This window comes from Neobacillus sp. GCM10023253 (genome assembly GCF_042653105.1).
GTDB lineage: Bacteria > Bacillota > Bacilli > Bacillales > Cytobacillaceae > Neobacillus > Neobacillus citreus.
The window spans coordinates 115343-173013 of the sequence record NZ_JBHSHV010000029.1; the positions used below are offsets into that span (position 1 = coordinate 115343).

Consider the following 57671-nt stretch of genomic DNA (forward strand, 5'->3'; position numbering starts at 1 on the left):
CCCTGGCAGCTTTGCTCTTGTAGGCTGCGGCAACCCTGAAAAAGACACACAATGGGCCCACCACCATGGCAAATTCAACATCGACGAAGACGCCCTTGCAACCGGCGCCGAACTCTACGCACAATATGCATGGGCATACTTGAACGAAAAGAAAGCATAGGAAATGGAATAAAATGAGGAAAGGTGTCAGGTATCCCCGTGGGACAAAATGGGATTTTGTCCACGGAGGATACCTGACACCTTTTTTATTTAGGCTCTGTTATTAATCAAACGTTTGATTGAATTTTATTAAGAACATGGCGGATAAGGAGATAAACCGTTAAAATAGGAGAATGGAAATTTTCAAAAAGGCTGTGATAAAAATCCCGCGACTCAGTAGGATTCGTGAATAAAACGTTTAGTAAACTTGTTTACTTTGCTGGCTCATTTGGATAAAATAAAAATGGAGCGAAGAAGAGGGGGTGGAAGAGAATGGCAACCATTAGGGATATTGCCAAAAAATCAGGATATTCAATCACAACCGTTTCAAGAGTTCTTAATAATGATAACAATTTATCAGTAAGTGATGATACACGGGAGAAAATAAAAGCGATTGCAGAAGAGATGGGCTATAAGAAAAAACAAGGGATAACTCAATTGAATAATGTTGCTTTTTTATATTGGATATCTAATGAGGAAGAGCTTGAGGATGTTTATTTTAAGGGAATTCGTACAGAGTTAGAAAAGCAGGCAGAACAAAGGAAAATAGAATTAATACGATACCATCAAAAAGATGGTATTGAGAAAATTGATAAAAATTCATCGGCTTTTATCGCGATCGGAAAATTAACGGATCGAGAAATAAAGTATTTGGAAGAAATTACACCCCATGGTGTGTTTTTAAATACAAGCAGGGATCCGCAGAATTTGGATTCGGTGCTCCCAGATTTAAAACTGATGACAGAATATATGATTCAATTTTTTGAAGAATGCGGCTATGAACGGATTGGTTTTATTGGCGCAATGGACTATGACGTTGAAACGAAAGAACCAATTCCACAATTAAGGGAAATCACCTTTCGGAACTATCAAAGGGAAAGAAATAAATTAAGAGAAGAAGATATATTAATTGTTCCTTCTAGTACAGTAAAAAATGGCTATCAGATTGGATTGCAAGCAATTGAGAAGATGGGGGATGACCTGCCGGAGGCATTTGTTGTTGCGACAGATCCACTTGCAATCGGAGCCTTGCAGGCGTTTAATGAAAAGCAGATTCCGATTCCTCAAAGGGTCGCCTTTTTCAGTATAAATAATATCAGTGTCACCAAATATGTGTCGCCTCCGTTAACGACATTCCATATTGATATTCCTACGATGTGTGAAACCGGATTAGATCTTATAACCGAGAGACTATTTAAGAATCGAACCACAGCAAAAACGGTATATATACAAGGTACACCGATTTTCCGCAAAAGTACTCCAGCTAAATAAACCGAAAAAAACGAGCAAACCAGCTCGTTTTTTTTTTTGGTGGTTTTAGAAGAGATTAACAATAGCCAAACTGGGAAGGTAAAAAACTAAACCTAGGGATCAATTGAAATATACCAATTTACTAAAATATTGATAAAAATAGCTTTTACATTTTAACTAAAACATGTTACTATTTTTTAGTAAACAAAACACTAAAACAGGGGTGATTATTTTATGAAAATAAAGCTAAAGTTATTTTCATCAGTTGCAGCATTATCTCTGCTCCTCGCAGCATGCGGTTCCGGCTCCGGTTCCAGCGGGGAGAATGGAGCTTCGAAAGACGGAGCCATCACGATTTGGGCAAACAATATTAATGTGCCGGTCCTTGAAAAGGCGGCAGAAATCTATCAGAAAGATCATCCTGATTTTAAAGTGAATGTGATTGAAACTGGCGGAAAAGACATTATTCAAAAAACCACAACTGGTTTGCAAGCAGGGGGCAAAGGCCTGCCAGATGGATTACTACAATCAGATGATGACCTTAATGGGAAATTAGAAGCTTTTCCGAACGCATTTGAAGACTTAAGTAAATTAGGATATGACAATTATAAAAAGGATTTCCCAGAGTTTAAAATTAACGCAGTATCAAAAGATGGAAAAATATATGGGATGCCATTTGATGCTGGTCCGGCAGGTGTCTTTTACCGAACAGATTTATACAAAAAAGCGGGGGTAAATCCGGAAGAAATTAAAACATGGGATGATTTCATTGCAGCAGGTGAAAAAGTTAAGAAAGCAACTGGTAAAGCAATGTTAGCCTTTGACCAAGCAGATTCAAATGTTTATACGATTTTGTTAAATCAACAAGCCGAAGGATATTTTGATAAAGACAATAAATTAACGGTTGGCAGTGATGCATCCATTAAAGCCATGAAAGTGATGAAGGCGTTAAACGACAAAGGGTTATTGTTAGGTGTAACAGGATGGGATTCATGGGTTACAAGCATAGCCAATTCTGATACTGCATCCGTAGTTGCCGGCGGATGGTTAACAGGAACCATTGAACAGCAAGCACCAGATACAAAAGGTAAATGGGGAGTAATGCCGTTGCCTGCATTCGAAGAAGGCGGCTCACGTTCATCACTTCAGGGAGGAAGTTCATTTGTCATCCCGTCTACAGGTAAAAATGTAAAAGAAACGTATGAATTCTTAAAATGGTTTACAACTAGCTTCGAAGCTCAGGAAATTGCCATGAAAGGCGGACTTTTCCCTTCGTATAACCCAGTGTTTGAATCAAAGCTATTTGATGAAGAAGTAGAGTTCTTTGGAAATCAAAAAATATGGCGTTTCTTTGCTGATGAAATGGATAAAATCCCTAGCATTACGTATACAAAAAATGACCCGATTGTTCGAGATGAAATTGTCAAAGCTTTAGGGGAAGTTATAAATGGGGCTAATCCAGAAGATATAATTAAAAATACCAAGAAGAATATTGAAAACAGATTGAAGTAAAAGTGAAGATGCGCCCGTTTTTTCAGGCGGGCGCTGAAGCGATTCATTAACCAAAGTTCCAATTATAAACTTTAGCGAGGTAATGCGCGGAAGCATTTATTACCATTTAAGGGGTTGAACAGCATGATTAATCGAATAAATAAAGCAAAAATAACGCCGTATCTATTTTTAGCCCCAGCTGTCATATTTTTCATTCTTTTTACGATATATCCGATTATTTCCTCTTTCATTTTAAGTTTTCAAAAATTAGAAGGCGGCTCCTATGTTTTTGCAGGTTTAGATAACTATATCCGATTATTACACGATTCGACATTTTATCGGGCGTTATTTAACACCTTTATTATTTTCATAGTCCAAGTACCAGTTATGCTAATACTAGCTCTCATATTGGCAGCATTTTTAAATAGTAAACTGTTAAAGTTTAAAGGACTTTATCGTACAGCATTCTTTATGCCGGCGGTTACATCGTTAGTAGCCTATTCCATCTTGTTCTCTATCATTTTGATGGATAAAGGAATTGCTAATCAATTTTTAACATTGATAGGGATTGACCCCATTCCGTGGTTAAAAGATTCTTTTTGGGCGAGGGTTTCAATTATTCTTGCAATGACATGGAGATGGACAGGCTATAATATGGTCATTTATCTTGCAGCAATGCAAAACATTCCGGAAGAAACCTATGAGGCGGCATCTATTGATGGGGCTGGGAAAATCAGACAGTTCTTTTTGATTACAATTCCACAATTAAAACCGATTATTGTGTTTACGTCTGTGATATCAACTATTTCCACCTTACAGTTATTCGATGAACCGTTTAACCTGACAAAAGGTGGTCCTGGGGATGCTACGATGACGCTTGGGTTAATGATTTATTCTAATGGATTTAAGTACTATGACTTTAGCTATGCATCTGCAATAGCTTATGTAGTGGTGATTTTAGTAGCTATTCTTTCAATCATTCAAATGAAAACGACAGGGGATGGAAAATAATGCAGGAAAAGACAGCTTCCACTCGGATTAAAAAAGTGATTCTTCCTCTCCTATTGCTCATTGGTATTGTGATATCAATCTTCCCCTTTTATTGGATGCTTGTTGGATCCACCAATCACACAAGTAAAATATTTTCCAATCCACCGACGTTGGTAGTGGGAGATCAATTTTTAACGAATTTAAATAATCTAAATGCATCCATCGGGATTTGGCGGGTGCTGTTTAACTCCCTTTTTGTGTCCATTTCCTATGTGATTTTGGCGCTGATTGTTTCGACCATGGCGGCATATGCATTATCAAAGTTTCACTTTAAAGGAAATAAATTTATCTTTATGGCGTTTTTGTTATCGATGATGATTCCTCATCAGGCACTGTTGATACCGCAATTTCGGATGATGTCCGATTTTAATATGCTGAATACGTATTTGGCGCTTATCCTGCCGTCTGTTTGTACGCCGTTTGCGATCTTTTTAATGAGGCAAAACTTTATGGCGTTTCCAACCGAATTAATGGAGGCAGCTAGAATGGATGGCGCTGGTGAGTTGAGAATTTTCTTCCGGATTGTATTGCCTTCTATGAAACCAGCGCTTGCGGCTACGTCCATTTTTTTATTCCTGCAGCAATGGAATAACTTCTTATGGCCGTTAGTTGTCACGACATCCAAGGAGATGTATACGTTCCCAGTCGCTTTATCAAGTCTTAGAGGAAGTTCGATTATTGACTATGGGCAAATTAATGTCGGAATCATGATTGCGACTATTCCAATTATTATTTTCTTCTTAGTCCTTCAAAAGCACTTTATCCAAGGTATGTTAGGAAGTGCGGTGAAATAAGCAGCACTTAAATAAGAAGATGCAGGAGGTTCAGAATGAGACAAACAAAAGATTATGAATTACTTTCTGTACTTCATAGAAATCGAATAAAAGATCGCTCTTATTTTATGTCCTATAAGAATATGGAGGATGCAATCAGCTATGAGCGCGGCCGCGCTTACGGATTTTTATTGTTGAATGGAATGTGGAAATTTCATTATGCTGAAACACCTGAACTAGCCCCGAATCAATTTTATAAAAATGAATATGATGTAAGTGCTTGGGCAGATTTGCAGGTGCCTTCTAACTGGCAGATGCAAGGATACGGCAGACCGCATTATACCAATGTACAGTATCCATTTCCTGTAGACCCGCCATATGTTCCAACAGAAAATCCAACAGGCTCCTATCGAAGAGATTTCTATTTATCAAAAGAAATGCTGGAGGGGCGTCTGTTCTTGCGTTTTGAGGGAGTGGATAGTGCATTCCATCTTTGGATCAATGGCCAAGAGGTTGGTTACAGCAAGGGGAGCCGCCTTCCTTCAGAATTTGATGTGACGCCGTTTGTTAAAGAGGGAAAAAATACGATTGCGGTACAGGTCTACCAATGGTCGGATGGAAGCTACCTTGAGGACCAAGATATGTGGTGGCTAAGCGGTATTTTCCGCGATGTCTATTTGGTAGCAAAGCCCAAAGTGTATACGCATGATTTCTTTGTAAAGACAATTCTTGATGAAGACTATACAGATGCTGAATTACGGATTGAGTCATGGATTCATTCCTATAGAGACGGGATAAATCGTCATGAGTTTATGGTACAACTTCTTGACAGTGAATATCGAAAAGTAACTGAGAAAACGCAGGAGGTTGTACTGAATGGGATAGGTGAATCAAGCTTAAATATCACCATTCCGATTTCTTCCCCTAACAAATGGACAGCCGAAACACCGTATTTATACCATTTGCTGATAACCTTAAAGGGTGAAAATGGTGAGGCCATCGAAGTTATTCCGGCAAAAATCGGTTTTAGGCTGGTGGAGCTGAGGGATGGCTTGATTCAAGTGAATGGTGTGCCGATTCTATTTAAAGGTGTGAACCGTCATGATCATCATCCAGACTTAGGCCGGGCTGTTCCAATAGATTGGTTTGAAAAAGATATTAAGTTGATGAAGCAGCATAATATTAATGCTGTTCGGACAGCCCATTATCCAAATGATCCGCGTTTTTACGATTTATGTGACGAATATGGGCTTTATGTCATAGATGAGACAGATTTGGAAACTCATGGTTTTGATAGAATTGGCAATATTCATCAGTTAAGCCAAGATCCGGAGTGGAAGGAAGCCTATGTTGATCGGATGAAGAGGATGGTGGAGCGCGATAAAAACCATCCATCGATTATTATCTGGTCCTTAGGGAATGAATCTGGATTTGGGGAAAATCATATACAAATGGCGAAGTGGACAAAACAAAAGGATCCTACCAGACTCATACATTACGAAGGCGAAACGCGTTTTATCATGACGGAATCAGATCATAATCCAACACGACTGCACGAAGCTGCTGATATGTTTTCAACTATGTACACCCCTCATGAAATAATGAAACGACTGGGTGGACGTACAGATTTAAAACAGCCGCATATTCTATGTGAATATGCTCACGCAATGGGGAATGGACCCGGGGGGATAAAAGAATATTTTGATCTCTTTTATCAATATGATAGATTACAAGGTGGATTTGTTTGGGAATGGCTGGATCATGGCATCCGTCAATTTGCTAAAAATGGTGAAGAGTATTTTGCGTATGGCGGCGATTTCGGTGAGACCCCTCATGATTCCAATTTTGTTATTGATGGGCTTGTTATGCCTGATAGAACCCCTTCTCCGGCCCTGCTTGAATATAAAAAGGTTATTGAGCCGGTTCGCGTAGAGGCAGTTGACCTGGAGAACGGTGTAGTTCGTATTCATAATCTGTATGACTTTATTCATTTAAATCATCTTAGTTTATCATGGGCGGTAGAGTCTGACGGTAAGATTCTTGATAATGGAACAATGAAAATGCCTGAAATTTTACCCCGTGAATCACATGAAGTATCAATTCCTTTTGTACTGCCAAGTGTGAAACGTAAAAATACAGATTATTGGTTAAATGTTTCTTTTATTCAAGCGGAAGATCTTAAATGGGCAAGGGCGGGTCATGAAGTTGCTTGGGTACAATTTGAACTGCCTTCAGCGGTTAAGAGTAATGAAGGTGTTGCTTTTCCAAGATGCTTCTGTCCGCTTTTAATAGAAGAAACTGGGCATCAGTTAATCGTGACTGGTGAATCCTTCTCACTTACATTTGACCGTGTATATGGTGTCCTTCATTCTTGGAAGGTTTATGGGATGGAACTATTAGAAAGTGGTCCAACTGTGAACATTTGGCGGGCCCCGACCGACAATGACAGGCTTGGCCTAGAGGAATTTAGCGTTAAAAAAGAAGAGCCTGAATGGCGAAAGTATGGATTACACCAAATGCAAAACCGCATTGAATCGTTTGACTATAAATTGTCTCAGGCTAAGGATGTAGTCACCATTACTGTAAAATCAAGACTTGCACCGCCTGTTCACGCTTGGGGATTTAGTACGGTTATTACCTATGAAATCAAGAATAATGGTGTGGTGTCTGTCGATGTGAGCGGTAAAAAACTTGGTGTATCATCAGCCACATTACCGAAAATAGGCTTACAAATGAAGTTAAAACGTTCATTTGACCAGGTGGATTGGTATGGACGGGGGCCAGGTGAATCGTATGCCGATAGTAAACAAGCGGCACGGTTTGGTATCTGGTCTTCGACGGTTAATGGTTTATTTACTCCTTATGTGGTACCACAGGAAAATGGAAACCGCCATGAGGTAAGATGGGTGTCCTTGACAAATCTTTCAGGGACCGGTTTATTAGCGGCAGGGAAGCCAAGCTTTGATTTTAGTACACATTTGTACACCACAGATGGTTTAGAGAGAGCAAAGCATACCTATGATTTGGTTAAAGAAGACTTCATTACATTTAATGTAGATTATAAACAGCAGGGACTTGGATCAGCAAGTTGTGGACCTGGAGTGCTTGAACAATATCGCCTGTTGAACAAAGATTTCCACTTTGCGGTAAGTTTCAAAGCATTTTCGAAAAATGAAATATCGCCAGTTGAATTAAGTAAATTGGTGTGACGAATGGCTAGTAATCTGCCATATTGAATATTAATTAAAGTGACCCTTCCCTCTAGGAAGGGTTTTTTATTTTTTTAGTTAAATTTTTACTAAAATATTGATTGTTTTTACTATGGGGGATAAAATGAAGTTACGAACAAACCTTAGTTTCTGGAGGAAAAGGAAATGACCATCACAGTACTATCTAATAAATTTCAAGAATTATTTCATTCGTTACCCGAAAGGGCATTCTTCGCTCCCGGAAGGATTAATTTAATCGGGGAACATACCGACTATAACGGCGGTCATGTATTTCCGTGTGCCATTACGTATGGAACCTATGCGGCTGCTCGGAAACGGGAAGATCAGCTCGTCCGTTTATACTCGGAAAATTTTCCGGATAAAGGGATGATTGAATTTAACTTAAACAAACTGGATTACGAAAAGGATCATCATTGGGCCAACTACCCAAAGGGAATAATCCGCTTTATTATGGAAGCTGGCTATATGATTCCGACCGGGTTTGAATGTGTAATTAAAGGAAATATTCCTAATGGTGCAGGTCTTTCCTCATCTGCATCCATAGAGCTCCTAACAGGAGTTTTAGTAAACGGCCTGTACGAATTAGACATTCCCCGCCTTGAGTTAATTAAGATTGGCAAGCGAGTGGAAAATGAATTTATTGGTGTTAACAGCGGAATTATGGACCAATTCGCTGTCGGCATGGGCAAGGAAAATACGGGAATTCTGTTAGATTGCCAGACTTTAAAATATGAGTACGCGCCGATTAAGCCGGAAAATCACAAAATTATCATAATGAATACAAACAAGCGCCGGGAGTTGGCAGACTCAAAATACAATGAGCGCCGGGGCGAGTGCGAAGTGGCACTGAGCCAGCTTCAGCAAAAACTCCCAATTGATGCGTTGGGGCAGCTGTCTATACGAGAATTTGAAGATAACAAACATCTTATTACCGATGAAGTGGTTCGAAAGCGTGCAAAGCATGCAATCTATGAAAATATAAGAACGTTAAAGGCACTTGAAGAATTAAAAGCCGGCAACTTGGAGGCGTTTGGCCAGCTGATGAACCAATCCCATGCCTCGTTACGTGAGGACTATGAGGTGACAGGAATTGAACTTGATAGTTTAGTAGAAGCGGCATGGAAGCAGCCGGGGGTCTTTGGTGCTCGGATGACAGGTGCTGGGTTTGGCGGATGTGCGATTGCAATAGTTGCTAATGAAGAGGTTGGAAATTTTATCGCTAATGTCGGTGAGGTGTATTTTGAAAAGATTGGCTATAAGGCTGATTTCTATGTTGCCGGCATTGGCGGGGGGGCAAAGGAAATCGAAATGGAGGCTGTTGCGGAGTGAGTATTCTTGTTTTAGGCGGGGCGGGCTATATTGGCTCGCACGCTGTGTACCAATTGATTGACCAAGGTTATGAAGTGGCAGTGATTGATAACCTGCAAACCGGCCACCAGGGTGCCATTCACCCAAAAGCCCATTTTTATAAAGGTGATATCCGAAGCCGGGAGTTTATGAAGACGGTTTTTGAAAAGGAAAATGTAGAGGCTATTATGCATTTTGCTGCCAACTCCCTTGTTGGAGAATCGATGTTGGAACCGCTGAAGTATTTTGACAACAATGTGCATGGGACACAAGTTGTTCTTGAAATGATGAAGGAATATGGCGTGAAACATATCGTATTTTCTTCGACAGCTGCCGTTTATGGAGAACAAGAAATAATGCCGATTGCAGAAGAAGCGGCGGAGCTGCCAACTAACACGTATGGAGAAACCAAACTGGTTGTGGAAAAAATGATGGCATGGTGTGAGAAGGCATTCGACCTGAAGTATGTATCCTTAAGGTATTTCAATGTGGCAGGAGCAAGAAGTGACGGACAAATTGGAGAAGACCATAATCCAGAAACCCACCTGATTCCGGTTGTATTGGAAGCGGCGTTAGGAAAGCGGCCGGCGATTACCGTTTTTGGGGATGATTATGATACATCGGACGGAACCTGTATCCGCGATTATATCCATGTCGAGGACTTGATTGCTGCCCATATTTTAGCCCTCAAGTATTTACAAAATTACGGACAAAGCAATATCTTTAACCTCGGCTCCAGCCAAGGGTTTTCCGTAAATGAAATTATTGAAACGGCCAAAGAGGCTACGGGTATTGATATTCCGGTTCAATTTGGTGCACGCCGTTCAGGTGACCCAAGCACCTTAATCGCCTCATCCGAAAAAGCAAGGCAAGTACTCGGCTGGAACCCGGCAAGAACATCAATCAAGCAAATCATCAGCGATGCTTGGAATTGGCATCAGCATCACCCAAATGGTTATGAAGGTGAACAATATGATTAATCAACTTGTTCAACAACTAATTGGTAAAGCCCTGGCTGTTCATTTAATCGAGAGGGATGACGAAATCTATGCCCGTAACCAAATCCTGTCGCTATTACAATTAAATGAGTTTACGGAATGTGAAGGAGAAACAAATCTTGAGATTCCCGATGTGTTAGAGGAGATCGTAGATTACGCCTGCAAGAAAGGAATCATTGAAGATATTTTTGATGAAAAAGAGATTTTTACTAGTAAAATTATGAACTGTTTCATCGCCCGGCCATCAACGGTCAATCGGCAATTTTATGAAAATTATAGACAGAGTCCGATAGCGGCGACTCAGTATTTTTATGATCTAAGCAAAAACAGTAACTACATCCAGATGAAGCAGATTCGGAAAAATATCGAATATAAGGCGGCTACGGAATACGGAAGGCTGGATATTACGATCAACCTTTCGAAGCCAGAAAAAGACCCGAATAGCATTGCCCGCGAGCGCGAGATGCAACAAACAGCCTATCCAAAATGTCTCCTTTGTATAGAAAATGAAGGCTATGCCGGGAGGATTGGCCATCCGGCCCGTTCCAATCATCGCATGGTCCGCGTGAATCTGTTGAACAGAATATGGTATATGCAATATTCACCGTATGTGTATTATAACGAGCATTGCATAGTCATATCTGAAACCCATTCAGATATGAAAATTAATCAAGAGACGTTTATAAGATTGTTAACCTTTGTCGAGCAGTTTCCGCATTATTTCTTAGGGTCCAATGCCGATTTGCCGATAGTGGGCGGTTCCATTCTCTCTCATGACCATTATCAAGGCGGCAATTATGAATTTGCGATGGCGAAAGCAACTGATGATTGGAGCTTTGAAATGGCCGGGTTTCCGGAAGTTCAAGGCTCTGTTGTCAAATGGCCGATGTCTGTTATCCGTCTCCGTTCGGAGCAAATAAGCACTCTGACGGATGCTGCTGTCCATATTTTAACAAAGTGGAAAAATTATAGTGACGAATCGCTTGGTATCATTGCCTGGACCAGTGAGACTCCTCATAATACAATCACACCGATTGCCCGTAAAAAAGGGAACTTGTTTGAACTGGACTTGGTCCTTCGCAACAACCGGACGAGTGTAGAGCATCCGCTCGGAATATTCCACCCCCATGCAGATGTTCATCATATTAAAAAGGAAAACATTGGGTTAATTGAGGTCATGGGGCTCGCTGTATTGCCTGCCCGTTTAAAGGATGAGCTGTCCGAAGTTGAAAAGTACATCCTCGGAAAGCCAAATGCAGTGGCTGATTACCATTTGGAATGGGCGGAGCAGTTAAAACACCGATTAACCCCAATTGCGAACGAATCAAACATAGAATCTTTGGTTAGGGAAGAGGTCGGCAAGAAGTTTTTGAAAGTATTAGAGGACGCTGGTGTCTTTAAACGGGATGAAGCGGGGAAAACTGGGTTTCATCGATTTATCCAAACAATATCTTGAGTTTGAAAATGGAGTGGTAAATCAATGAAAATAGTTGAACGGGAATTTGGTAATTATGATGGTGAGCGGGTGATAGAGTATACATTGACGAATGATTTCGGGATGTCTGTTTCTTGTTTGAACTACGGTTGCGTTATTACAAAAATTATTGTTCCTGACAGGAATGGCCATTTTGAAAATGTTGTCCTTGGTTTTGATCGGTTTGAGGACTACCTGGAATGGTCGCCTTATTTTGGGGCAGTAATTGGGAGAGTGGCCGGAAGAATAAAGGATGCCCGGTTTGAATTGGATGGAGAAGAGTACCTGCTGGCAGCGAATGATTATCCCAACCACCTGCATGGCGGGCAGAAGGGGTTTAGTTCAGTAATTTGGAAAACAGAAAAAATCGAACAGGAAAATGTGGTCGGGTTGAAGTGTTTCTATCGAAGTTTGGACGGAGAAGAGGGATACCCAGGTAATTTGGATACTGCTGTTACCTATCTTTTATCCAATACGAATGAGCTGAGCATCAGCTATGAAGCACGAACGGATCATAAGACGTTAATCAATTTAACGAACCATTCGTATTTTAATTTAAGCGGCAATCTGAAAAGGGATTGTTCTGAGCACATCCTTCAATTGGAAAGTGATCGCTTTTTAGAACTTGGACTAGATTTAATTCCTACAGGGAAAATGCTGGAATCAAAGAATACGCCATTTGATTTTAATCAGGGGCGTTTCTTGTTGTCAGGAATGAAGTCCTCCCATCCGCAAATCGTGCTTGCTGGAAACGGCTATGATCATCCGCTTCTTTTTAAAAAAAGTGGAGAAAATACAATCATGTTGAGTGATAAAGAAAGCGGCAGATCTCTTAGGGTGACAACAGACCAGCCATGTGTGGTCCTTTATACCAGTAATCAACTGGAAGGTCCGTTTTCGATATCAGGTGTCCGCGCAAGGAATTATTTGGGTGTGTGTCTTGAAACGCAAGGTTTTCCAGATGCCATTCACCATCCGGGGTTTCCCACTGTGATTTTACATCCTGAGGAAGTATACTATTCAAAAACGAAGTATCGGTTTTTTTCAAATACAATAGGAGTTTGACTTATGGCAACTATTAAGGATATTGCAAAAAAAGCGGGAGTATCAATAGCCACTGTATCAAGAGTGCTGAATTATGATACGACTCTTTCAGTTAGCGATGAAACTAAAAAGAGAATTTTTGAAGTGGCAGAGGAGCTGGATTATAAGAAAAAAGCGGTTGTTCGGAAAACCGAAATCGGAAAGATTGCTCTTTTTCAATGGTATACAGAAAAAGAAGAGCTAGAGGATTTGTATTACATGTCCATTCGTCTTGGAGTGGAAAACCGATGCCGGCACCATGGGATTCAGGTAATTAAATACTTTCAGGATAGCTTTGAGGAATTGAAGGGAGAAGATATCCACGGACTGATTGCCATTGGTAAATTTAGCAGCAGGCAGATCAGCGATCTGGCTTCTGTAACGGAAAACATCGTGTTTGTCGATTATTCTCCCGATGAGGATCAATATGATTCCGTTGTGGTTGATATGGAAAGAGCCACTATGAAAATTTTGGATTATCTGTTGGAGAAAGGGCATAAGGAAATTGGCTATATTGGGGGAAGAGAAGCTTATAAAGACCAAGCCACTGTCATCGAGGATTCGCGGGAACTGGCCTTTAAGCGGTATTTGACAGGAAAAGGACTTTTGGATGAGAAATTCATGTACATCGGAGGATTTTCGGTGGACCAAGGCTGCACTCTAATGAAGCAGGCGATTGAGGATCACGGTGACCGCCTGCCGACAGCTTTTTTCGCCGGTAATGACCCGATTGCCATTGGAGCACTTAGGGCCTTGCTTGAAGCGGGGATTTCCGTACCTGAAAGGGTAAACATCATCGGAATAAACGATATTAGTGTATCCAAATATGTTTTTCCTGCTTTAAGCACAGTAAAAGTCTATACCGAACAAATGGGAGAAACGGCGGTCGACACCCTCCTCGAAAGAAACGAAGGCCGAACCATTGCCAAAAAAATAACCTTCCCAACCAAACTAATCATAAGAAACAGCAGCTTCTAACTAAAGACCATAGAAAACAAGTACAAGAACTGGATGACCCAAAACAGGGGCATCCAGTTTTTGCATTTTGTCAGCCTCAGGTGGACAATCTCCACGCGCGGTGCCTGTCACCTTTTTCCTGCAAATACCAAATTAGGGCTTCCTTTTTAGAAAGGAATGGAATATAATCATAGTGTACTATGTATGATAGTACAGTTAATACAGATTGGGGGCACCCAGTTATGTTTGAGCTGGATATGAGGAGCCGTAAACCGATATATGAACAGCTGGTGGATAAGATGAAGGAACTGATTATGAATGAGCTGCTCAAGCCCGATGAACAGCTTCCGTCGGTCCGGCAGCTTGCAACCGAGCTTTCCATCAACCCAAATACAATTCAAAAGGCTTACCGTGAGCTTGAAACACAGGGGTTTATTTATTCTGTCAAAGGGAAGGGAAGCTTTGTCAATCCAAACCAAAAAGCTATTGACAAGGAGAAGATTGTGGAAATGAAGAAGGAACTGGAAAAATTAATCTTAGAGGCTTTGTACCTCGGGATTCCGGCGCAGGAACTGATTTCTCTCATCCAAGACCTTGATGCTTCAAAAGGGGGAGGCTAAAAGTAATGATTGAAATGAAAAACGTAATTAAAAAATTTGATCGGCACGTCGCGGTCGAAAACGTCAACCTAACCATTCAAAAAGGTTCGATATATGGATTAATCGGTTCAAACGGGGCAGGTAAGACCACCATCATCAAGCTCCTCGCGGGTATTTACCGGCAAGAGCAAGGGGAAGTCACGATTGACGGGCTACCCGTTTTTGAAAATATCCACCTCAAAGAAAAACTATTTTACATACCAGACCATCCATATGTTTTCCCACAATACACCACCAAGCAAATGGCCCGCTTTTACAGAAGCTGCTATCCAAGCTGGGATGAGGAACGATTCAAGAATCTGGCCCAAGCGTTTGAGGTGGATGTAAATAAGAAAATTCAATCCTTTTCCAAAGGCTGGCAGCGTCAAATTGCCTTTATCATGGCTCTGGCGGCAAAACCAGACATTCTCATCCTCGACGAACCAATGGATGGCCTTGATCCGGTTGTTCGCAAAAAGGTGAAGAACCTGCTGATTCAAGATGTGGCAGAAAGAGAAATGACGATTCTCGTTTCGTCCCATAACCTTCGGGAAATTGAGGACATTTGCGACCATATCGGTATCCTTCACAAAGGGACACTTTTAATCGAAAAAGAGCTGGATGACCTAAAGTCCAATGTCCACAAAGTCCAAGTTGCATATAAGAATGGCTTGCCAGATAGACTGCTCGATAAACTAAAGCCGCTTCATGCGGAAAAACGGGGAAGTGTCCATCTGCTTATCGTCAGGGGTGAAGAGGCAGCGATAGCAAAACAAATTATCGAGACCCATCCCGTCATTTTTGACCTGCTCCCACTAACACTTGAAGAAATCTTTATTTACGAAATGGGGGATATCGGCTATGCCATCAAAAATGTCGTTGTTTAATAAAGAACTGATGCTGCAAATGGGACGCAGTACAGGCTGGATTTCCGTCATTTACCTGCTTGGTCTGCTGTTTGTGCTCCCGATTCGCATTCTATTAATTCTATATTCAGATTCTGATAATTTTTTATACTATCAGTCTCGTAACAACCTTTTTCAATATGATTACGAGATTCAGGTTTTCCTGATTGCGATTGCCCCTGTTATTTTGGCTGTCTTTTTGTTTCGGTTCCTGCATGTCAAACAAGCAGCGGACCTCATGCACAGTCTTCCGTTAAAGAGGGAGCGGATTTTTCATCATTACGCTCTGACAGGAATGGTGCTGCTCATCCTGCCGGTTGCAATCGTAACAGGAATCGTCTACATCATGCATTTCACCTATGACCTCGGCAGCTTGTTCACCATCCATGATTTACTCTACTGGTCAGGCACAATCATCGTTATTACGCTGCTCCTGTATATAGCAAGCGTATTTGTTGGAATTATGACGGGAATCTCGGTAGTTCAAGCCGTACTGGCGTATGTTTTTCTATTTTTCCCGATCGGGATTACCGTATTGCTGTCCTATAATTTGAAAATCTTGCTCTACGGATTCCCGGGCGATTTTTTCCTAAACCGCCAGTTGGAAAAATTATCACCGATCACCTTTACGACTGTTCTTGAAAGCCGAGCTTTTCAATGGAAGGATGCTGTTCTGTATATTGTCCTGACCATTGTCCTGTACGGGTTGTCCCTGTTTTTTTATAAAAAAAGAAATCTGGAGCTGGCTTCCGAAGCGATTGCCTTTCCGAAATTGCGTTCTGTCTTTAAATATGGGACTGCCTTTTGCTTCATGCTGCTGGGTGGGTCGTATTTTAACGATGTTTCCTTTAAAAATCTTGGCTGGACCTTGTTTGGTTATGGAATCGGAGCAGCTATCGGCTACTTTGCGGCAGAGATGGTGCTGCGTAAGACATGGCGGGTTTTCACTCGCATCAAGGGTCTTGTCGTTTATCTAGCTGTTATTGCGTTTCTTGTAGTAGGAGTTCAGGCGCTTGGATTTTATGAAAATAGAATCCCGGAACAAAGTGACGTTAAGAATGTCCTGCTGACGGATAATCCGAATTTTTACCTGAGCCATGATGGTTTTTACGGGGATATCCTTGACCCTAAACCCATGCAGGAACCGCAGAATATCGCCGCCGTCCTGAAGATGCATAAACAAATCTTGGCCAATAAAAAAATCAACCAGCAGGAAAAGAATAAATCCGATAGAGAATTCTTTATCATGTATGAATTGAAAAACGGGAAAAAGGTCATTCGCCAGTACCGTGTCATGACGCGTCTTTACGAGGATTTATATAAGCCGATTTACGAATCGAAGGAATATAAAATGACTTCAAAAGAGATTTTTATGGTGGATGAAAAGAAAGTGAAATATCTGCAAATCAGGGCCAATGGGCCGGTGAACAAGTTTGTGACCCTGTCAAAGCCGGAGGATGTAAGGCAGGCGTTGTCTCTAATAAGGGAAGATGTGCTGGCAGAATCATATAATGATAGTATTTATTATTCGGGCCTTGGATCAACCATTGAACTCAATTTGGGGAATGAACAGTCTGTCATGTTTGAATTTAAGCCGACTTATCGGAAATTTGAGAGCTGGTTGAAGGAAAAGGAAGTGCTCAATCAGGCAAAGGTAACCGCAGAGGATATTTCACATGTTCTGGTGGCCAAGGGTGATTTCTCTTCCATTGAGGAAAACGGGAAATTTTCGACAGATATCGAATCAGCGATAGAACACAGCGGAAACACCTTGAAAATTACCGATAAAGGTCAAATTGAACAAGTACTTGAGAAGGCCGGGACAAATCCTCGTAGTGAATATGCGGCTATTGTGTATTTTAATGATGGTCATTTTAATCAAGTCACTTATTTTGATGAGGAGCATGTGCCGGAGTTTATTAAAAATCATTTTAAATAAGCGGGAGCGAGAAATGAACGCGGTTAATTTTAATGAGGTATATTCTAAACACGCAAAACGGCTATATTATATTGCTTATCAGTATACGAGAGACGAGTTTTTGGCAGAGGATATCGTCCAAGAATCCTTTTTAAAGGCGTACCGAAAATTGGACACGGTTGAGGACAATGGCAAATTAGGAGCATGGCTCTCGGCCATTACCACGAGAACCGCGATTGACTTCCTTAGGTCGGAGAAAAGACGCCATTGGACGCCGATGGACTACGCCGAACTAGAACCGCTGCACTGTGTTGGAGCGAGCAGCGGTTCTAGTACAGAGGAGGCGGCCGTCATCCGGCTTTTCCAAGAGGAGATCGGCGGCTCAATAGAGAACCTCTCCAAGGAATTCCAGGAAGTGCTGATTCTCAAAATGCAGTACGGACTAAAAGAAACCGAAATCGCCAGCCGACTCAACCTCAAATCCGCCACAGTCAAAACCCGGCTGTATAGGGCGAGAAAACAGCTGCGGCAGATCTTGGCGGCTGGGTAAGGTATGGGGAGAGTTTCGTTGGTAGGGTGTCAGGCCCCACGCGTGGACAAGTGTCCGCGTGGGGCGGACACCCTTTTTTATTTCTACTAAACTGGCTGAAAATAAGAAGGTATGGTAGTTATGAGAGTTTTAAAACGCCCGGATGAGAAGGAAAAAGAAGGAATCTGTAGTTATGAGAGTTTCATAACGCCCGGATGAGAAGGAAAAAGGAAGCTTTGGTAGTTATGAGAGCTTTATAACGCCCGGACGAGAAGGAAAAAGGACGCTTCGGTAGTTATGAGAGCTTTATAACGCCCGGACGAGAAGGAAAAAGGAAGCTTCAGTAGTTATGAGAGAGTTCATAACGCCCGGACGGGAAGGAAAAAGAAAGCTTCGGTAGTTATGAGAGCTTCATAACGCCCGGACGAGAAGGAAAAAGGAAGCTTAGGTAGTTATGAGGGCTTCATAACGCCTGGACGAGAAGGAAAAAGGGAGCTTAGGTAGTTATGAGAGCTTCATAACGCCCGGACGAGAAGGGAAAAGGAAGCTTCGGTAGTTATGAGAGGGTTCATAACGCCCGAGCCAGAAGAGAAGGTGAAGCTTCGGTAGTTATGAGAGCTTCATAACACCCGGGCAGGAAGAAAAGAGGGAGCATCAGTAGTTATGAGAGTTTGATAGAGTTCCAGCAGCTGTTCAAAGTGCAAAAATTCTTCAAATATTTTTTATGAACTTGGCCATTTTCTTATGAAAAAATGAAATCCCCGCCATTAACTGCAAGGTTTGCCCGGTGACATACTTTAAATCGTCACTAGCGAGGTAAACATTGGCCTTGTTGCGAGTACATGGGCATTGAACTAAAAACACACTATATGTGGCCGAATCCCGCGGGGTTCCTAGTTGTCAATTCCATAAGTAATTCTTATCCTTTTTCATAATAACTGCGAAATTTATTTATCGAGGGGACAGGAATATACTGGTAGTGGAGTAACAAGGGGGTGTAAAGGATGGAATATATCTTGCTTTACATGATTGGAATTTGTGCCACAACGCTTGGGACGCTTGCGGGCGGGGGCGGACTCATCAGCCTCCCTGCCATGCTGATATTAGGGCTGCCAATTCACTCGGCTATTGGTGCAAACAAAGTATCTAACACGGTCAGTTCCTTTTCGAGCTTTTACCATCTTTATAGAAAAAAGGAAATATCCCTAAAGGAGGCCATCTGGATTATTCCTGTCAGTCTCTGCGGCGGGGTCACCGGCGGCTTCATCGCATCCCATATATCGGGGAAAAATATGTACATCATCGCCATTATTCTGCTTATTTTCGCTTTTATCGCTTCCTTTAAGGGGAAAGGGAATTTCGCCGGCACGGAACCGTTAAAGATGAACAAGGTCAGTGTGCCAGGCTTGTTCGGAATCGGATTGTATGACGGCCTGTTTGGCCCCGGACAAGGAACGCTGATGCTTTATTTGTTCGGCTATTTGAATATTGCCTACCTTCGCGCTGTGGCTTTGGTGAGGATCGCGACTTTTTCCAGCTGCTTTGGCGCCGCCATTTCCTATATCTCAACTGGAAAAATTATTTGGCCGATGACGGTTGCGCTGCTGCTTGGTTCCCTTTCCGGAGCGCAAATCGGCGTCCGCATTGCCGAAAAACTAAAACCAAAATATGTGAAACCCATCTTACGAGTAGTGACAATCGGCCTGATCTTCCAAATATTCGTAGATAAAGTTATATGATGCATGGGGACGGTTCTCTTGCCTCATTTTTAAAATGAGGCAGAAGAACCGTCCCCATGCACTCAAACACAAGCTTCGTATTCTCTCATAATGTTGCTAATAATGGTTTTGACCGGCAGGATTTCTTTGATTTCATGGACTCTTGCACCAGCGAAAACAAGGCCGTTCTCACTATCCCCATTCATGGATGTAATCAACGAATCTAGTGTGCAAAAACGATAAGAACAATTTTTCAGGCAATCAATGCAATGCTTTATTTTCACCTTTTTCTCATCTGAAATGAGTTCGGTAAAATGGTTTTTAATCATACGTCCCTGGAGGCCAACTGTGGTTTTGAGCAAAATCGTATCTTCCTGACGGGCATGAACATATTTTTCTTTAAATGATAATGGTGCGTCACACTCTTCGCTGGCTACGAACCTAGTGCCCATTTGGACTCCTGATGCTCCCATCTTTAAGGCGCGAGCGAGGTCCTCACCTGTCAAAATGCCGCCGGCAGCAATGACGGGAATCTTCACTGCGTCTATTACTTCTGGCAGGATATCGAATAAAGGCCTGTCGGTACCTAGGTGCCCGCCGGCTTCAAAGCCTTCAACCACAACAGCGGAGGCCCCTAGGCGTTCAGACATCTTCGCAAGCCTTGCTGTAGAAACAATCGAAATGACGGGAATGCCCGCTTCTTTACCCCAGGCATACATATCCCTTGAAATCCCTGCTCCTGATATGATGAAATCAACCTTTTCTTCAATGGCTGCTTTCATTTTTTCCGCAAAGTCATTCATGGCAAATAGAACATTAACACCAATATAACCAGTGCCCGTTATACTTTCCCTCGCTTTTCTAATATGCAATCTCATTTCCTCGACCGTAATCCCTGTTCCTGAGATAATTCCAATGCCTCCAGCGTTCGCAACAGCAGATGCCAACTTGCTTAAAGAAATACCTACTCCCATACCGCCTTGCATGATTGGAAATTTGGGCATCATATGACCTATTTTCAATTGAGGAAAATTCAAGAAAAAACCCCATTTCATTTTTAATTTTGAAGGAATTTACACCTTCTCATTGTAGCAATAGGGTTTCCATAATGCAGTGAGTTAATTAACACCTGGTACTAATGGTTGATAATATTTTTATGGTTTGTCACAGAATGTTCAAATTTACGGACAATCCAACCAGGAATCTTAATGAACTGAATGAGAGACCGACTCCAGATTCTTAACTTTAAGTATGCAGGCCAACGCAAACAGCATACTTACAGCAGCTGCAAAGAATAACATCCTAAACCCAAAGCGGTCAATCAGCAGGCCTAAAACTGGCGGGGATACGATGGCAGCGAGGGAGGAAACCAAATAATATAAGCCGGTTCGGGTCCCATTTCTGTGTTCACTCCCCGTTGAAACCACATAAGGATAAGCATTGATATTGATGCAAGCCCAGAACATTCCCCCGGCGACGAGAAAGAACCTCAAGACAAACACGGAGTCTACCCAATTTAAGAAGAGAAAGACAAAGAATAACCCGATGACTCCAATTAAGATCACCTTTTTCTCCCCATATTTAGCGCCAAAAAAACCGCTTGGAATAGAGGACAGGACAAAGCTTAATGAAAAGAATGCCAACGAGAAGGCGGAATCACTTCTGGACAAGCCAAGCTCTTTCACCCCATACAAAGTAAACAAAGCCTCCATCCCCTGGATGGCCACAAACCAAAAGAAAATGGCCGCCAGCAAAAAAATCGTGGTTGAGTTCAGTTCACCTTTGTAGTCTGTCTTAGGAGCAGTCGTCATGGTTACTGGCAAAGCATCGCGGTTTTCTTTAATATTTTTAAACAGAACCCATAAAGTAACTATTAAAACCATCCCCGCCAACAGAAAGGGAACGGATTCATGAACATTAAACAAAAATGCCCCCACACTGAAGGCCAAGATGGCCCCTAGGCCGCCCATGAAATTAATGATCCCGTTCGCCTTGGTACGCTGATATTCTGGTGTAATGTCGGGCATCAGGGCTATGGTGGGTGAGCGGAAAATGGCCATTGATAAGTTCATGCCAACCATGAAAAGGATTAACGTGAAAAGATTATGGTGGAAAGGAATTAGTGCGATAAAGAGGGCTGCAAGTGGAATGCCGATCAGCAGGTAGGGCATGCGCCTTCCAAAGCGTGTCTGGGTACGGTCACTGAGGCTGCCTACATAGGGCTGTATAAAAAGGGCGAAATAATTATCAATCGTCATGAGAAAGCCAATTAAAGCCGTGCTTTCCAGATAATCGTTCAGAAAGAACGGGACAAAGCCGTTATACAAAGACCAGCCGATACTAATGCTGAAAAATCCAAACCCTAACAGCCATGTTTTTCGCAAGAGAAAAACCTCCCCTCGGCAGCTGATTCTTTTGTCCTATATAGAAAGCATGCCTCATAAACCTATTAATGGAATGTTATTATCATATGCCGCACCTTCATTCTTTTGCCTGATTTTTTCATCGCTTGATAGGGAAGAGCCCGATCAAAGAAATTTTTCAAAAAGCAATTGACAGATATTAGAAAAGATATTATTATCATTATTGAGAATGATAATAATAAAAACAGAGGGTTCAAAGGGGAGATTGAAATGGTAAGTACGGCAAAGATTATTGCGATGTTTGTTCCAATTATCTTTTCGTTTGTATTATTTATTGGATTGATTTTGTTGTATAGAAAGAGAACTGGAGTGTCTGCAAAGCCGGTAATTTTAGGGGCAGTTGGTTTTATTGTTTTCACCCAAGTGCTCGAGAAGATTTTGCATGTGGTCGTAATCACAAGCTTCCCAAATTACGCCGACCATCCTTTGGCATGGGGAACATACGGCGCCTTGGCGGCAGGGATTTTTGAAGAATTAGGTAGATTCATATTATTTACATGGCTTTTGAAAAAATTCCATGACTATAAAGGCGGTATTTCGTTTGGAATTGGCTGGGGAGGCATTGAGGCAATTCTCCTTATGCTGATGGTTTGCGGTCAGGCTTTGGTTTTTTCCTTTATGCTCAATGCCGGAACGTTTGAAAGCTCAATGGCTCAACTGCCAAGCGACCAGTTGGCAACCATTAAAGAGGCAATCCTAAATCAGGGGTCAAGCTTTTATTACTTGGCTGCTCTAGAGCGTTTCTTTGCAGTTTTCCTACAAATGGCATTAAGTTTAATGGTTTTATTGGGTGTTGTAAAAAAGAAATTTACCTTAGTGATTTTGGCTATTCTCATCCATGCAGGAGTTGACTTCCCGATCGTATTTGCCCAAGTCGGCCACATTACGAACCTGTGGATTATTGAAGGATACCTTGCGGTTGTCGCGATTTTCTCCTTTTTGTTTATCAAAAAAGCCAAATCCATGTTTCTTGATGCTGGAAAATAGAATAATAGAAAATTAGCGACCTGGACCCAGAGCGGCTCAGGTCTTTTTTTGCTAATAGGAAAGCATAAATTCAACTACGCCTCATGAACCGTTCTATCGGACTCGCCAATCGGCAAGTTTTCATTTATTTAAGGAAAAGTTAAGGAAGGGATTTGATAATAGGCTTATCCAAAAATATGTTTCCGGCTGGGCTTTACCGGATATGAAAAGGAGTAAGCAAAGATGAAAAAATGGATCCTTATTGCAATTAGTGTGCTGATTGTGGGGTATGTCGGTTATCAGTGGTATAACTCCAAAAATGCCACGCAAGCCGCATCGGCACAAGTCCGGACTGCAACCGTACAAAAAGGTAAGTTAGAAGTGAAAATCAGCGGGTCGGGTGCGGTCCAGCCGGTGACAAGTACTGACATTAAGTCAAACGAAAACAATAAAATTATCGATGAAGTATTGTGGTCTCCCGGTGAGGAAGTAAAAGCAGGTGAAGAATTAATCACTTATACAGATGGAAGCGACCCTGTCACGGCACCAGCAGATGGTATGATCACTTCTTTTTCTGTTGCTGCAGGTGATCGGGTTACACAAGGACAGGTGGTTGCCCACTTAACGAACTATAAAGACTTACAAACCGTCGTACAGGTCGATGAGCTGGATATAACCAAGATTCAAGTGGGACAAGCGGTAAACATAAAGGTTAATGCTCTGCCTGATCAAACTTTCACAGGTAAAGTGTCGGCAGTGGCTAATGAAGGGACATCATCCAATGGTGTGTCCACATTCGATGTCACCGTTCATTTTGATCAAATTGATAACCTGAAAGTCGGCATGAGCACGGAAGTCAGCATTCTGACAGCAAGTAAAAAGGATGCCCTCTATGTTCCACTTGATGCGGTCCATACAGCAAATGGTGAGAAATATGTCATCGTTGCTTCAAACAGCTCAAATGGTCAATCAGAACAAAAAACGGTAAAAACCGGGTTAGCAAATGAAGATTATGTAGAAATCACAGAAGGTGTTTCAGAAGGGGATATCCTTCAGTTACCTCAATTGGCGACAGACAGCTCGTCTACCACGAATACCCGCGGAATGATGCAAGGCGGGTTTGGAGCAGGCATGGGCGGCATGGGCGGCATGGGCGGTTTTAATCGCAGCAACGGAGGTGGACAATGGCGGTCCGGCGGAGAAAGGAGCGGGAACTAATGCGCAGGCAAATGGTTCCGTTCCGAAATTTTACGGCCTCAGAAGGGAGTAGTCAGTAATGGGTCAACCAATTATTCAAATCACCAACCTAATGAAAACCTATAAGCTGGGCGGAGAAACAGTTCACGCCTTAAACAATGTATCTATTGAAATTGAAAAAGGGGAATTTCTAGCGATCATTGGCCCGTCAGGTTCGGGAAAGTCAACTTTGATGAACATGATCGGCTGTCTTGACCGTCCCCAGTCCGGAAAGTACTTGTTGGATGGCAAGGACATTGGCAAGATGAATGATAACCAGTTGGCGGTAATCCGCAATCAAAAAATTGGCTTTATTTTTCAAAACTTTAACCTGTTAACAAAATTAACGGCTCTTGAAAATGTCGAACTGCCATTGTTGTATGCAGGTGTTCCGGCAAAGGAACGGAAAGCTAGAGCAATGGAAAGCCTAAGCAAGGTTGGTTTGAAGGAGCGGGCCGGGCACCTGCCTACCCAGCTATCCGGCGGTCAGCAACAGCGGGTTGCAATTGCCAGAGCATTGGCCGGAAATCCTTCCATCCTTCTTGCCGATGAGCCAACAGGTGCCCTTGACAGCAAGACAAGTAAGGAAATTCTTAGCTTAATGAAAGAACTTAACGAATTAGGCCATACCATCATTTTGATTACACACGATTTGGCCATAGCGAAGCAGGCAGGGAGAATGGTCAGCATCCAGGATGGACAGCTTTTGGAAAATGGGGGTGAGCTGATTGGGAATATGGCAATCTATTAAAATGGCACTCCGCAGTATCCAAAGCAATAAGCTCAGATCGGCCCTCACCATGCTGGGGATGATTATCGGGGTATCCTCAGTGATTGTGCTTGTATCGATTGCCCAGGGTTCGGCTCAGAACGTTACCAGCAGGATTAATCAGCTTGGTACAAACCTGTTAACCATCAATACGTTTGGAACAGATTTAGCTTTAACGGAAGATAAAATCAGTGAACTTAGTAAATTGAATGGTGTCAAAGCCATTTCTCCTGTTGTTTCGGGCCGCGTCAATGTGAAAAAGGATAAAACCGCTTCGCAGGTATCGGTGACGGGGACTAATGCCGCTTATTCGGATGTGCGCGACACAAAGGTTAAGCAAGGACGTTTTATCACCGACCTTGATATTGAATATCGGCAAAAAATTGCTGTGATCGGCTCGGAAACAGCATCCACCTTTTTTGGAGCGGAAAACCCAGTCGGGCAATACATTCAGATAGAAGGAACTTCTTTTAAAGTTGTCGGGGTGCTCGCATCAAAAGGAAGTTCAATGGGACAGGGCGGCGACAACACCATTATCGTTCCGCTTAGCACTGGTCAGCGCTTAGTGAAAAGCACAACCATTAACCAGGTGTACTTGCAAGGAAAAAGCGAGGACCAAATGGATGCGGTCATGAATGAAGTGAAACTGGCGCTTGCTGGAATGTATCCAAACAAAAGCGATTCCTACAGCGTCACTAACCAAAAGGATTTGATGGATACGATGAGCTCCGTAACGAATACGATGACGATGATGTTGGGCGGAATCGCCGGAATTTCTCTGCTTGTTGGCGGGATTGGAATCATGAATATCATGCTCGTCTCGGTTTCAGAACGGACGAAGGAAATTGGGATCCGCAAGGCGATTGGCGCCAAACGGCGAGATGTGCTGCTGCAATTCCTGATTGAGGCGGTTGTATTAAGCGGCGTCGGGGGATTGATTGGGATCCTTGCCGGCGTGGGATTAGGAAAGCTGCTGTCATCGCTGTTTAGTTTAACAGTGTCGTTCACCTCTTCGGTGATGATTGGTTCGTTCCTCTTCTCGCTGGTGGTTGGTGTCATCTTCGGGGTGTTCCCGGCCAATAAAGCGTCAAAACTAAACCCTATCCAAGCCTTAAGGTACGAATAAGTTGTTTGTATTTAAGCGGCCCTTCTTTTGCGGCCGCTTTGTTTCCTATATAATAATTTTAATAAATATTTTGGGAGCGTTCATTTATGCGTTTATTAGTGGTAGAGGATAATCTCTCCTTGCTGGAATCCATTGTCCAGCTATTATCCGATGAATTTGAAGTGGACCAGGCAGCCAACGGAGAAGATGCCTTGTTTTTAGCGATGCAAAACATTCATGATGCAATAGTATTGGATGTGATGATTCCGGAGATTGACGGTTTTGAAGTCCTCCAAACCATTCGCAGGGAAGGCCTGAAAATTCCGGTTCTTTTTCTAACGGCACGGGACTCCTTGGAGGACCGGGTAAAAGGACTAGACAGCGGCGGGGACGATTACTTAGTGAAGCCGTTCCAAGCAGCGGAATTAAAGGCGCGGATCCGTGCGCTATTAAGACGGAGCGGGAGCTTAACGACCAACCAAACCATTCAATACCGGGGAATTGAATTACTGGGCCGGGAACGGGAAATTGTGGTGGACGGCAAACCCATTAAGCTCACGGCCAAGCAATACGAGCTGCTTGAATTTCTCATCCAGAACAAGGGAGCGATTTTAACAAAAGAACAAATCTATGACCGTGTCTGGGGGTTTGATTCCGACACCACCATCGCCATAGTCGAGGTATTTATGCATCATCTTCGGAAAAAGTTGGAACCATATGGCTACCACTCCGATATTAAGACTATTCGCGGCGTCGGCTATATGCTGAACGAGGAATAGGGGCGGCATATGTTCAGGCGCACACATATTAGGCTGACTTTGTTAAATTCGCTGGTTTTCATCGTGTTAATCAGCATTCTTGGAAGCATTATTTATTTTTATACGGATAATCGATTATATCAGGATGTAAACCGGTCGTTAATGGAATCTGTTAATCATTTTCAACAGCAGCCAGGCGTTGACAATGATGATCATGATTCTCCCGGCCCTAGGTTCATGAAACGGGACCCAAGGATCATGACCTTATTGTGGCAGGGCGAAGGTAAACAGCTGATCGGGGAACAAGGCCGTGAAACCGAGTTGTTTTCGGGTAAAGAGGAGCAGATTCGCCCGAAAAAACTAAATTCCTTGCAGGATGTGGTAGCAGGAGGGTTTTCCTACCGATATATCGCTTTTGATGTGAATACTACAGCCGGAAAAGTCACCGTACAATTTATTCGCAACGTCAATTCGGAAAAAGAATTATTAGATAGGCTCATTTTGATTATGTTTATCGGTTGTGGTATTGGTGTCGTTTGCGCGCTGGTTTCCGGGTATTTCCTGGCCGGCAGGGCTCTTGTCCCGATTAAGAAGGCTTGGGATAAACAGCAGGAATTTGTCTCGGATGCCTCTCACGAGCTGCGGACGCCATTGGCAGTCATCCAGGCTAAAACCGATGTGCTGTTCCGGAATCCAAAGGCTACCATCCAGGATAAAATTCATGATATCTCCACTATTTCGAAAGAATCGCGCAGGCTTTCTAAGCTAGTGACCAATTTATTGACGCTGGCAAGATCGGACTCCAATCAACTGGAAATGAAGAAGCAAGAGTTTCAAATCGATGAGCTTTTAAAAGAAATCCTTTTGCAATTTGAAGATATTGCTTTATATCAAGAAAAATCAATCCATTTAGAGGCCCCTGAGCCTGTTGCTTTTTGCGGGGATAAGGAAAGGATCCATCAGCTCATTGTTATATTACTGGACAACGCGATGAAGTATACAAATGAAGGCGGAGAAATCCTGCTTTCTTGCCTGCAAAGCCACTCTTCCATTATCCTTTCCGTAATGGATACCGGGATTGGCATTCCTGAGCAGGACATCCCGCGAATATTCGACCGCTTTTTCCAAAGTGATAAAACTCGGACATCTGCTGAGGGAACAGGGCTTGGCTTATCCATCGCTAAATGGATTATTGACAAGCACCACGGCAAAGTCAAAGTGAACAGCTCGCTTGGTAAAGGAACATCGATTGAAATTGTCTTTCCAAGAACCCAAAAAAATTAATATGGGTTCTTTAATTTTTTTAAGAATATCTTAAGGAAAGCTCTTCATAATGAGGGTATCTAATGGGTACAAGCATATTGAAGGGAGAAAACTTTAAATGAAAAAAGTGAGAAAAGCGCATTTATGGATTGGTTTAATAGCTTCTGTGTTAATCTTTATGGAGTCGCTCACAGGGCTGCTTATGAATGAACCATGGCTGATCGGACAGACCCAGATGGGGGAGCGCGGCAATTTCCAGCCTGGTCAATTTAGACAAGGTTTTACAAACGGCGCTGGAAAGACTCAAGGAGGGTTTAATCGCCAAATGGATGGCCAAGCAGGCGATAACAACCAACGACAAACAAATGGTCAATTCGGAAATCAAATGCAAGGGCAAGATGGTAATCAAATGCAGGGGCAGAACAGAAACGGCCAATTCCAAGGAGGAGCTGGCAGGTTTAACGGAAACTTCACGAGAGGGTTCCGCGGTGAAGGCATAGGCCAAACATCCGCTATGGGCATCATCAGAGGACTTCATGAAGGCCGAATCGGAAATACTAATGTCAAGTGGCTGATCGACCTTACTGCTATTGCGATGATGTTCCTAACAGGTTCAGGCATCTATCTTTCTATTAAAGTCCTAGGTGCCGAGCGCAAAAGAAAAAAACGCCAGGAAGATCCTTATAATGAAGTGGTCTAATTTAGACAAAGCAAACTGAACATAATAGTCTACTAAAATGGAAGAGACACATCCGAAATGCGGAGAGTGTCTCTTTATTTTTCAGAAAATTAAACAGGAATTCGAATGGGAAATGCCGAATAATAGGTAGTAGAATTTTTCGAGCAGCGGAGGAATGCGGATTTGATAAAAGATATGGAATCAATATTAATCATTGATCAAAAGGATGGGTTTGGGCCGGAATTCGGCAAATTGGTGTCGATGATGGAATATGCCAGGGCCACTACTATTGAAGAGGTAAAAAATCTTACGGTAGAGGAACTGGATTTTCTTTATGATGAGGACGCCAATTCCATCGGCATGCTCCTGGCCCATTTTGCGGCTGTTGAAAAAGCATACCAAATCGTTACCTTTGAAAATCGGGATGACCTAACAGATGAAGAGGTTGCCAGTCTGAACCCAGGTCTAGATTTAGGGAACCCCGGGCAGGAACAAATTAATGGTAACAGCATTGACTATTATTTAAATCATTTAGCAGAAGTAAGGGCCGTAACCATTGAAAGATTTAAAGCCCTCCCGGATGAATGGTTATTCGAGCAGACCCCGTTTTGGTGGAATCTACAGGCAAATAACTACTTTAAATGGTTTCATGTTTTTGAAGATGAGCTGAACCATCGAGGCCAAATTAGGATTATAAAAAAAATGATCAAAAAGGCCAACAAGAAAAGATAAACAAGGAGTGGAGATTTTGAACATTTATGTTATCCGTCACGGTGAATCTGAGCACAACGTTGACCGGACCGTGATGTCACATACGCATGATTCCCAGCATAGTTTGACGGAACTTGGTTTCAAGCAAGCACAAGTGACGGCCGATTACCTCAAAACAATCATCGAAGGCAAAACCGTTCTTTACAGCTCACCCTATTTACGGACAAAACAAACCGCCCAGGCCATTCATTCCTTATTGCCGGGGGATGTTCCATTTTTGGAGAACCCGCTGATAAGAGAATGGGAGCTTGGTAACCTGTATGACTTCAACAACCGTACCCCTGAGGCAAAGAAGGAATATAAGGCAGCAGGGCAATTTTACTTCCGCTTTCAAAATGGCGAATCCCTCGCTGATGTGTACCTGCGCGCAACCATGTTTATGAATACGGTGGTTGACCGCCTGCAGCGGCAGCAGCGCTATGATAATCTTGTGATTGTTACGCACGCCGCTTTTATTCATATGCTGCTGGCATTCCTAACGGAGACGCCGGTTGAAGATTTATTAAATTTCAAGCCGATTGAAAATGCATCTGTCACCAAGATTGATGAGGTGGATGGGGACTATCAGCACGAAAAAATCTTTGTGCCGAAGGTTGAAATCTAGTCATTATATGCAAAATGGCCCCGCCAAAAAGGCTGAGGGCCATTTTATTTATTATAGTGCTTCGTTAATCACCTTTTTGTAATAAGCCACCGAGAGAACACCAAAAATGGAGTAGAGCGCCGCATACAACAGCATTACAACCAGCATCGGTGTCCAAACCTCTGCACCAAACAAAAACCAACCGGATTGAACCGCAAAATAACCGTGTGCGAGTCCAACCGCTAACGGAATGCCAAAGCTAAAGAGCTGCTTTCCTTGAATTCCTCTTAACAAATCCCCTTGTGTAAAACCAAGTTTTCGTAAAATCGTATAATTGGGCTTTTCCTCTTCACTTTCACCCATCTGCTTAAAATATAGAATGCAGCCGGAAGTTATCAGAAAGGTTAACCCAAGGAAGCCAACGATAAACATGGCCAGCCCCATTGTATTTTTCTGCTTTTTGATCAAGTTGAGGCGGGAATCATTTCCATGCTCGCTGCTAAAATGAAGACTGGAGAAGACCTTATTGGCTTTTTCAAGCTGTCCCTCGTTTTTTAAATTAATTCCAATGAAAAGGGATGATTCTTGTTGAACCTTTGGATCCAAATCTTGTTTCAGCCGCTGAAAAACGGCATCATCTACAATGGCAGTCGGTGAACCGCCAGCTGTGTAGTACCAGGAAATCACGAACTCTTTTTTCAGTCCCGAGTATTTTAACGGAATCACTTGATGAACCCCCTTAAATTCAATCGTTCCTGAATCCTTTAAGGTCATAAACTTCTGCAGCAAATCACTATAGCCGGTAAAAATAGTTTCACCCGGTGTTGCATCAACATTTTTTACAGATCTGTCGCTGATGACTGACATAGGCATGTCGGCAGGGTCAACCATCATTCCTTCCAAATTCCGTTCTAGGATTGGCTTCAGGTTTGCGCTGACCTGAATAACCTCAATACGTTTTTCATGAAAGTCGATTCCTGCATTGTCCAGGGCGGTCTCAAATTTCGTTGCATCCTCTTCGGTAACAAAAGCAAAATCAGCGGCCACATTATTTTGGGCTGTTTTGTCAACAGAATAATAGGAGATATAGCATAACGATAATAGACCGATCGCCAGTGCCGATACAGTTGTGATAATCGTTAAAACAAGTGCATTCGATTTCATTCGGAACATGATGGAGGACAGCGACATCACTTCATTAATTGATAAATAGCCGTCTTTCTGTTTGCGGGTGAGTTGGAAAATGAAACTGACCGAACCCTTATAAAACAAATATGTTCCGATAATAACTGATCCGAGAATTCCCGTCATCGCCGCAAATAATGCCGGCATGGTGGTAAAATCTCCGCCAAACAGCTTGGAAGAAACGTAATAGCCGGTGGCAATCAACACTAATCCAAGAATCCCAATAACGTTTTGAACCATGGATAGTTTTTGGATTTTTCCTTCTGTTGAGGAAATGACTCTGAACAATGACAGGATACTCTGCCGTTTGATAAAGATAAAGTTCATTAACATGATAAACAGGTAAATCACCATAAAAACTATGATGGTCTGTACAAGTGCCTGAGATGAAAAATGGAGGCTGGCGACAGCATCGACGCCGGTTATTTTAAAAAGAATCATCAGAATCAACCGCGAAACCGAAAACCCGAGAAAGATGCCAATCACTAGGGAGCCGAAGTAAAGGATAAAGTTCTCGGCACTGAGAATCCGGAAAATCCGGCCTTTGGTCATTCCGATTAACTGGAATAATCCGATTTCTTTGCTCCGCCGCTTGATGAAAATGTTATTGGCATACAGCAAAAAGATGGAGACAATTGCGACAAGCAAAATCGAAGCGGTCCGAATGGCGGCGGCCCCTTTGATGGTCCCTTTCGCTTCCGTCATCGCCGGGTCATACTGCAGCGTAACAAACGCAAAATATAAAGCTACACTAAAGACCAACGCAAACACATACAAAAAATAATTTTTCAAGTTCTTTTTCAAGTTGCGAATGATCAGTTGATTAATGTTCATATTGAACACCGCCCAACACCGCTTGAGTTTTCATAATGTCTTGAAAGAAGGCCTGCCGGGGCTGTTCGCCCTTAGTTAACTGGGTATAAATCTGCCCGTCCTTAATGAAAATGACCCGGCTGCTAAAGCTGGCGGCAACAGGATCATGGGTGACCATCGCAATCGTAGCATTACGCCGTTGATTTAATCCACTAAGCTTGTTTAACAGGTCTGATGCCGATTTGGAGTCGAGTGCACCCGTCGGTTCGTCCGCAAAAATAATGCTCGGTTCATGGATAAACGCCCTTGCGGCAGAAGTCCGCTGTTTTTGTCCGCCGGAAATTTCATTTGGATATTTGTCCTTAAGCTCGTAAATACCGAGTTCTTCAGCCACTTCGGCAAATTTTTGATCCGCTTCTTTTTTCGGCATTTTCGTGATGGACAGCGGCAGGAGAATGTTTTCTTTTACCGTTAATGTATCTAAAAGGTTATATTCTTGAAAAATAAACCCTAAATGATGTTTCCGAAACTCAGCCAGCTGTTTTTCTTTCATTCGAGTGATTTCGTTTCCTTCAATTTTGATGGAGCCGTTGCTTGCTTTGTCAATTGAAGAAAGGACATTCAAGAGAGTTGTTTTTCCGGAGCCAGAGGCACCCATGATGCTGACAAATTCTCCTTTTTCAATACTTAAATCAATTCCCTTTAGAACGTCCTGTTTATTCCACTTGTTGCCGTAGCTTTTATAAATTTTACTAGCTTCTAAAATTGGCATTTCGACACACTCCTTATTTCGATAGCTTTAGTATAAAGGTGCGTGTGGATCACTTCCTTCGTTTCGCCGAACAAATGCGGCAAAGCATGTGACAATGTTGTCACATGCCTGATATATGAAGGAACTCATTTCTTTTTGGAAAAATTAGCGTAAATGTCGTGCCTTCTCCTAATTTGGATCGCACCTCGATATGGATGAATAGCGGCTGGGATGCCTTTTTTGCAAGATAAAGCCCCATGCCGGTAGCCGCGCTGTCTTGATGTTTGGTGGTCGAGGTGAAGCCCTTGTCAAAAATGCGGGGCAGATCCCTCGGGTCAATGCCTCGGCCGAAATCGGTGACTTCAAGTATGGTCAGTCCATCTTGAAGGCCGCTTTTGATGAAAATATCCGAGGCTTCGCTGTATTTCACAGCATTGGTTAATAACTGTCTGAGAATAAACGCCAGCCACTTGGCATCCGTCAGTACCTCGGTGATGCCCAGCTCTATATCAAAACCGATCCCTTTTTGCATACACCATGATTGCAGCGTTTTAATCTCTGAATAAATAATCGACTTTAAATCTGTTTTTTCGATATATAAGTCATTTTCCATAAATGGTATCCGCTTTTGGTGAAGCTGCTGGTCAAGCAGCAGATGAATTCGCAGCCACTCAAATCTTAGGTTTGCCCTCAGCTTGCTATCCTCCATGCGGTCAATCATTAAAGACATAGCTGTCAGTGGTGTTTTCACCTCGTGAATCCAGGATAACAGCTCATCCTTTTCCTGCTCCAGCATCGTACGATTCGCGGAAGCCTCTATTTTAAGGGATTCGGTTTGGTTGATGACGCTTCTTTCAATAATTTTTTCAAAAGGGCTACTGGCTTTCGGCAGGCCAGTTAGATCAAGGCTGCTTTCCCAATCCGCCAGGCCTTTATAGAAGTTCGTCTCCTTGTGGAAACGAACGGTTAGGAAAATCGCAAAGATAATGAGCGATAGAAAAACCATATACAGGACGGGCAAAAACGGGATAGCAGAATCAATGTAGGCGATAAAAACGATGAGGAATTCTAAGGATAAAGTGAGCAGAATCCAGCTCCGCCGTTCTTTTATAAAATGTTTTATCATGGCAGCTGCGCCACATCGACCGCCATATAGCCTTGTCCCACTTTCGTTTCGATAAAATGCCCGATGCTAAGTTCATCGAGTTTTTTGCGGAGCCGGTTTACGTTCACCGTTAAGGTATTATCGCTGACAAACCGCTCGTCATCCCACAAGCTTTTGATTAACGCTTCGCGTGTGACGATTTTATTCTTTTGATTAATAAGCTCTCTTAAAATAAACATTTCATTCTTGGTCAGCTCGATTGAACCTGCGTCGTTCCCGACTGTATTTTTTTGATAATCGACTGTCGCTCCGCACCAGGTTTTCAGTTCAATTTGGCTGTCGCTGCTGTAATCATAAACCCGGCGCAGTATCGCCTGTATTTTTGCAATCAGGACATCGAAGTGGAAGGGTTTTTGGATGAAGTCATCTGCGCCAAGCTGCATCGCCATCACTATGTCGGAAGGGTGATCCCGTGATGATAAAAATAAAATTGGCACGCTCGAGTGGGAACGAATCATCCGGCACCAATGGAAACCGTCAAATTTGGGCAGCTGGATATCAATGATGACCAAATCAGGCTTGGTAGCCGTGAATTCCTGCATGACTTGGGCAAAATCTGTTATTCCATACACGTCATAGGACCAGCCGGATAGCCGTTCCTTCACTTCATTGAATAATGTAGCATCGTCTTCAATCAATAAGAGCTTAAACATTGGTATCACCAACTTATCTCGGTTTTTCCTCAATTACATAGTATAGCAAAAATTTCCTTTTATCTATTAAAAAAAGAGCCAACTTTGTGAAGTGGCTCCATTCTAAATTATGGCTGGTCGGTTGGGAAAACGATGCCGGCGTCCTTTCTTGCTGTAACTAGCATCTTCATGACTGAGTAACTGTAATCGAGTAATTCATAGCAGCTGTCAAAGTCCTGATTTTTATATATTTCCTTGAAGGCCAGTAGTTCATAATAAAGCTTGTTCGTTGTAGTCTGATTGTTTAAGGTAACGGCTGTTCCGTCGGTATGTAAGCTGACGTTTTGACACCCATTTGCCCCATGTTCAACATGGATATATCCTTTTTCACCTTGGATAAGGACAAAGTTCAGGCCTTGTGTATCCTTGCTTCCCACGCATTCGGCGATAAAATCGGGATATTTCATAACGAGAACCCCAGAGGTGTCAATTCCGTTCGGATGCTTATTGGCCGTATAGCGGATGGATTCTGGTGTCCCGAACAGGTTCATCACGAAATGCAGGTTATAAATGTTGATGTCGACAAGGGCGCCGCCGGAAAACTTCGGATTAAATACATTCGGTGTCTCCCCGGCAAGCAGGGCATCGTACCGGCTTGAGTATTGGCTGTAGTTGCACTGGATCATTCTTACTTGCCCTATCATTGGCAGGTTTTCTTTAATGAGTTGATAGTTTGGCAGGTGAATGGTTGTGATGGCCTCAAACAGCATTAAATTCTTTTGTTTGGCGAGTGCTATCAAGCTTTCAAGTTCTGCGACGGTCGATGTGAACGGTTTTTCACATATGACATGCTTCCCGTAGTGGAGCGCTTGAGTGGCCTGTTCGTAATGCAGGCTGTTTGGGGATGCCAGGTAAATAAAGTCGATGCCTGGGTCCTGGAACATTTTTTCGATGTCGGTGTAGATAGTTGGGATTTGATATTTTTCGGCTAACGGTTGGGCAGTTTCCTGCTTTCGGGAATACATCGCCACACATTGGGCGTCATCGATTGCGTTTAGTGCAGAAAGGAAGGTATCCACGATCGAACCCGTTCCAATAGTAGCAATATTCATATGCTCAAGTCCTCCAATAACAAAATACTCCTAACATCATAATGTATTTTGGCAGGCTTGCCAAATAAGGCATGGAATGAGGCATGGGGACGGTTCTTTTGCATCACTTTTGAATAGTGGAGGGGCTTAAGTTCTTTGTGAAGAAAATAAAAGACAAAGCCGAAACTTTGCACTGGTAAAGTGTCCGATAAGAGGCTTCTAAAGGACAAAATGGAGAGCCCGCACTGGTAAAGTGTCCAATAGAAGACCTTTAAAGGACAAAATGGAGAGCCCGCGCTGGCGAAGTGTCCAATAGAAGGCCTCTAAAGGACAAAACGGAGAGCCGTGCTGGCAAAGTATCCAATAGAAGGTCTCTAAAGGATAAAACGGAGAGCCTGCGCTGGCGAAGTGCCCAATAGAAGGCCTCTAAAGGACAAAACGGAGAGCCCGCGCTGGCGAAGTGTCCAATAGAAGGCCTCTAAAGGACAAAACGGAGAGCCGGCGCTGGCGAAGTGTCCAATAGAAGGCCTCCAAAGGACAAAATGGAGAGCCTGCGCTGGCAAAGTGTCCAATAGAAGGCCTCTAAAGGACAAAACGGCGAGCCGTGCTGGCAAAGTATCCAATAAATGAGGTTAGTCTAAAAAGTGGACACGTAAAAATGAGAATAAGTTTATAATACAATCATCATTTATAAGGACGTATTCACTATGGGGAAGCACCATACACAGGAGTATAGAGATTATGTTTCAAAATTAGTAGTAGAGGAGGGCAAAAAAGCTACAGAAGTAAGTCGGGATCTTGAGATATCCTCTAAAACGATTAGTCGGTATTCGAAAAAACAGCCAAGGAAGAGCTGGTAAAAAGTAATCCTTTCCTTAGAAAAACCATTTTCATACCAGTCGTTCTTGTGCCAATTGGAATAATATGTTCTTTCATCTATATGGTTATTCTTTTTTCAAATGGGTTCATACCAGGGCCATGAAAAATTATTTAAAGGAGATGTGGAAAAATGAAACTAGAGTCGTTGAGACATGATCAACTAAAAGATTTTGTTGAATACTGTAAAAAACACCGTAAAGAATTAGATGATTCTTTTTTATATGATGATGATTTAGCAAAGTTTGAACTTAATAACGAAAATCCTACTTACATTGTGGCAGATCAACAGGGGGAGATTGTCGCTGCAGCCTCTTTAATTATCGATGAATATCAGCGAAGGGGGAAACGTGCTCGGTTTCGGATATTCCATTCGGAAATAAAAGATGTTGAAGTCTATAACATGCTCATGAAAGCATTACGCAAACATACTGCCGATATTGAAAAACTGTTTATTTTTGTCCCATTGGGTAACCAGACATTGTCTAAAGTGATGGAGGAGTTGGAGTTTTCCGTTGACAGGTACGTATTCCTGCTTGTTAGAGAGGACATGGATGTACCCGTGCTTAGTTTGCCTAAAGGTTACAAGATTAGAGATTTCAAACCTGGAAAAGATGAAGAAATCTGGTGTGAGGTCCGAAATGCAGGGTTCGCGAACCTAAAGGGAAATGAAACGCCCGTTACTCCTGACATGGTCGAGAAGTTGGTTGAAAGTGCGGATTACATTGACGGCGGAATGAAAATACTCTTTGATAAGGACATTCCGGTCGGCGTTGTCAGGGGGGCTAAAGATAAATATGAAGGGGCGCCGATTATGAACATCGGCCCGCTTGCCATCCTGCCGGAATATCAGGGCAAAGGCTTAGGCAGACTTCTACTAAGGACAGCCCTTCAGCTTGCCAAAGAAAAAGCGTACCAAAGAACGATTCTTTCCGTTAATGGAGAGAATGAGCAGGCAAAAGCTCTTTATCTTCAGGAAGGCTTTGAGCAGGTGGAGGGCGTCGCTTGTTATCAGTATGATTTATAGGTGTGCCGGCTGGAAAACTTAAATTATATTAATATAACAAAATACGTTATGAGGGCGCCTTTCATTAATAAGCAGGGTGCCCATTATTTATAGAATTATTAAAGTAAAAACTTAAGCTTAAAGGATTAGTAATTCCGACTTGACTCATAGGAATAAATACATTAAAATTTGAAAGTATTAAAATAGGAGGTTATGAAATGAATAACATATTAATTATCGTGAACGTTGTCGTTCTTCTGTTTCTGATGTTCGGCTTGTTCATGATGCAAAAAAAGCATGTTTCTTTTTCAAAACGTGTGTTCACCGGACTCGGTTTAGGTCTTGTATTTGGATTTATCATTCATCTTATTTACGGTGGAACACATGAAGTAACAACACAGTCGATTAACTGGTTTAACATTGTCGGCGGCGGTTATGTCAAACTGCTGCAAATGGTTGTTATGCCATTAGTGTTTATATCCATTGTGGGAGCTTTTACGAAATTAAAGCTGACTAAAAATATTGGGAAAATCAGTTTTCTTGTTATTGCCATCCTTCTTGGAACAACTGCGGTTTCCGCTGCCATCGGTATTGGATCAGCGCTCGGATTCGGACTTGACGGAATCAAGTTAACTGCAGGGGATGCCGAAAATGCCCGTAATGAGCTATTGAAAGAAAAAGTGGCTGGTGTAGAAACTATGACGCTGCCACAGCAGATCGTTGAACTTATTCCAGGCAATCCGTTTCTAGATTTAACAGGCGCTCGTCCAACATCAACGATTGCCGTTGTTATTTTTGCAGCTTTCATCGGCGTTGCTTATCTTGGGGTAAAACGAAAGGAACCTGAGAAAGCTGAATTTTTTGCAAAAATAATCGATACGTTATATTCCATCACCATGAGGGTTGTAACACTTATTCTAAGATTAACACCATACGGTATTTTAGCCATCATTACCAAGGTGGCAGCGGTAAGTGATTACGACGCGATTGTAAAATTAGGAAAGTTTGTCGTCGCTTCTTACGTGGCGCTTATCTTAATGTTTATTGTACATTTATTACTTATAACATTTGCAAAATTAAGCCCTGTAAACTATCTGAAAAAAGGGATGCCTACATTAACGTTTGCCTTTACGTCACGTTCAAGTGCAGGAACATTGCCAATGACCATTAAGACGCAAACGAAAGACTTTGGCGTGTCTGAAGGGGTTGCCAACTTTGCTGGTTCTTTCGGACTTTCCATCGGACAAAACGGCTGTGCAGGAATTTATCCGGCGATGCTCGCAGTCATGGTGGCGCCGTCTGCAGGCATTGATCCAACAAGCATTTCTTTTATCCTGACTCTTATTGTAGTTGTTGCAATCAGTTCATTCGGTGTTGCCGGTGTAGGGGGCGGAGCAACCTTCGCAGCTTTAATCGTACTATCGGTCTTGAACCTGCCAGTTGCTATTGTTGGTCTCCTAATCTCTGTTGAACCTCTAATTGACATGGGACGTACGGCCCTTAACGTTAGCGGTTCGATGACTGCCGGTGTGTTAACAAGTAAGGCAACAGGTGAATTCGATAGTAAAGTTTACCAGCAGCCTAACATAGCGGAAGCATAATATGGTAATTAAAAAAGCAGAATGCTGAGTTGGCATTCTGCTTTTTGTGTATATTAAACGCACTTGCTGTTAACCAATCGAGTGCAGTAAAAAGTTCGTCAAGAAAAGAATCGAAATAATATAGATGGAAAGGGAAAGCTGATGTTTCTTGTTAGTAAACAGCTTTACCAGCGGATAGGCAATAAATCCGAAGGCAATTCCATCAACGATGCTGTAGGTTAACGGAATCATGATGATTACGAGAAAAGCCGGAAAGGCTTCCGTAAAATCAGTGAAATCAATATTTACGATATTGGTCAGCATTAAACCACCGATAATAATTAGGATTGGCGCGATCGCTGTTGCCGGAACCAGTTTGATGAACGGCATGAAGAAAAGCGATGCCAGGAAAAGCAGCCCCGTGATAATCGAGGTTAAACCTGTTCTTCCGCCTGCGGTAATCCCTGCAGCCGTTTCAACCGTTGATACAGATGGACTTGTGCCGAATAATCCGCATACGATCGTGGAAATCGAAATGGCCTTTAAGGATTTTCCGTTTTTTTCAGGTGCTTGCAGCATCCCGTCTACTTGGGAATGAAGCAGGCCGATATTTTCAAAAACAAGCACTAATACCAGTGAAAAAGCCGCTGTCCAGAACGGAATCGTGGTTATTTTTCCAAAGTCTGCACTTAGGAAGACGTTTTTATAGTCCGCAAAGGAAATAAAACTGGTGTGGGTTTTCGAAAAGTCTACCAATCCGAAAAGATAGGACACGAACGTTCCTAAAATAATGCTAATCAGGAAATTCCCAGGTACTTTCTTTAAAAATAAAAATAACGTGATAATCAGATTAATAATCGACGCCATTACAATCGGGGACGCCAAATTGCCAAGCGCCACGAAGTTCGTTGGATTCCCAACAATGATGCCGCTTTTTTGCAGGCCGATAAAGGCAATAAATAAGCCAATTCCGACTGAAATGGATTCCTTTAAAGATGACGGAATCGCTCTTGAGATGATGCCGGATAATTTCGTGAAAGCCACAATCACAAAGAGAATGCCTGACACGACAACGGCAGCCAGTGCCTCCTTGTAGTCCAGGCCCATCGTACCGACAATCGTGTAGGTGAATAGGGCATTAATTCCCATTCCTGGTACGATAATTAATGGTGCGTTGGCAACAAATGCCACAAGCAAGCAGCCAATCAGTGAAGAGAGTACGGTTGCGATAATTCCGGCTTCGAGTGGTATGCCTGCATCCTGCAGAATACTTCCATTGACAGCGATAATATAGACAATGGAAAAGAACGCCGTAACCCCCGCAATAACCTCCTTCTTCAAGCTTGTTCCGTGCTCGCTAAGTTTAAAAACTCCCTTCATTTTCTTATCACACTTTCTAGTGTGTCCCTCTCCCGCCCGCATCAAGTTAGAATTCTATGAATCAACTTATGCCGGGGAATATTATAACACAGAAAAGGACAATAACAAGAGAGGAGCTTGCTTCCAGCTAAGCTGCCTGCAGCACCTACCGTAACGCTCGAGAATCCGATCACGCCAGCTAGGTGCTGCGGTATTACAAAATTTAGGATAGAGTATGAAACGCGTTTCAGGTCAAGGAGATTGATACAATTTTTTTAAGAAAACTTGGGTACAGCCACATCAACTGACCGCAAGTCTTTTGATTAGACTGTACCGCGTTCAATCAATCTAACAGGAATCTCCTGATAAGAAATTTCCTGATTTTCCTCGATTCCTTGAAGAAATAGATTTCTACCAATTTCTACAAGCGGGATTTCAATCGTCGTGATGTCCATTATTTGAGCGATCGGCTGGTTATTAAAGCCAATCAGCGCTAGGTTACTAGGAATGGAAATTTGCCGATTCCTTGCGCAGGTGACGATTCCGGCGGCGACATCATCATTTGTCACCAGCAAAGCAGTCGGAGCGTCCGGCATTTCTATAATCTTTTCTACGACTCGTTCTCCATCCTCAAAATAAAGACAGTTATCAAATACGAAAGCAGGGTCATATGGCAAATGATTTTTTTTCAGAAAGGCCTTATAGGCCAGTTCTCTAAACTTACTGTTTGTACCCGTTTTTCTCCCGATGGAATAACCAACTTTTCGATGCCCTTTTTGAATTAAATATTCCAGCGCATAGATAAAGGTTTGATAGTGATCCACAAAGGTAGATGGCACATTTTTACCTCTAGTATCCTCACACAGAATAATCGGCCCATAAGGAAGAAACTCCTCAATTAACGACCAGCTGCTTGCTCTCGAACAAATGATTAACGCATCAATTTGTTTTTGCTTTAACATTTGCAAAGCGTCTAATTCTCTTTCTTCCTTATAGTTGGTTTGGAAAAGAACGAGATTATAATTGTGTGCTAATGCTTCATGGGAGATTCCTTTCATTAACGAAGCGAAATAGGGGTGGTCAATGTATGGGACCACCACACCGACAAGGAAGGTTTTTCCCATGCTTAAATGAACCGCGTTAATATTTGGCTGGTAATTGCTTTGCTTAATGGCATCGAGGACAGCCTTGCGCTTTTCCTCTTTGACATATGGGTGATTATTGATCACCCGCGATACCGTCGTGACGGAAACGCCGGCCATTTTTGCTAAATCTCTGATATTAGTCAAGGTGTCAGACACTCTCCATCGTTGCTATTATTAGGAAGAGTATAATACTTTTTATAAGGAAAATGAAGAATGAATAGCATCACTTCGTTAAGGTGTTATACGTGAGTAGGCTCTAGTTCAGGGGTGTTCAGCCTTATATACTTCCTGCCTCTATTCGGATAAATCCCCTCTGTGTGATACCATTCCCATACTTTTTCGCCCTTTTTGCGGCCGATGGAACCGTTCATTATGAGCCCCGCTTTAATCAAGTGGCGGGGGATTCCCTTGATGTAATAAGTACGGTTGGTGTTGGATTCGGTTAGCACAATGGTATCTTCAATTCTACTGGTCACTTCGAACAGACTGTCCTTCCGTTCAGCAAACTGGTCAAACTTATATTCGACTTTTTGCAACGCCAACTCGAGATTAAAGTCACTTTGGTGAAGTTGAGGGAAATCGCATAAAAAGAGGTAATTCAGCAGGTGTTCACAGATTTTAAGATCAGAGCGGGCCTCATTCGCATATTGGTTAACAAGACCATACCAAGAAGTGCCAACCCTTCGGTCCAGCCAGCGGACGAAATTTTTCAACTGCATCAGGAATTTTTCGGTTTCTTTTTCTTGCGGCGTAATTTTCATACAATGAAGAAAATGAGTGAAGATTAATTCTTCCCAGAATGAGGAATCGCATTCTTTCCATGAAGGAGGACAGGTATCTTCTAACGTATCGGTCATAAAGCTTGAAAAAACCTCGAGAAATTCATTGCGGAGCTTGTTGGCAGGCTGTTCACGTTTGTAGGAGAGAATGTCTTTTCCATAATAGAAAAAGTGGCCGCGTTGCCGAAAGTGAAATTGGGAGCCCATCGCCATGTTCTTTAAAAATTCCTCCCGTTCCTCAGGATTAGTGAAAGGCTGTATAAATACATTCATTTGCAGCTTATTACCGCAGCATTTCTCCTGAGGTTTGCCGCTGCCGCACGGACATAAAGATTGTTTTTTCATAGAACGAATCAACCAGCTTTCTAAGTGGATTTTTTTGAAAGGGGCTAGAGAGGATATTCTAGGGGTGACAACCGTATTATAACTTATCTTTGAAATAATGAATCTGAAAATTGTGTGAACGTGCACTGACTTGTAAGAATTGGAATTGGAGTTAGCCTGCGGTAAAGTAGAATTAGAGGATTTTTTTACGGGAGGACTTTATATGAAAAAAGCAAAAGCAAACATCAAGGGAATATTAATAGCGGATCAGGATGGCACATTTGTGACCAGAAGGATTCCGGAGGTACAACTTGAATTTGGCGGAATACGAGGCGACCGACATTTCGGAGTAACGTGTGCGGCCGACTCCAGGCAGCCAATGTATCCAAAGGGGACGGAAATTCTAAACCGCCGGCAGATTACCGTCGTTTCAGTGGAAGACTGTGCGGAGATTGCCGAAGAGTTAGGGGTACCGCATGTTCTGCCGGAATGGTTAGGAGCGAATCTATTGGTGCAAGGCTTTCCGGAGTTGACCAAATTAACGCTGGGCTCGCGGATTATGTTTCCAAGTGGGGCTGGGTTGATCTGCATGGGGGAAAACCTGCCGTGCATCTTCCCGGGCGAGGAGATTCAAAAGCACTTTCCGGAGTATCCTAAGCTGGCCGCACGTTTTGTCCGTGCCGGGTATAAGCGGCGGGGAATCGTTTGTGCAGTGGAGAGACCGGGGGGCATTTCTGAAGGTGAAGAGGTACAAATTTTGATAAATGATTATATGAACCCTTTGCAATAGGTGATGGTATGAGGACAAAACGAGCAAAAAACCCAGTGGAATTGTTCTCATAAAAGGCATATGGGGGCTAATAACCACATGTAAGGAATGAAGCCGATACACTGAAATGAATTTTTTAAAAAGGGGACTTATTCACATGCAATTAGCTTTCGACCATTTGGTTTGGTTCTTCAAAAAGCCAGAGGAGGCAATCGCTCCTCTTGAACAAGTAGGTTTAAAAGTGGCACCTGGTGGACGGCATGAATCTTGGGGCACGTATAACACATTAAGTTATTTTGGATTAAGTTACTTAGAGTTTTTGGGAATTGAGGATTGGCAGCGGGCGGAAACGCATGAGGCCAACCGCTTGATTACGCATATTGTGGAACAGCTTCCAAAGGATAATGGGGAGGGGCCCGCCAGAATTGCGATTCGTACAAATGAGATTGAAGAATTGGCAAAGCAGCTGAAACAGAAAGGGTTCACGGTTTATGGACCGATTCCGGGAGAGAGAGTCCGCGGTGACGGCGAGGTCATTAGATGGTCGCTGTTATTCCCAGAATATGCAGGGTCGCAATTGCGCCTTCCTTTCTTTATTCAATGGGAAAAATCGGACGAGGAACGGTTGGCAGAACTAAAGCAGCAGGGCCTTATAGACCGCCATCAGGCGGGACCAGTCCTATTTGAAAGTGTTGGTTTTGCGGTCACCCAATTGGATGAAACCCTAGCACTCTGGGAAAGACTTCTTAACCTAAAGGCCGGGGAGGAGTTCGTCACTCAGGAATTAAACGCCCGCTGCCGAAAACTCACCTTGGCCGGAACAGAGCTTTTGTTTTGCAGCCCAATTGGGAAGGGGATTGTTGCGGTAGTACTAGAGGAAAAAGGGGAATCCCCATTCCTGGCAAATTTTTCAGGCACAAACCAAAGTCGAATTTTCGAACTGCTTAACGGGCATTGGAGTTTTAAATAAGAATACGTGATTAAGCGCTGGGGGCCTGTAACCAGCAGGTGACTGGGCCCTAGCGTTCATCGGTTAATACAGCAGGTGCAACAAGGGGACTGATTTCCTAATTAATGATCCCGGAGTTTATAAGCTCTAATTGGAGGTTTGCCTTAATTGGAATGTCTTTAATGTCCACATTTTTGTATTTTTCCTTCCAAAGTTTATGATGATGCACCCTGATTTCTTCCTCAATTCCAAATCCGTCACAATTAGCCGCTTGTAATTTGGTTATGGTATTTTCAGCTGTCTTTGTTAATCGCTGCTGGATGGTTTTATTTAATTTTTTTAAAAGAATCGGGTTGGTTAATTGATCTTTTGGATACTCGGTAATTCGATATTGAAGTTTACTGGACAAAATGGCGGTAACCGCCCCGTTTTTTATAGATAGCTTCGTTTTTTGGCGGTTATTCAAAATCTCTATCACAATAAACTCCTTTTGGCTATCTTGATGTTTCGTATCCAATAAAAATGAAACCTTTTGCTTTTTTTCTCCATTAAGCAGCAAAAACATCTTTGATTCGGGAACATTTAGTTTGCCGGTCATCTTTTCATTATTAAACAGTGCCATGCCGATGGAACGAGCACGATGCCGTTCAGAGCTGATTTTTAGAAGAGGCAGTAATGGATCCTTGGTGTGCTTCAGCAATAACGGGCAGACTGATTGCACGTTGTAGTTTGTAAAAAAGCCTGTTGCCTCGCCACTTTTTAAGTATTCATCATAATATCGTCCGTTTAAGTCTGCTTCTTCCTGTTTAATGCGGACAGCATCTCTTGCCTTACCTTCAATGATAGCTACTTTTGCCCCGAGAGCCCCTTTTGGGTTTCGGTATATATGGTCGAGTTCTTTATAGAGTCCATTTCTGGCCATTTCTTCACCGAAAAGAACGACTTGGGCTTTGGATATGTCGATTTTCTCGGAGATATTTAGATCGGCATGCAGCAAGGTATCTAAAGCTGTTTCTCCCATCGTTGTCAAAATAGTGCTCTTAGTAGAAGAATTATTTTGGACTCCTTTGCTTATCGGATAGGCGGTGTTAGCGATGATCTTTCCATTGGGTCCTTTATCGTAACCGATGAGCAGGATTAATTTTTGTTCCTTCAATAGCCGTTGATCCCAGCAGCCTGATAAAAGGAAAGGAATGCTGGAAAGGACGACGAACCTTTTAATAATGTTGCGCATTTACCTCACCACCCTTTGTCCTTTTTTAAAAAGAAAGGAAAGCAGTAAAAGAAATACTGGAATGGCCATAAAGAAGATAAACCCAGAGTATGTTGCAACCTTTGTCAATTTTTCGAGTTCTTTCTCCCCATTAAAAAATAGGGCAAAGCCAAAGCAGGAAAAGGCGGACAGATATACCCATGCTTTCCTCGGCCAGTGTTTTAATAGAAAGGTCCCTGCCAGGGAGGCGCCATAAAGATAGCTGATAAAGGAGGTACCGACAAGGATAATCCATAATGAAATGATGACTAAATCCGGCCTCTCTATAATTTTAAAAGAAAAAGATTTTAACAAATAAAGGACTGGCTCGGGCAGCAGCTTCATTTCCTCATTGTTAAAGTATATTAAACAAACAAATGTCAGGAATGAGTAAAAAAAGGTAATAAAAATATTGGCCAAGGTAGCGGCTTTAAACTTATCCCTTCCGTTAGCCAAAACAAACGGAGATATCAATAGGATAAATTCGATTCCCTGCCAGGCTAACGTGATATGAGATGCTCCCTTTAAAATATTCATCAACCCCGATTGACCAATCGGCAAAATGTAATGGATATTCTCATCTTTAAAAGCGATAGGCGTAATGATTAAAAATACGAGTAACGTAAAAGTGGCGATGAAGTAAAACCTTGCGATGACCTTTAAAGTATCGATGCCGATGTAAATGCCGATGGAAGCCATCAAAAAAAGAATGACCCAAGCTGGGGTGTAGGGGAGCATCCACTTTTTTAAGATATGGACAAATAAAACAAGTATGGTTGCCCCTGTCAATAAGAAATAACCCATATAAAGGAATGTAATGCCTTTTCCGACAACCTTTCCAAATATCGAATGCAGAATTTGAAAAAGATCTTGGTTAGGAAACCTGCTGCACAAAATAAGGTAAAAAAGGACAAGAATCTCCATAAATAGACCTGTTAGAAGAAGAGAGATCCAGCTATCCCCTTTTGCAATTTGGTGGATTTCATAGGGAAGGGATAGAAAGGCAACTCCTATTTGGGTTTGTATAATAAAAGTAATCATCTGGAGTTTTGTGATTTGAACTTTATTTTTCATCTTTTTCCCATCTTCTAGGTTTATTTAGCCGTTTTTTATTTTTTACATGCAATTCCCGCGGCCGGTCCTTTAGCAGCCAAATTGGAAATCGAATAATGGCGTCCTTCAATCCTTGTAAATTGAACGGGGCGATGGGGGTAAAATAAGGAGTCCCCAAAGATTCAAGTTTACACAGGTGGCCGACAATAAACATCAAGGCGAAGATAATTCCAACAAAACCGAAAGTGGCAGCTGCCAGCATGATTGGAAAGGTTAAAATCCTGACTGTATTGCTCATTTCATAGGAAGCCACCGTAAAGGAGGAAATGGCTGTAAGCGCTATAACAATTACCATTATGTTGGAGACTAGCCCTGCAGAAACGATGGCATCGCCGATGATTAAACCTCCTACAATCCCAATGGTTTGTCCAATCGGTGTCGGCAGACGAATTCCCGCTTCACGAATTAATTCGATGGTAAACGCCATAACCATGGCTTCAATTAAGGGTGGAAACGGGATGTTTTCTACCGAACTTTTCACCAATACTAAAATTTCTTTCGGGATAATCTCGAAGTGGAAGCCGATTACCGCAATATATATACTAGGTAATAGCAGTGAAAGCACAAAACAGACCACTCTTAGAAAACGAAAAAAGGAACCGGTAATAATCCGGGTATTATAATCATCCGATGTTTGGAAGAAGGAAAAGAATGATACAGGAAGAGCGAGTGCATCAGAACTGCCTTCAGACAATAGGATGATTCTTCCTTCCATCAATTGCGCAATCGCCCGGTCGGGTCTTTCAGTATAGAGTAAATGAGGAAATGGGGAGAATGGCTCATCCTCTAATAACTCTTCCAAATACCCGGGGCTAAATGTCATATCGATAGATAAGGTTTGTATTCTTTCTTCCAGTCTCTTTACTAGAGCAGGGTTACAAATTCCTTCGATATATACAGTCGCAATTTCGGTATTCGTGTATTGCCCAATCAGGTGGTAGTTGATTTTTAGATGCCTGCTCTCAATCCCCTTTCTGATCAAGCCGATGTTGGTTGATAGGTTTTCAACAAATCCGACATGCGACCCTCGAACAGTTTTTTCACTATCCGGTTCTTTAAGAGTACGGGAAATTTCTTTCATGGTATTAAAAGAAAAAATTTCTTCGCGGCCTTCGAAGATGACAACGGCATTTCCTTTTAATAAAGCTTTTCCGGCATCATGAAGCGTTATTTTACTTTGTTTTTCAGCAGTATAGGGAATATCGCCTGCATTTATCTCGCCATATTTAATAATAGGAAATAAAATGCTTTCTTGAATTTTTCCCGAGTCTGAAATAGTTGCAATATATAATATTACCCCTTGCCTATTGTTATAGGAAAACGGGAGCATTAAAAGGTCATCGGTGTTGCTGAAAAAATCTTTTATGTATTCTATGCGGGCGTCGAAAGTGGAATCATCCTTAGCGGAAGGCTGTCCATTCTTTTCCTCATGGTCGGATGGCTGTCTCATAAGATGAACCCCTTAGATTAAAATGTACATTTTATGTTTAACATAAATATCCATTCCTATTCGCTTTGAAAACGCCCATTGATTTGAAAACGAAAGCGCCGAAATTAGTTTCCGGCGCTTACCAAGATGGTCCCTGTGCTTTAATATGTTAATGCATCTGAAGCCTGACCCCGTTTTTCCATTTCGAGTGCGGTAACGATATAGGCAAATCCGTTCATCAGGAAGTAAATGACGTTGGATTGGGCTTGCTCGGTTTCACCTAAATAGGTATTAATGATGGTGAAAACGGAATATAAAATGACAAAGAATAAGGCGATTTTGTTGAAAATGGCCATTGCTTCCAACCCCTTTATATAGATGCTTATATTAGCTTATTTGCTTGCAGGTGATTTTATGCAGTGGGACAGCCCCGGCTTGTTAAGGTAATGGTGATTGAGGGACTTATACCTAGTGTATTAACGGTAAAAAGGAAGGTGACTCGGCACCTTCCTTTTTTAACGGGAATTTTTAGCGGTACATGGTCCACTTCCCAATATCTTTAAAGCCAAGCCGCTTATAAATACGGCCAGCTGCAGGGTTATCATAGAAGAGACAAAGCGTTTTACCTTCTGCTAGAACATCCTTAAATAACTTTTCCATGATAGCTGTTGCTAGACCTTGACGGCGGTTTTCTTTTCGCGTGCAGACTCCGACAATCATCGCTGATATGGAATTTTCCGCTGTTGTGGAAACACAGGCGGTTATCACACCTTGGCGGGTGGTATAATAGGTTCTTCCAGTGTTGGATTCCATCGCATTGATTAACATCTTCCTGGCATCGCTTCTAATATGAAATTCCTCAATGCTGCTTTGATGCTCAATGATTCGATCAACGTCCTCAATCGTTGCCTTTTTTACCTCAACATCATTGTCACCAAGACAATCGTCAGAAAGGCACTCTGCAAAAAATGTTACTTGTTTTTTGCCAAGAGACAGTTCCTCGAAGGACTCGAATTTTTCCACGATATCGGACTTCCCTGATAGAAAAATAGGCTGCGTGTACTGTCTCATAATGGAGACAAAGCCGGTAGTATCAAATTCTCCCTTTGCGTAAGGAATGAAAGATTGATGGAATCTTAGCAGGACCGCTTTAATCGTGCTCTGTTCATCAAACTCTGCCCAAATTTCCTGAAACTCCGATGAATATCCGAAAGCCTCGATATCCCCGATGATAAATAGATTAATAGACGGTTCCTCACTTAAAAAAGCGAGAACCTGCTGATGGTCTTGTTCGGTAAGCTTTCTAATCACGCCAATCCCCCCTTGTTTTAAATAGAGTACTCGTGCAATATGGAAAATTCAAGAATTTTTTTGGAAAGGCTGCTTAAAACTCGTAATCCTTAAAAGATATATAAACTATGAAGAGTTCATAACACCTGAACAGGTTGAGGACCGAGTGAATCGGTAGTTATGAAGGGGGGCATAACGCCCGAGCGGATTGAGGATTGAGTGAATCGGTAGTTATGAAGGGTTTATAACACCTGAACGGATGGAGGAAACAGTGAATCGGTAGTTATGAAGGGGTTCATAACTCCTGAGCGGATTGAGGAATGAGTGAATCGGTAGTTATGAAGAGTTCATAACACCTGAACGGATGGAGGACCGAGTGAATCGGTAGTTATGAAGGGTTTATAACGCCTGAACGGGTTGAGGACCGAGTGAATCGGTAGTTATGAAGGGGTTCATAACGCCCGAGCGGATGGAGGACCGAGTGAGTCGGTAGTTATGAAGAGTTCATAACACCTGAACGGATGGAGGACCGAGTGAATCGGTAGTTATGAAGGGGGGCTTAACGCCCGAGTGGATTGAGGAATGAGTGAATCGGTAGTTATGAAGGGTTTATAACGCCTGAACGGATGGAGGAAACAGTGAATCGGTAGTTATGAAGGGGTTCATAACGCCCGAGCAGTCATCGAATCCAAGCTAGAGTGGTTATGAAAGGTTCATAACTCCAGGCCCCGGCCATGAAACCTGAACATCGGTCGTTATGTTCGTTTAAATCTCCTACCCATCTCGCAACCAGTATAAAATAAAGGCGAACAGTCCCGTGTGTACTGTTCGCCTTTCGTTTTGCCAATTTTCTGGGTTAATGCGAGGCAAGCCCCTTTTAAGTAGTTTAGTAATCCGTTACGGTGAGATTTCGGTCCAGGTAGGATTCGATCAGCTCGCTTACTTGGTAAGAGACCTGCGGGGAATCGAAGTTTTCAAATGCATGTTCACAGCTGCCTTTATAGCTCATTGTTTCGTTATAATGGCTCATATGCCGTTCAATGACTTCCTCGCTATCCTGGCGTTTCTTATGTCTATCGATGACGGTATCACGGTCTGCGTAAACAAAAATTCGTACAACATGATCTCCATACACTTTTTTAAGCTTTTCAGCGCCTTCAGGATTTAAGGTCAAATAAACGAAATCATGGTTTTTAAAGGCCTCCACAACATCTTGTTCACGAATCCCATAATGGATTCCATCAATCTCGACGCTTTCGAGAAATTCTTGTTGGGCTTGCATGTTTTTGAAGGTTTCTTCAGTTATAAAGTGGTAATCTTCGCCGTCTTTTTCATAATGCCGTGGGGAACGAGTGGTGTAAGAGAGAACAGTTTCCATGTCAAATGCGGTAGCGACATTTTTCGCAATAGTTTTTCGTCCGGAACCATCAGGACCTGTGTAAACGAAAATTTTTTCTTTCCCTTTGATCTGATACATCGAGGTACCTCCTTTTATTTTTATAAGATAACCCTTTTATCTGGAGGAAATTTTTCTGGATGTGGGTAGGGTATACTATCATTATAGCAAAATGATAATGATATGGGAATGTGTGGATTGGGAGGGAAAAAAATCTAGGTATTTCGAACGTCTTTTCAAATAAGGGGAACTACGAGAATGATTCCTTTTGATAAATAGTTTAAAATGGAAAAATGTTAAAACGAAAGGAAGTATAAAATGGACAACTTCATGAAACGGGCTGTAGAGCTCGCACTTCAAAATGTGGCAGAAGGCGGGCAGCCGTTTGGGGCAGTACTTGTCAAAAATAATACAATAGTATCAGAAGGTGTAAATGAGCTCCATAAAAGGTTTGATATCAGCGGCCATGCAGAGTTGCTAGCCATTCGCCGTGCCCAAGAACAATTTCAAACGAATGATTTATCGGAGTGTGTAGTTTACGCCAGCGGTGAGCCTTGCGCGATGTGCTTGACAGCCATGTACTTTGCCGGAGTTGAAAAAGTCTATTATTGTGCGTCGGTAGAGGACGCCGCTGAAGTGGGTTTGGGAAAATCAAAATCCATTTACGAGGATTTGAAAAAATCTCGGTCCGAAAGGTCCTTGCAAATTATCCAAATGCCTTTAGAAGAAGGACAAGATAGCCCAATGGAGCTTTGGAAAAAACGGCTTTGAAAAAATACAAAGTGCGGTACGGTTTACGAGCACATGATTAAAATGAAACTTTTATAGACATGTTACGTATATAAATATATACGATTACAAGGAGATGTATGTAATAAATGTTTCTAGCAGAACTTCAGCCTGAGGAGAAAAGGGCATTTCTTGAACTTGCGGCGATGATTGCCAATATTGATGGGAATTTGTCGATATTTGAAAGTTCCATCCTTAGCAAGTTTCAAAAGGAAATGGGGCTGAAGGATTACAAACACGAAGGTCTCGCAATCGAAGACATTCTAAAAACTTTCAAAACTGAACGTTCCAAAAATATCGTTTTAGCAGAACTCTTACAACTGATTTATTCAGATGGGGTTTTTCAAGAAAAAGAAAACGAAACCATCCAAATCATAAAGGAACACTTTGGATTCGATGCCAATGAATTTGGAAGCTTTAAGGATTGGATAGAAAAAATAAAAGAATTGTCTGTAACATAAAAAAGTGGCCTGACCCCCAATGCGTTATCTCATAACGCGGCGGGAGTCAGGCCCTTTATTGCTTTAAACTTCTACAGCACTCACTTTAACGGTCCAGTTAAACGGATCCTCAAGTTTGCCAAGTTGAATGCCTGTGATGCCATCATAGAGGCGTTGGGATGTTTGCCCGATTTTGCGGTCGTTAATGACGATCGTTTTGCCGTTCCATGTTAATTCGCCAACAGGTGAGATAACGGCTGCTGTTCCAGCTCCGAAAACCTCTTCCAGTTCTCCGCGCTCATATGCGGCAAAAACCTCTTCAATAGAGATTCTCTCCTCGCGGACAGGTTCTCCCCAATGTTTTAAAATCTGAATAACCGAATCACGAGTTACCCCTGGTAAAATGCTTCCATTTAACTTAGGTGTAACGACTTCACCATTAATTTTGAAGAAGATGTTCATGCTGCCTACTTCTTCAACATATTTGTTTTCCTTCGCATCTAACCAAAGAATTTGCGCGTAGCCGTTCGCTTCGGCCTTTTCCTGGGCTTTCAGGCTTGCTGCGTAATTGCCGGAAGTCTTCACGTGTCCAACCCCGCCAAGAACTGCACGGACATAATGCTCTTCAACATAGATGTTAACAGGATTTAATTGATCCCCATAATAGGCACCTGACGGAGACATGATAACCAGCAATGTATATTGATGGGCAGGATGTACCCCAAGACCTGCTTCCGATGCATAAATGAATGGGCGAATGTAAAGCGATTGTCCGGCGCCTTCCGGAACCCAGTCCTTTTCAACTGTAACCAATTGTTTAATCGCTTTTAATAAGAAATCCCCATCAATTTGCGGGATGCAAAGCCTGTCGCAGGAGTCGTTCAGACGCTTCATGTTTTTATCCGGACGGAAAAGCTGCACCTCACCATCTGGAGTTTTATAGGCCTTCATTCCTTCAAAAATCGCTTGTCCGTAATGGAAAACCATGGATGATGGATCAAGTGTTAATGGTCCATAAGGTACGATCCGGGCATTATGCCAGCCGTTATCTGTATGATAATCCATTACCAACATGTAATCCGTAAAATACTTCCCAAATCCAAGCGAAGCGGGATCAGGCTTAGCCTTTAATTGTTCTCGTTGAATAAATGTAATCTCTTGTGTCATCTTCGCACCTCATCTCGAAATCTCTTATATATAGAGACTACGACTTTTTCAGAAAAAACACAATAATTTGAGTATGGAAAACTTGGTATTCAATGGCACTTTAACGCTTTAAATTAATTTTTACACCTTATGGTCCGTTAATGTGCAAAAATGGTGCTGGCAAATTGCGTTCAAAGAGGCTTAAAAAATAGCACTCCACCAATGGCAATCCAAATGAGCCCAAATGGTACTGACATCCATGCAGTGAAGAATTGGTCATTAAAGAAGAGCAGGCATAGTGAACTTATTAATATGGAATAACTGATTGGCACAGGCAGTGATTTTACCTTTATACTTCTAAGGCCGAACAGAAACAATCCTATAATTAACATAATGAAACCGATAGGTGCTGCCGGTTCCCACGCGCCATTCAAGAACTGTCTTAGTGAATGCCCGATAAAATAAAGGACGCTTCCAGATTGAATGAGGATAAAGGCGAATTTCGCAAGGCCTTTATGAAGGAAAAGCTCCCGGTAAAAAATCACCATTCCACTTGTAATAAACAGCATTCCAATACTGAGCAGCGGCATCGAACCTTTTGAATCCCGGTAGATATCCAAAGCTGGGTTGCCAGGGGGACTAAGAGCCAGACGAGTTCCGACTATCACCCAAACAAGCCCGCCGATGAACAATAACAGAGCATGGAGACGAAACCTATTAACCTTCATTCTTTCACCTCTTTGTCATGATCGTTCAGATTGCCTTCTAAAAAAGCGTGTTAGACATCAAAAAACTTATTGGAAAAAATATGAAATAAATATATTCAATTATTCATAAAAAATTGCTGTTTTCGTTAATAATATTGTTACTTTTGCTCCTATAAGACCGAACCGCTGGTTTTTACATGCGTTGGGGTGCATAAAAGGTTATATGCGACCGGATTGCTGATTTTTTCAATCGTTGGGGCTCATAGAAAGGTTATATGGCACTGGATTGCTGATTTTTTCAATCGTTGGGGCTCATAGAAAGGTTATATGCGACCGGATTGCTGATTTTTTCAATCGTTGGGGCTTATAGAAAGGTTATATGCGACCGGACCGCTGATTTTTTCAATCGTTGGGGCTCATAGGAAGGTTATATGTGACCGGACCGCTGATTTTTTCAATCGTTGGGGCTCATAGAAAGGTTATATGCGACCAGATTGCTGATTTTTTTAATCGTTGGGGCTTATAGAAAGGCTATATGCGACCGGACAAGTTATTTTACCAAGTGTTCTATCGCTTACAGCGAAGGCAATAAGTTATTTCTTATTCGGAAAGCAACAATCTTTTAAATAAGGGCTTAAAAAATTGTTCTCCAAAAACACGACAAAAACCTCCTGCTCTTTTGCCTAATTCTAGTGATTTTACACTGCATAGCAAAATAGGATGAAATAAGACGATAAATAAAGGGAGAGGATTGTCGTGCCAATCGAGTGGAATGAAGAGGATGGGATATTTCATTTATTTAATGACCGGACAAGTTATTTGCTTCAAATTGTAAATAGAAAATATCCTGCACATTTGTACTGGGGTAAGCGGGTTCACACATTGCAGCCTGCTTCGATCCTTTCCTTTAAAGGCAGGACCTTTTCGCCAACAACGGAACCAACAAGCAAACAATTTTCCCTGGACACTCTTCCCCAAGAGTATCCGGCGTACGGCAACGGTGATTTTAGGTGCCCGGCCTATCAGCTGCGCACCAGTGACGGTTCCACGATTACCGAGTTTGTTTATGACTCACATGAAATCTTAAAAGGAAAGCCATCCCTAGTAGGACTGCCTTCTGCCTATGTCGAGGATGACTCCGAAGCGGAAACTTTAGTCATTACGATGGTTGATTCCAAGCTGGGGATAGGGATTAACCTTTTTTACACTATTTACAAGGACCTCGATGTGATCACCAGATCGGCTTCCTTCGAGCATCTAGGAACCCAGGAAGTGGAAATACACAAATGTACGAGCATGACCTTGGACTTTCACCATTCTGATTGGGACTGGCTCCATCTTCACGGAACATGGGCAAGGGAGCGCTATCTCGAACGGGAGCCGCTCCATCATGGAGTTCAATCGATTTCCTCTTCGAGGGGCGCCAGCAGTCATCAGCATAACCCTTTTCTCGCGCTGCTTTCAAAAGATGCAAACGAAGAGTCTGGCGATGTCTACGGGGTGAGCCTCGTTTATAGCGGAAACTTTGAGGCCTCTATTGAAGTCGCCCCTTACGAAACAACGAGGCTTTCGATTGGTATCAATCCGTTTGATTTTATTTGGCTCTTAAATCCTGGGGAAACATTTCAGACACCTGAGGCGCTAATGGTTTATTCATCAGAGGGACTTGGCGGCATGTCGAGAACCTTTCATAAATTATTGCGGACGAGGGTCTGCCGCGGTACCCATCGCGACAAATCCCGCCCGATTCTCATTAATAACTGGGAGGCTACCCGGTTTGATTTTTCCGAAAAAAAATTAAGGGAATTGACGGATTCTGCGGCAGAACTCGGAATCGAGCTGTTTATCCTTGATGACGGCTGGTTTGGGCACCGTGACAATGACAAAAGCTCACTAGGGGACTGGACTGTCAATCAGAAAAAGCTGCCAAACGGGTTAAAAGGCTTGGGGGACTACGTGCAAACGAAAGGGATGAAGTTTGGTCTGTGGGTCGAGCCGGAAATGGTCTCGCCTGACAGCGATTTGTACCGGAAGCATCCCGATTGGTGTCTGCATGTTCGAGGACGGAACCGGACGCTGTCCCGCAACCAGCTCATTCTCGATTTATCCCGGAAGGATGTATGCGATTGGCTCGTTGAAACACTCACAAACCTTTTCTGCAGTGCTCCGATTTCTTATGTAAAATGGGACATGAACCGAAATATGACCGAGATTGGGTCGGCCACGCTTCCCCCTGAACGGCAAAAGGAAACAGCCCACCGCTATATGCTCGGTCTGTATCAAATTTTTAAAAAATTAACTGTACGCTTTCCGTACATTTTATTCGAAAGCTGCTCGGGCGGGGGCGGACGTTTCGACCCGGGCATGCTGTATTACATGCCACAAACCTGGACAAGTGATAATACAGACGCAGTCGAAAGGCTGAAAATCCAATATGGCACAAGCATCGTTTACCCAGCCATCACCATGGGCGCCCACGTCTCAGATGTACCGAACCACCAAGTCGGACGAATAACACCCATTCAAATGAGATTGTCTGTGGCCATGGCTGCCAACTTAGGTTTTGAACTAAATGTCGACAAGCTGAGCACGGAAGAAAAACTGGCGGTACAAAAGGGAATCCAGCACTATCGTAAAATCAAGGATCTTATTAGCTTTGGTGATTTGTATAGGCTTCTCAGCCCCTTCGAGGGACTGGAAACAGCCTGGATGTACGTCGCGGACAATCAGCAGCAAGCGGTTGTTTTTTACTATCAAACACTGGCAACCCCGAATCCGCCCTTCCGTCGCCTTCTGTTACGGGGATTACATCCGAAACAAAAATATCGGCTTAACAACGGGGAAAAGGTCTTTTATGGGGATGAACTGATGAAGATGGGAGTAACCTTGCCGCTCGTAAAAACTGATTTTTTCTCAGAGATATTCGAAATTCAGGCGGAAAATTGAAATATTAGGCGAACCACTCCAAATTAGGTAAAATAGAAGGAATGAGAAATTTTCAATGAATTAAGTGAATAAACAAGTGGGGGTTAGTATGTTGAAAAGAAGAGTAGTGATTACGGGTATTGGAGCGGTTACCCCTCTCGGTAATGACGCCCTGACGACATGGAATAATATTAAAAACGGCATTTCAGGCATCGGTCCGGCCACCTTGTTTGATACTGAAAAAGTCGATGTCAAAATCGCAGCGGAGGTAAAAGACTTCGCTCCGGAAAACTATATGGATAAAAAAGAAGCGAGGAGAATGGGGCGTTACAGTCAATTTGCGATTGCTGCGAGCAAAATGGCTGCGGCGGATGCAGGCATTCAAATCGGTACGGATATTTATCCTGAACGGGTTGGCGTATGGATTGGTTCAGGAATCGGCGGTTTAGGCGAGTTCGAGGAACAGCATAAGAAATTTATAGAAAAAGGCCAGAGAAGGGTCAATCCGTTTACGATTCCAATGTTTATCCCGGACATGGCGGCAGGACAGGTGTCCATCGAACTCGGAGCGAAAGGAATGAACAACTGTTCCGTAACGGCATGTGCATCCGGTGCCAATTCCATCGGCGATGCTTTCCGCGTGATTC

The 57671-nt window shown here is 42.6% G+C and carries 51 protein-coding genes (2 of these 51 running past the window's edge); 33 read left to right on the forward strand and 18 right to left on the reverse strand.

The window, feature by feature from the left end; all coding sequences use genetic code 11:
• The 16 genes from ACFPA1_RS27810 to ACFPA1_RS27885 form a co-directional block, all read left to right on the forward strand.
• A protein-coding gene (locus tag ACFPA1_RS27810) for an amidohydrolase (RefSeq protein WP_378588117.1) crosses the window boundary here: on the forward strand, positions 1-160 show its 3' end. It extends 1025 nt beyond the left edge of the window; 160 of the gene's 1185 nt are visible here — the last part of the coding sequence; its start codon lies beyond the left edge, outside the window; the stop codon is at positions 158-160.
• A gap of 311 nt (positions 161-471) precedes the next feature.
• Positions 472-1470: a LacI family DNA-binding transcriptional regulator gene (locus tag ACFPA1_RS27815; protein ID WP_213147657.1), complete on the forward strand. Its 999-nt coding sequence runs from the start codon at positions 472-474 to the stop codon at positions 1468-1470.
• Between the two features lie 213 nt (positions 1471-1683).
• Positions 1684-2961 carry an ABC transporter substrate-binding protein gene (locus ACFPA1_RS27820; RefSeq protein WP_378588120.1) on the forward strand — a complete coding sequence of 426 codons (1278 nt, stop codon included), beginning with the start codon at positions 1684-1686 and terminating at the stop codon, positions 2959-2961.
• A 123-nt stretch (positions 2962-3084) separates the two neighbouring features.
• Positions 3085-3951 carry a carbohydrate ABC transporter permease gene (locus tag ACFPA1_RS27825; RefSeq protein ID WP_378588121.1) on the forward strand — a complete coding sequence of 289 codons (867 nt, stop codon included), beginning with the start codon at positions 3085-3087 and terminating at the stop codon, positions 3949-3951.
• Positions 3951-4784 carry a carbohydrate ABC transporter permease gene (locus tag ACFPA1_RS27830; RefSeq protein WP_378588122.1) on the forward strand — a complete coding sequence of 278 codons (834 nt, stop codon included), beginning with the start codon at positions 3951-3953 and terminating at the stop codon, positions 4782-4784. Before ACFPA1_RS27825 ends, ACFPA1_RS27830 begins: the two co-directional genes overlap by 1 nt.
• A gap of 35 nt (positions 4785-4819) precedes the next feature.
• On the forward strand, positions 4820-7972 hold the full coding sequence (gene ebgA / locus ACFPA1_RS27835) for a beta-galactosidase subunit alpha (RefSeq protein ID WP_378588124.1): 3153 nt from the start codon (positions 4820-4822) through the stop codon (positions 7970-7972).
• Between the two features lie 165 nt (positions 7973-8137).
• Positions 8138-9322: a galactokinase gene (locus ACFPA1_RS27840; RefSeq protein ID WP_378588126.1), complete on the forward strand. Its 1185-nt coding sequence runs from the start codon at positions 8138-8140 to the stop codon at positions 9320-9322.
• Positions 9319-10320, forward strand: coding sequence for a UDP-glucose 4-epimerase GalE (galE, locus tag ACFPA1_RS27845; RefSeq protein ID WP_378588128.1), 1002 nt, complete (start codon positions 9319-9321; stop codon positions 10318-10320). Before ACFPA1_RS27840 ends, galE begins: the two co-directional genes overlap by 4 nt.
• Complete coding sequence (galT, locus tag ACFPA1_RS27850) at positions 10313-11794, forward strand: UDP-glucose--hexose-1-phosphate uridylyltransferase (protein ID WP_378588130.1); 1482 nt, start codon at positions 10313-10315, stop codon at positions 11792-11794. Before galE ends, galT begins: the two co-directional genes overlap by 8 nt.
• 24 nt (positions 11795-11818) lie before the next feature.
• Complete coding sequence (locus ACFPA1_RS27855; protein WP_378588133.1) at positions 11819-12877, forward strand: aldose epimerase family protein; 1059 nt, start codon at positions 11819-11821, stop codon at positions 12875-12877.
• 3 nt (positions 12878-12880) lie between these two features.
• A complete protein-coding gene (locus tag ACFPA1_RS27860) occupies positions 12881-13873 on the forward strand; it encodes a LacI family DNA-binding transcriptional regulator (protein WP_213147649.1) in 993 nt (330 codons plus the stop codon).
• A gap of 221 nt (positions 13874-14094) precedes the next feature.
• Complete coding sequence (locus tag ACFPA1_RS27865; protein WP_213147648.1) at positions 14095-14472, forward strand: GntR family transcriptional regulator; 378 nt, start codon at positions 14095-14097, stop codon at positions 14470-14472.
• 5 nt (positions 14473-14477) lie between these two features.
• Positions 14478-15377 (forward strand): ABC transporter ATP-binding protein, encoded by a 900-nt coding sequence (locus ACFPA1_RS27870; protein ID WP_213147647.1) that lies wholly within the window; start codon positions 14478-14480, stop codon positions 15375-15377.
• Positions 15352-17334 (forward strand): DUF6449 domain-containing protein, encoded by a 1983-nt coding sequence (locus tag ACFPA1_RS27875; protein ID WP_378588137.1) that lies wholly within the window; start codon positions 15352-15354, stop codon positions 17332-17334. Before ACFPA1_RS27870 ends, ACFPA1_RS27875 begins: the two co-directional genes overlap by 26 nt.
• A 13-nt stretch (positions 17335-17347) precedes the next feature.
• Positions 17348-17863 (forward strand): RNA polymerase sigma factor, encoded by a 516-nt coding sequence (locus ACFPA1_RS27880; protein WP_378588139.1) that lies wholly within the window; start codon positions 17348-17350, stop codon positions 17861-17863.
• A gap of 983 nt (positions 17864-18846) precedes the next feature.
• On the forward strand, positions 18847-19581 hold the full coding sequence (locus ACFPA1_RS27885) for a sulfite exporter TauE/SafE family protein (protein WP_378588141.1): 735 nt from the start codon (positions 18847-18849) through the stop codon (positions 19579-19581).
• Positions 19582-19643: 62 nt separating this feature from the next.
• On the opposite strand, the gene ACFPA1_RS27890 is transcribed toward ACFPA1_RS27885, so the two are convergent.
• Positions 19644-20615, reverse strand: coding sequence for an NAD(P)H-dependent flavin oxidoreductase (locus tag ACFPA1_RS27890; RefSeq protein ID WP_378588144.1), 972 nt, complete (start codon positions 20613-20615; stop codon positions 19644-19646).
• A gap of 150 nt (positions 20616-20765) precedes the next feature.
• Positions 20766-21944 (reverse strand): SLC45 family MFS transporter, encoded by a 1179-nt coding sequence (locus ACFPA1_RS27895; protein WP_378588147.1) that lies wholly within the window; start codon positions 21942-21944, stop codon positions 20766-20768.
• Between the two features lie 249 nt (positions 21945-22193).
• Between ACFPA1_RS27895 and ACFPA1_RS27900 the strand changes: the two genes are divergently transcribed.
• The 9 genes from ACFPA1_RS27900 (at position 22194) to ACFPA1_RS27940 (ending at position 30134) form a co-directional block, all read left to right on the forward strand.
• Positions 22194-22970 carry a YhfC family intramembrane metalloprotease gene (locus ACFPA1_RS27900; RefSeq protein WP_378588149.1) on the forward strand — a complete coding sequence of 259 codons (777 nt, stop codon included), beginning with the start codon at positions 22194-22196 and terminating at the stop codon, positions 22968-22970.
• A 222-nt stretch (positions 22971-23192) separates the two neighbouring features.
• Positions 23193-24167 carry an efflux RND transporter periplasmic adaptor subunit gene (locus tag ACFPA1_RS27905; RefSeq protein ID WP_378588151.1) on the forward strand — a complete coding sequence of 325 codons (975 nt, stop codon included), beginning with the start codon at positions 23193-23195 and terminating at the stop codon, positions 24165-24167.
• A gap of 58 nt (positions 24168-24225) precedes the next feature.
• A complete protein-coding gene (locus ACFPA1_RS27910; RefSeq protein WP_277398395.1) occupies positions 24226-24936 on the forward strand; it encodes an ABC transporter ATP-binding protein in 711 nt (236 codons plus the stop codon).
• Entirely contained in the window at positions 24914-26080 is a 1167-nt protein-coding gene (locus ACFPA1_RS27915) for an ABC transporter permease (RefSeq protein WP_213147636.1), read from the forward strand. The genes ACFPA1_RS27910 and ACFPA1_RS27915 overlap by 23 nt, the downstream gene beginning before the upstream one ends.
• An 86-nt stretch (positions 26081-26166) precedes the next feature.
• Positions 26167-26838, forward strand: coding sequence for a response regulator transcription factor (locus ACFPA1_RS27920; RefSeq protein WP_213147635.1), 672 nt, complete (start codon positions 26167-26169; stop codon positions 26836-26838).
• A gap of 9 nt (positions 26839-26847) precedes the next feature.
• The gene (locus ACFPA1_RS27925; protein ID WP_378588155.1) at positions 26848-28101 is read left to right on the forward strand and encodes a sensor histidine kinase; all 1254 of its coding nucleotides are present in this window, start codon (positions 26848-26850) and stop codon (positions 28099-28101) included.
• Between the two features lie 97 nt (positions 28102-28198).
• On the forward strand, positions 28199-28780 hold the full coding sequence (locus ACFPA1_RS27930) for a PepSY-associated TM helix domain-containing protein (RefSeq protein WP_378588158.1): 582 nt from the start codon (positions 28199-28201) through the stop codon (positions 28778-28780).
• A 174-nt stretch (positions 28781-28954) separates the two neighbouring features.
• A complete protein-coding gene (locus tag ACFPA1_RS27935; protein ID WP_378588453.1) occupies positions 28955-29491 on the forward strand; it encodes a DinB family protein in 537 nt (178 codons plus the stop codon).
• A gap of 16 nt (positions 29492-29507) precedes the next feature.
• Entirely contained in the window at positions 29508-30134 is a 627-nt protein-coding gene (locus ACFPA1_RS27940) for a histidine phosphatase family protein (protein WP_213147632.1), read from the forward strand.
• A gap of 51 nt (positions 30135-30185) precedes the next feature.
• On the opposite strand, the gene ACFPA1_RS27945 is transcribed toward ACFPA1_RS27940, so the two are convergent.
• The 5 genes from ACFPA1_RS27945 to ACFPA1_RS27965 form a co-directional block, all read right to left on the reverse strand.
• Positions 30186-32132: an FtsX-like permease family protein gene (locus ACFPA1_RS27945; RefSeq protein WP_378588162.1), complete on the reverse strand. Its 1947-nt coding sequence runs from the start codon at positions 32130-32132 to the stop codon at positions 30186-30188.
• Positions 32122-32883, reverse strand: a complete 762-nt coding sequence (locus ACFPA1_RS27950) for an ABC transporter ATP-binding protein (protein ID WP_378588165.1) — start codon at positions 32881-32883, stop codon at positions 32122-32124. The genes ACFPA1_RS27945 and ACFPA1_RS27950 overlap by 11 nt, the downstream gene beginning before the upstream one ends.
• A gap of 100 nt (positions 32884-32983) precedes the next feature.
• Positions 32984-33988 carry a sensor histidine kinase gene (locus ACFPA1_RS27955; RefSeq protein ID WP_378588168.1) on the reverse strand — a complete coding sequence of 335 codons (1005 nt, stop codon included), beginning with the start codon at positions 33986-33988 and terminating at the stop codon, positions 32984-32986.
• On the reverse strand, positions 33985-34680 hold the full coding sequence (locus ACFPA1_RS27960) for a response regulator transcription factor (protein WP_378588171.1): 696 nt from the start codon (positions 34678-34680) through the stop codon (positions 33985-33987). The genes ACFPA1_RS27955 and ACFPA1_RS27960 overlap by 4 nt, the downstream gene beginning before the upstream one ends.
• Positions 34681-34787: 107 nt before the next feature.
• Positions 34788-35771, reverse strand: a complete 984-nt coding sequence (locus tag ACFPA1_RS27965) for a Gfo/Idh/MocA family protein (RefSeq protein ID WP_378588173.1) — start codon at positions 35769-35771, stop codon at positions 34788-34790.
• A 988-nt stretch (positions 35772-36759) separates the two neighbouring features.
• Between ACFPA1_RS27965 and ACFPA1_RS27970 the strand changes: the two genes are divergently transcribed.
• Together ACFPA1_RS27970 and ACFPA1_RS27975 are read left to right on the forward strand one after the other, a co-directional pair.
• Positions 36760-37653, forward strand: coding sequence for a GNAT family N-acetyltransferase (locus ACFPA1_RS27970; RefSeq protein WP_378588176.1), 894 nt, complete (start codon positions 36760-36762; stop codon positions 37651-37653).
• 197 nt (positions 37654-37850) lie between these two features.
• Complete coding sequence (locus ACFPA1_RS27975; protein ID WP_378588178.1) at positions 37851-39233, forward strand: L-cystine transporter; 1383 nt, start codon at positions 37851-37853, stop codon at positions 39231-39233.
• Between the two features lie 69 nt (positions 39234-39302).
• Here the strand turns inward: ACFPA1_RS27975 and ACFPA1_RS27980 are convergent, their stop codons facing one another.
• From ACFPA1_RS27980 to ACFPA1_RS27990, 3 genes are all read right to left on the reverse strand, one after another.
• Positions 39303-40592, reverse strand: coding sequence for an NCS2 family permease (locus tag ACFPA1_RS27980; RefSeq protein WP_213147624.1), 1290 nt, complete (start codon positions 40590-40592; stop codon positions 39303-39305).
• Positions 40593-40894: 302 nt separating this feature from the next.
• Positions 40895-41860 carry a LacI family DNA-binding transcriptional regulator gene (locus ACFPA1_RS27985; RefSeq protein WP_378588181.1) on the reverse strand — a complete coding sequence of 322 codons (966 nt, stop codon included), beginning with the start codon at positions 41858-41860 and terminating at the stop codon, positions 40895-40897.
• A gap of 95 nt (positions 41861-41955) precedes the next feature.
• The gene (locus tag ACFPA1_RS27990; protein ID WP_378588184.1) at positions 41956-42840 is read right to left on the reverse strand and encodes a hypothetical protein; all 885 of its coding nucleotides are present in this window, start codon (positions 42838-42840) and stop codon (positions 41956-41958) included.
• Positions 42841-43042: 202 nt separating this feature from the next.
• Between ACFPA1_RS27990 and ACFPA1_RS27995 the strand changes: the two genes are divergently transcribed.
• Positions 43043-43609 carry an MOSC domain-containing protein gene (locus ACFPA1_RS27995; RefSeq protein ID WP_378588187.1) on the forward strand — a complete coding sequence of 189 codons (567 nt, stop codon included), beginning with the start codon at positions 43043-43045 and terminating at the stop codon, positions 43607-43609.
• A 136-nt stretch (positions 43610-43745) separates the two neighbouring features.
• Positions 43746-44558, forward strand: a complete 813-nt coding sequence (locus tag ACFPA1_RS28000; protein WP_378588190.1) for a VOC family protein — start codon at positions 43746-43748, stop codon at positions 44556-44558.
• A 97-nt stretch (positions 44559-44655) separates the two neighbouring features.
• Here the strand turns inward: ACFPA1_RS28000 and ACFPA1_RS28005 are convergent, their stop codons facing one another.
• From ACFPA1_RS28005 to ACFPA1_RS28030, 6 genes are all read right to left on the reverse strand, one after another.
• On the reverse strand, positions 44656-45771 hold the full coding sequence (locus ACFPA1_RS28005; RefSeq protein ID WP_378588193.1) for a Ger(x)C family spore germination protein: 1116 nt from the start codon (positions 45769-45771) through the stop codon (positions 44656-44658).
• Complete coding sequence (locus tag ACFPA1_RS28010; protein ID WP_378588195.1) at positions 45772-46863, reverse strand: GerAB/ArcD/ProY family transporter; 1092 nt, start codon at positions 46861-46863, stop codon at positions 45772-45774.
• Positions 46853-48352: a spore germination protein gene (locus ACFPA1_RS28015; RefSeq protein ID WP_378588197.1), complete on the reverse strand. Its 1500-nt coding sequence runs from the start codon at positions 48350-48352 to the stop codon at positions 46853-46855. The genes ACFPA1_RS28010 and ACFPA1_RS28015 overlap by 11 nt, the downstream gene beginning before the upstream one ends.
• A gap of 140 nt (positions 48353-48492) precedes the next feature.
• Positions 48493-48687, reverse strand: a complete 195-nt coding sequence (locus ACFPA1_RS28020; RefSeq protein WP_378588199.1) for a hypothetical protein — start codon at positions 48685-48687, stop codon at positions 48493-48495.
• Positions 48688-48859: 172 nt separating this feature from the next.
• Positions 48860-49642 carry a GNAT family N-acetyltransferase gene (locus ACFPA1_RS28025; RefSeq protein ID WP_378588202.1) on the reverse strand — a complete coding sequence of 261 codons (783 nt, stop codon included), beginning with the start codon at positions 49640-49642 and terminating at the stop codon, positions 48860-48862.
• Between the two features lie 865 nt (positions 49643-50507).
• Positions 50508-51098, reverse strand: a complete 591-nt coding sequence (locus ACFPA1_RS28030) for a guanylate kinase (RefSeq protein WP_213147618.1) — start codon at positions 51096-51098, stop codon at positions 50508-50510.
• Positions 51099-51335: 237 nt separating this feature from the next.
• Between ACFPA1_RS28030 and ACFPA1_RS28035 the strand changes: the two genes are divergently transcribed.
• The gene (locus ACFPA1_RS28035; RefSeq protein ID WP_378588204.1) at positions 51336-51788 is read left to right on the forward strand and encodes a nucleoside deaminase; all 453 of its coding nucleotides are present in this window, start codon (positions 51336-51338) and stop codon (positions 51786-51788) included.
• Positions 51789-51895: 107 nt separating this feature from the next.
• The gene (locus ACFPA1_RS28040; RefSeq protein WP_213147616.1) at positions 51896-52267 is read left to right on the forward strand and encodes a hypothetical protein; all 372 of its coding nucleotides are present in this window, start codon (positions 51896-51898) and stop codon (positions 52265-52267) included.
• Positions 52268-52330: 63 nt separating this feature from the next.
• On the opposite strand, the gene ACFPA1_RS28045 is transcribed toward ACFPA1_RS28040, so the two are convergent.
• Both ACFPA1_RS28045 and ACFPA1_RS28050 read right to left on the reverse strand, forming a co-directional pair.
• On the reverse strand, positions 52331-53413 hold the full coding sequence (locus ACFPA1_RS28045; protein WP_378588207.1) for a branched-chain amino acid aminotransferase: 1083 nt from the start codon (positions 53411-53413) through the stop codon (positions 52331-52333).
• 170 nt (positions 53414-53583) lie between these two features.
• Positions 53584-54120, reverse strand: a complete 537-nt coding sequence (locus tag ACFPA1_RS28050; RefSeq protein WP_378588209.1) for a hypothetical protein — start codon at positions 54118-54120, stop codon at positions 53584-53586.
• Between the two features lie 735 nt (positions 54121-54855).
• Between ACFPA1_RS28050 and ACFPA1_RS28055 the strand changes: the two genes are divergently transcribed.
• Complete coding sequence (locus ACFPA1_RS28055; RefSeq protein WP_378588211.1) at positions 54856-57045, forward strand: alpha-galactosidase; 2190 nt, start codon at positions 54856-54858, stop codon at positions 57043-57045.
• Positions 57046-57133: 88 nt separating this feature from the next.
• Positions 57134-57671, forward strand: the 5' end (the start) of a protein-coding gene (fabF, locus tag ACFPA1_RS28060; protein WP_378588214.1) for a beta-ketoacyl-ACP synthase II. It continues 707 nt past the right edge of the window; 538 of the gene's 1245 nt are visible here — the first part of the coding sequence; it begins with the start codon at positions 57134-57136; its stop codon lies off the right edge, out of view.

Coding starts and splice junctions, on each gene's coding strand:
- ACFPA1_RS27815 (WP_213147657.1), top strand. CDS start 472: ATGGCAACCATTAGGGATATTGCCAAAAAATCAGGATATTCAATCACA.
- ACFPA1_RS27820 (WP_378588120.1), top strand. CDS start 1,684: ATGAAAATAAAGCTAAAGTTATTTTCATCAGTTGCAGCATTATCTCTG.
- ACFPA1_RS27825 (WP_378588121.1), top strand. CDS start 3,085: ATGATTAATCGAATAAATAAAGCAAAAATAACGCCGTATCTATTTTTA.
- ACFPA1_RS27830 (WP_378588122.1), top strand. CDS start 3,951: ATGCAGGAAAAGACAGCTTCCACTCGGATTAAAAAAGTGATTCTTCCT.
- ebgA (WP_378588124.1), top strand. CDS start 4,820: ATGAGACAAACAAAAGATTATGAATTACTTTCTGTACTTCATAGAAAT.
- ACFPA1_RS27840 (WP_378588126.1), top strand. CDS start 8,138: ATGACCATCACAGTACTATCTAATAAATTTCAAGAATTATTTCATTCG.
- galT (WP_378588130.1), top strand. CDS start 10,313: ATGATTAATCAACTTGTTCAACAACTAATTGGTAAAGCCCTGGCTGTT.
- ACFPA1_RS27855 (WP_378588133.1), top strand. CDS start 11,819: ATGAAAATAGTTGAACGGGAATTTGGTAATTATGATGGTGAGCGGGTG.
- ACFPA1_RS27860 (WP_213147649.1), top strand. CDS start 12,881: ATGGCAACTATTAAGGATATTGCAAAAAAAGCGGGAGTATCAATAGCC.
- ACFPA1_RS27865 (WP_213147648.1), top strand. CDS start 14,095: ATGTTTGAGCTGGATATGAGGAGCCGTAAACCGATATATGAACAGCTG.
- ACFPA1_RS27870 (WP_213147647.1), top strand. CDS start 14,478: ATGATTGAAATGAAAAACGTAATTAAAAAATTTGATCGGCACGTCGCG.
- ACFPA1_RS27875 (WP_378588137.1), top strand. CDS start 15,352: ATGCCATCAAAAATGTCGTTGTTTAATAAAGAACTGATGCTGCAAATG.
- ACFPA1_RS27880 (WP_378588139.1), top strand. CDS start 17,348: ATGAACGCGGTTAATTTTAATGAGGTATATTCTAAACACGCAAAACGG.
- ACFPA1_RS27885 (WP_378588141.1), top strand. CDS start 18,847: ATGGAATATATCTTGCTTTACATGATTGGAATTTGTGCCACAACGCTT.
- ACFPA1_RS27890 (WP_378588144.1), bottom strand. CDS start 20,615: ATGAAATGGGGTTTTTTCTTGAATTTTCCTCAATTGAAAATAGGTCAT.
- ACFPA1_RS27900 (WP_378588149.1), top strand. CDS start 22,194: ATGGTAAGTACGGCAAAGATTATTGCGATGTTTGTTCCAATTATCTTT.
- ACFPA1_RS27905 (WP_378588151.1), top strand. CDS start 23,193: ATGAAAAAATGGATCCTTATTGCAATTAGTGTGCTGATTGTGGGGTAT.
- ACFPA1_RS27910 (WP_277398395.1), top strand. CDS start 24,226: ATGGGTCAACCAATTATTCAAATCACCAACCTAATGAAAACCTATAAG.
- ACFPA1_RS27920 (WP_213147635.1), top strand. CDS start 26,167: ATGCGTTTATTAGTGGTAGAGGATAATCTCTCCTTGCTGGAATCCATT.
- ACFPA1_RS27925 (WP_378588155.1), top strand. CDS start 26,848: ATGTTCAGGCGCACACATATTAGGCTGACTTTGTTAAATTCGCTGGTT.
- ACFPA1_RS27930 (WP_378588158.1), top strand. CDS start 28,199: ATGAAAAAAGTGAGAAAAGCGCATTTATGGATTGGTTTAATAGCTTCT.
- ACFPA1_RS27935 (WP_378588453.1), top strand. CDS start 28,955: ATGGAATCAATATTAATCATTGATCAAAAGGATGGGTTTGGGCCGGAA.
- ACFPA1_RS27945 (WP_378588162.1), bottom strand. CDS start 32,132: ATGAACATTAATCAACTGATCATTCGCAACTTGAAAAAGAACTTGAAA.
- ACFPA1_RS27950 (WP_378588165.1), bottom strand. CDS start 32,883: ATGCCAATTTTAGAAGCTAGTAAAATTTATAAAAGCTACGGCAACAAG.
- ACFPA1_RS27955 (WP_378588168.1), bottom strand. CDS start 33,988: ATGATAAAACATTTTATAAAAGAACGGCGGAGCTGGATTCTGCTCACT.
- ACFPA1_RS27960 (WP_378588171.1), bottom strand. CDS start 34,680: ATGTTTAAGCTCTTATTGATTGAAGACGATGCTACATTATTCAATGAA.
- ACFPA1_RS27965 (WP_378588173.1), bottom strand. CDS start 35,771: ATGAATATTGCTACTATTGGAACGGGTTCGATCGTGGATACCTTCCTT.
- ACFPA1_RS27970 (WP_378588176.1), top strand. CDS start 36,760: ATGAAACTAGAGTCGTTGAGACATGATCAACTAAAAGATTTTGTTGAA.
- ACFPA1_RS27975 (WP_378588178.1), top strand. CDS start 37,851: ATGAATAACATATTAATTATCGTGAACGTTGTCGTTCTTCTGTTTCTG.
- ACFPA1_RS27980 (WP_213147624.1), bottom strand. CDS start 40,592: ATGAAGGGAGTTTTTAAACTTAGCGAGCACGGAACAAGCTTGAAGAAG.
- ACFPA1_RS27990 (WP_378588184.1), bottom strand. CDS start 42,840: ATGAAAAAACAATCTTTATGTCCGTGCGGCAGCGGCAAACCTCAGGAG.
- ACFPA1_RS27995 (WP_378588187.1), top strand. CDS start 43,043: ATGAAAAAAGCAAAAGCAAACATCAAGGGAATATTAATAGCGGATCAG.
- ACFPA1_RS28000 (WP_378588190.1), top strand. CDS start 43,746: ATGCAATTAGCTTTCGACCATTTGGTTTGGTTCTTCAAAAAGCCAGAG.
- ACFPA1_RS28005 (WP_378588193.1), bottom strand. CDS start 45,771: ATGCGCAACATTATTAAAAGGTTCGTCGTCCTTTCCAGCATTCCTTTC.
- ACFPA1_RS28010 (WP_378588195.1), bottom strand. CDS start 46,863: ATGAAAAATAAAGTTCAAATCACAAAACTCCAGATGATTACTTTTATT.
- ACFPA1_RS28015 (WP_378588197.1), bottom strand. CDS start 48,352: ATGAGACAGCCATCCGACCATGAGGAAAAGAATGGACAGCCTTCCGCT.
- ACFPA1_RS28020 (WP_378588199.1), bottom strand. CDS start 48,687: ATGGCCATTTTCAACAAAATCGCCTTATTCTTTGTCATTTTATATTCC.
- ACFPA1_RS28030 (WP_213147618.1), bottom strand. CDS start 51,098: ATGTATCAGATCAAAGGGAAAGAAAAAATTTTCGTTTACACAGGTCCT.
- ACFPA1_RS28035 (WP_378588204.1), top strand. CDS start 51,336: ATGGACAACTTCATGAAACGGGCTGTAGAGCTCGCACTTCAAAATGTG.
- ACFPA1_RS28040 (WP_213147616.1), top strand. CDS start 51,896: ATGTTTCTAGCAGAACTTCAGCCTGAGGAGAAAAGGGCATTTCTTGAA.
- ACFPA1_RS28045 (WP_378588207.1), bottom strand. CDS start 53,413: ATGACACAAGAGATTACATTTATTCAACGAGAACAATTAAAGGCTAAG.
- ACFPA1_RS28050 (WP_378588209.1), bottom strand. CDS start 54,120: ATGAAGGTTAATAGGTTTCGTCTCCATGCTCTGTTATTGTTCATCGGC.